At 58.2% G+C, this 40,857-nt stretch carries 39 protein-coding genes (1 of these 39 cut by a window edge); 22 read left to right on the plus strand and 17 right to left on the minus strand.

The annotated features are described in order from the left end of the window. A protein-coding gene (locus ACR0EL_RS06580; RefSeq protein WP_480498964.1) for a rhodanese-like domain-containing protein crosses the window boundary here: on the minus strand, positions 1 to 72 show its beginning. 399 nt of this gene lie to the left of the window's left edge; only the first 72 of its 471 coding nucleotides appear in the window; it begins with the start codon at positions 70 to 72; its stop codon lies beyond the left edge, outside the window. 221 nt (positions 73 to 293) lie between these two features. On the opposite strand from ACR0EL_RS06580, the gene ACR0EL_RS06585 reads away from it, so the two are divergent. From ACR0EL_RS06585 to selD, 7 genes are read left to right on the plus strand one after another with little or no spacing between them, the layout of a single operon-like run. Beyond that, entirely contained in the window at positions 294 to 3,164 is a 2,871-nt protein-coding gene (locus tag ACR0EL_RS06585) for a monovalent cation/H+ antiporter subunit A (RefSeq protein WP_480498965.1), read from the plus strand. After that, positions 3,164 to 3,523 carry a Na+/H+ antiporter subunit C gene (locus ACR0EL_RS06590; protein WP_170532034.1) on the plus strand — a complete coding sequence of 120 codons (360 nt, stop codon included), beginning with the start codon at positions 3,164 to 3,166 and terminating at the stop codon, positions 3,521 to 3,523. The genes ACR0EL_RS06585 and ACR0EL_RS06590 overlap by 1 nt, the downstream gene beginning before the upstream one ends. Beyond that, complete coding sequence (locus tag ACR0EL_RS06595) at positions 3,520 to 5,061, plus strand: monovalent cation/H+ antiporter subunit D (RefSeq protein ID WP_480498966.1); 1,542 nt, start codon at positions 3,520 to 3,522, stop codon at positions 5,059 to 5,061. Before ACR0EL_RS06590 ends, ACR0EL_RS06595 begins: the two co-directional genes overlap by 4 nt. Next, positions 5,061 to 5,558: a Na+/H+ antiporter subunit E gene (locus ACR0EL_RS06600; RefSeq protein WP_170533068.1), complete on the plus strand. Its 498-nt coding sequence runs from the start codon at positions 5,061 to 5,063 to the stop codon at positions 5,556 to 5,558. Before ACR0EL_RS06595 ends, ACR0EL_RS06600 begins: the two co-directional genes overlap by 1 nt. Next, complete coding sequence (locus ACR0EL_RS06605; RefSeq protein WP_170532030.1) at positions 5,555 to 5,824, plus strand: K+/H+ antiporter subunit F; 270 nt, start codon at positions 5,555 to 5,557, stop codon at positions 5,822 to 5,824. The genes ACR0EL_RS06600 and ACR0EL_RS06605 overlap by 4 nt, the downstream gene beginning before the upstream one ends. 7 nt (positions 5,825 to 5,831) lie before the next feature. Continuing rightward, complete coding sequence (locus tag ACR0EL_RS06610) at positions 5,832 to 6,218, plus strand: Na+/H+ antiporter subunit G (RefSeq protein WP_480498967.1); 387 nt, start codon at positions 5,832 to 5,834, stop codon at positions 6,216 to 6,218. 5 nt (positions 6,219 to 6,223) lie between these two features. Further along, the gene (selD, locus tag ACR0EL_RS06615; RefSeq protein WP_480498968.1) at positions 6,224 to 8,383 is read left to right on the plus strand and encodes a selenide, water dikinase SelD; all 2,160 of its coding nucleotides are present in this window, start codon (positions 6,224 to 6,226) and stop codon (positions 8,381 to 8,383) included. Here selD and mnmH read toward each other — a convergent pair. Together mnmH and ACR0EL_RS06625 are read right to left on the minus strand one after the other, a co-directional pair. After that, positions 8,374 to 9,426: a tRNA 2-selenouridine(34) synthase MnmH gene (gene mnmH, locus ACR0EL_RS06620; RefSeq protein ID WP_480498969.1), complete on the minus strand. Its 1,053-nt coding sequence runs from the start codon at positions 9,424 to 9,426 to the stop codon at positions 8,374 to 8,376. The genes selD and mnmH overlap by 10 nt on opposite strands. Before the next feature lie 143 nt (positions 9,427 to 9,569). After that, positions 9,570 to 11,153, minus strand: coding sequence for a bifunctional metallophosphatase/5'-nucleotidase (locus ACR0EL_RS06625; protein WP_480498970.1), 1,584 nt, complete (start codon positions 11,151 to 11,153; stop codon positions 9,570 to 9,572). 109 nt (positions 11,154 to 11,262) lie between these two features. On the opposite strand from ACR0EL_RS06625, the gene ACR0EL_RS06630 reads away from it, so the two are divergent. The 4 genes from ACR0EL_RS06630 to arsC are packed head-to-tail and all read left to right on the plus strand — an operon-like array spanning position 11,263 to position 13,422. After that, positions 11,263 to 11,601, plus strand: coding sequence for a DUF952 domain-containing protein (locus tag ACR0EL_RS06630; RefSeq protein WP_480498971.1), 339 nt, complete (start codon positions 11,263 to 11,265; stop codon positions 11,599 to 11,601). Further along, positions 11,598 to 12,029, plus strand: a complete 432-nt coding sequence (locus tag ACR0EL_RS06635) for a DUF1330 domain-containing protein (protein WP_480498972.1) — start codon at positions 11,598 to 11,600, stop codon at positions 12,027 to 12,029. Before ACR0EL_RS06630 ends, ACR0EL_RS06635 begins: the two co-directional genes overlap by 4 nt. Further along, the gene (locus ACR0EL_RS06640) at positions 12,026 to 13,084 is read left to right on the plus strand and encodes a quinone-dependent dihydroorotate dehydrogenase (protein WP_480498973.1); all 1,059 of its coding nucleotides are present in this window, start codon (positions 12,026 to 12,028) and stop codon (positions 13,082 to 13,084) included. The genes ACR0EL_RS06635 and ACR0EL_RS06640 overlap by 4 nt, the downstream gene beginning before the upstream one ends. Then, on the plus strand, positions 13,081 to 13,422 hold the full coding sequence (arsC, locus tag ACR0EL_RS06645) for an arsenate reductase (glutaredoxin) (RefSeq protein ID WP_480498974.1): 342 nt from the start codon (positions 13,081 to 13,083) through the stop codon (positions 13,420 to 13,422). Before ACR0EL_RS06640 ends, arsC begins: the two co-directional genes overlap by 4 nt. On the opposite strand, the gene ACR0EL_RS06650 is transcribed toward arsC, so the two are convergent. From ACR0EL_RS06650 to ACR0EL_RS06660, 3 genes are read right to left on the minus strand one after another with little or no spacing between them, the layout of a single operon-like run. After that, positions 13,419 to 14,735, minus strand: a complete 1,317-nt coding sequence (locus ACR0EL_RS06650) for an MATE family efflux transporter (protein WP_480498975.1) — start codon at positions 14,733 to 14,735, stop codon at positions 13,419 to 13,421. The genes arsC and ACR0EL_RS06650 overlap by 4 nt on opposite strands. Before the next feature lie 2 nt (positions 14,736 to 14,737). Next, positions 14,738 to 15,256, minus strand: coding sequence for a PaaI family thioesterase (locus ACR0EL_RS06655; protein WP_480498976.1), 519 nt, complete (start codon positions 15,254 to 15,256; stop codon positions 14,738 to 14,740). A gap of 1 nt (position 15,257) precedes the next feature. After that, positions 15,258 to 15,677 (minus strand): PaaI family thioesterase, encoded by a 420-nt coding sequence (locus tag ACR0EL_RS06660; RefSeq protein WP_480498977.1) that lies wholly within the window; start codon positions 15,675 to 15,677, stop codon positions 15,258 to 15,260. 113 nt (positions 15,678 to 15,790) lie between these two features. On the opposite strand from ACR0EL_RS06660, the gene ACR0EL_RS06665 reads away from it, so the two are divergent. The 7 genes from ACR0EL_RS06665 (at position 15,791) to ACR0EL_RS06695 (ending at position 23,311) form a co-directional block, all read left to right on the plus strand. Continuing rightward, a complete protein-coding gene (locus ACR0EL_RS06665) occupies positions 15,791 to 16,159 on the plus strand; it encodes a MerR family transcriptional regulator (protein WP_170532005.1) in 369 nt (122 codons plus the stop codon). 266 nt (positions 16,160 to 16,425) lie between these two features. Beyond that, the gene (locus tag ACR0EL_RS06670; RefSeq protein WP_170532003.1) at positions 16,426 to 16,827 is read left to right on the plus strand and encodes a MerR family transcriptional regulator; all 402 of its coding nucleotides are present in this window, start codon (positions 16,426 to 16,428) and stop codon (positions 16,825 to 16,827) included. Positions 16,828 to 16,872: 45 nt separating this feature from the next. Then, positions 16,873 to 18,654: an acyl-CoA dehydrogenase C-terminal domain-containing protein gene (locus ACR0EL_RS06675; protein ID WP_480498978.1), complete on the plus strand. Its 1,782-nt coding sequence runs from the start codon at positions 16,873 to 16,875 to the stop codon at positions 18,652 to 18,654. 113 nt (positions 18,655 to 18,767) lie between these two features. Continuing rightward, a complete protein-coding gene (locus ACR0EL_RS06680) occupies positions 18,768 to 19,406 on the plus strand; it encodes a glutathione S-transferase family protein (RefSeq protein ID WP_480498979.1) in 639 nt (212 codons plus the stop codon). Positions 19,407 to 19,417: 11 nt separating this feature from the next. Further along, complete coding sequence (locus tag ACR0EL_RS06685; protein WP_480498980.1) at positions 19,418 to 20,629, plus strand: acetyl-CoA C-acetyltransferase; 1,212 nt, start codon at positions 19,418 to 19,420, stop codon at positions 20,627 to 20,629. Beyond that, positions 20,629 to 21,117, plus strand: coding sequence for a cupin domain-containing protein (locus ACR0EL_RS06690; RefSeq protein ID WP_480498981.1), 489 nt, complete (start codon positions 20,629 to 20,631; stop codon positions 21,115 to 21,117). The genes ACR0EL_RS06685 and ACR0EL_RS06690 overlap by 1 nt, the downstream gene beginning before the upstream one ends. Further along, positions 21,110 to 23,311, plus strand: coding sequence for a 3-hydroxyacyl-CoA dehydrogenase NAD-binding domain-containing protein (locus tag ACR0EL_RS06695; protein ID WP_480498982.1), 2,202 nt, complete (start codon positions 21,110 to 21,112; stop codon positions 23,309 to 23,311). The genes ACR0EL_RS06690 and ACR0EL_RS06695 overlap by 8 nt, the downstream gene beginning before the upstream one ends. A 53-nt stretch (positions 23,312 to 23,364) precedes the next feature. Here ACR0EL_RS06695 and ACR0EL_RS06700 read toward each other — a convergent pair whose 3' ends face one another. From ACR0EL_RS06700 to ACR0EL_RS06710, 3 genes are all read right to left on the minus strand, one after another. After that, the gene (locus ACR0EL_RS06700) at positions 23,365 to 24,138 is read right to left on the minus strand and encodes a Hint domain-containing protein (protein WP_480498983.1); all 774 of its coding nucleotides are present in this window, start codon (positions 24,136 to 24,138) and stop codon (positions 23,365 to 23,367) included. A 179-nt stretch (positions 24,139 to 24,317) separates the two neighbouring features. Continuing rightward, entirely contained in the window at positions 24,318 to 24,974 is a 657-nt protein-coding gene (locus tag ACR0EL_RS06705) for a sulfotransferase family 2 domain-containing protein (RefSeq protein WP_480498984.1), read from the minus strand. Continuing rightward, the gene (locus ACR0EL_RS06710; RefSeq protein ID WP_480498985.1) at positions 24,971 to 25,906 is read right to left on the minus strand and encodes a DMT family transporter; all 936 of its coding nucleotides are present in this window, start codon (positions 25,904 to 25,906) and stop codon (positions 24,971 to 24,973) included. Before ACR0EL_RS06710 ends, ACR0EL_RS06705 begins: the two co-directional genes overlap by 4 nt. A gap of 128 nt (positions 25,907 to 26,034) precedes the next feature. Here ACR0EL_RS06710 and ACR0EL_RS06715 point away from each other — a divergent pair, with 128 nt between their 5' ends. Further along, positions 26,035 to 27,048: a hypothetical protein gene (locus tag ACR0EL_RS06715; protein WP_480498986.1), complete on the plus strand. Its 1,014-nt coding sequence runs from the start codon at positions 26,035 to 26,037 to the stop codon at positions 27,046 to 27,048. A gap of 6 nt (positions 27,049 to 27,054) precedes the next feature. On the opposite strand, the gene upp is transcribed toward ACR0EL_RS06715, so the two are convergent. The 7 genes from upp to ACR0EL_RS06750 all read right to left on the minus strand — a co-directional run bounded on the left by upp (position 27,055) and on the right by ACR0EL_RS06750 (position 33,441). Beyond that, entirely contained in the window at positions 27,055 to 27,687 is a 633-nt protein-coding gene (upp, locus tag ACR0EL_RS06720; RefSeq protein ID WP_480498987.1) for a uracil phosphoribosyltransferase, read from the minus strand. Continuing rightward, positions 27,684 to 28,670: an adenosine deaminase gene (locus ACR0EL_RS06725; RefSeq protein ID WP_480498988.1), complete on the minus strand. Its 987-nt coding sequence runs from the start codon at positions 28,668 to 28,670 to the stop codon at positions 27,684 to 27,686. Before ACR0EL_RS06725 ends, upp begins: the two co-directional genes overlap by 4 nt. Beyond that, positions 28,667 to 29,878 (minus strand): phosphopentomutase, encoded by a 1,212-nt coding sequence (locus ACR0EL_RS06730; RefSeq protein WP_480498989.1) that lies wholly within the window; start codon positions 29,876 to 29,878, stop codon positions 28,667 to 28,669. Before ACR0EL_RS06730 ends, ACR0EL_RS06725 begins: the two co-directional genes overlap by 4 nt. Further along, complete coding sequence (locus ACR0EL_RS06735) at positions 29,875 to 31,182, minus strand: thymidine phosphorylase (RefSeq protein WP_480498990.1); 1,308 nt, start codon at positions 31,180 to 31,182, stop codon at positions 29,875 to 29,877. The genes ACR0EL_RS06730 and ACR0EL_RS06735 overlap by 4 nt, the downstream gene beginning before the upstream one ends. A gap of 4 nt (positions 31,183 to 31,186) precedes the next feature. Beyond that, positions 31,187 to 31,579, minus strand: coding sequence for a cytidine deaminase (locus ACR0EL_RS06740; RefSeq protein ID WP_480498991.1), 393 nt, complete (start codon positions 31,577 to 31,579; stop codon positions 31,187 to 31,189). 91 nt (positions 31,580 to 31,670) lie between these two features. Continuing rightward, a complete protein-coding gene (locus ACR0EL_RS06745; RefSeq protein ID WP_480498992.1) occupies positions 31,671 to 32,774 on the minus strand; it encodes a cupin domain-containing protein in 1,104 nt (367 codons plus the stop codon). Continuing rightward, a complete protein-coding gene (locus tag ACR0EL_RS06750) occupies positions 32,737 to 33,441 on the minus strand; it encodes a hypothetical protein (protein ID WP_480498993.1) in 705 nt (234 codons plus the stop codon). Before ACR0EL_RS06750 ends, ACR0EL_RS06745 begins: the two co-directional genes overlap by 38 nt. A gap of 185 nt (positions 33,442 to 33,626) precedes the next feature. On the opposite strand from ACR0EL_RS06750, the gene ACR0EL_RS06755 reads away from it, so the two are divergent. The 3 genes from ACR0EL_RS06755 to ACR0EL_RS06765 all read left to right on the plus strand — a co-directional run bounded on the left by ACR0EL_RS06755 (position 33,627) and on the right by ACR0EL_RS06765 (position 39,557). Continuing rightward, positions 33,627 to 35,900 (plus strand): NADP-dependent malic enzyme, encoded by a 2,274-nt coding sequence (locus ACR0EL_RS06755; protein WP_480498994.1) that lies wholly within the window; start codon positions 33,627 to 33,629, stop codon positions 35,898 to 35,900. A gap of 251 nt (positions 35,901 to 36,151) precedes the next feature. Further along, complete coding sequence (gene prpE / locus ACR0EL_RS06760; RefSeq protein ID WP_480498995.1) at positions 36,152 to 38,041, plus strand: propionate-CoA ligase PrpE; 1,890 nt, start codon at positions 36,152 to 36,154, stop codon at positions 38,039 to 38,041. A 76-nt stretch (positions 38,042 to 38,117) separates the two neighbouring features. Beyond that, positions 38,118 to 39,557 (plus strand): amidase family protein, encoded by a 1,440-nt coding sequence (locus ACR0EL_RS06765; protein WP_480498996.1) that lies wholly within the window; start codon positions 38,118 to 38,120, stop codon positions 39,555 to 39,557. Between the two features lie 256 nt (positions 39,558 to 39,813). Here the strand turns inward: ACR0EL_RS06765 and ACR0EL_RS06770 are convergent, their stop codons facing one another. Then, positions 39,814 to 40,575, minus strand: coding sequence for an NAD kinase (locus tag ACR0EL_RS06770; RefSeq protein ID WP_480498997.1), 762 nt, complete (start codon positions 40,573 to 40,575; stop codon positions 39,814 to 39,816). Positions 40,576 to 40,857: the final 282 nt, after the last annotated feature.

Genomic DNA, 40,857 nt, shown 5'->3' on the forward strand with positions numbered 1-40,857 from the left:
AAAGCCAGCGAAAAGGGCCGACCCGCCCCCCAGCAAAACCCATCTTCGGGCGAGGTTTGTCTTCTCTGCCATGCGGCACCCTTTTGCGTTGACCGCCTTGTTGTAGCACATCAAAGACAAAGACGCTTTGGTCAAGAATGGCCACTGCGATCAAGTTCGCGTCATTATCACGCAGTAGGGTTCCGCCCGAAATACGCCCTTTAGTCCTTGTCGAAACCTTGCAATTTCTCTGCAGCCAATAAATTATCCTTACAAATTCAGTCATATCGACCGCCCACACCGGAGTATCGCACTTGTCCCTATTCCTTATCGCGGCCCTTCCCTTTCTCGGAGCTGTTTTTCCAGCCCTTTTGATCCGGGCAGGACGAAACGCAGCCGCATCTGCCGCTGGGTTGACCACGTTTCTTGCCCTAATGGGATTGCTGATCCACATCCCGGCCGTGATGCGTGGCGAGGTCGTGACGGCGCGGTTCGACTGGATCCCGGGTCTGGGCCTGAACGCGAATTTCATGCTGGATGGGCTGGGCTTTCTGTTTGCCCTGCTGATTTTGGGTATTGGCCTGCTGATCATCCTTTACGCGCGCTTCTACCTGTCGCGCGAGGATCCAATGGGGCAATTCTACACCTATCTTTTGCTGTTTCAGGGTGCGATGGTCGGGATTGTTCTGTCCGATAATATCCTGCTTTTGCTGATTTTTTGGGAGCTTACCTCGCTCAGCTCTTTCCTGCTGATCGGGTATTGGAAACACCTGCCTGAAGGTCGACAGGGCGCGCGGATGGCACTGGCGGTCACGGGCGGCGGCGGGCTGGCGATGATCGCCGGCATGCTGATCCTGGGCAATATCGTGGGGTCCTATGACCTAAGCGTCATTCTGCAGAACAAAGAGCTGATACAGGCCTCACCCTACTATCTGCCCGCCCTGATCCTGATCCTGCTGGGTTGCTTCACTAAATCGGCGCAGTTCCCGTTCCATTTCTGGCTGCCGCACGCAATGGCCGCCCCGACGCCAGTCTCGGCCTACCTGCACTCGGCCACGATGGTTAAGGCAGGTCTGTTTCTTATGGCCCGGATGTGGCCGGTTCTGTCAGGCACCGATGCATGGTTCTATATCGTGGGGACGACAGGTCTGGTGACCATGCTGCTGGGTGCAGTGATAGCGTTGTTCAAGGATGATCTGAAGGCTCTGCTTGCGTTTTCGACAGTCTCACATCTGGGGCTGATCACCATGCTGTTGGGGTTTGGCACCAAGTTCGCAGCAGTCGCGGCCGTCTTCCACATCATCAACCACGCGACCTTCAAAGCAGCCCTGTTCATGACCGCCGGGATCGTCGATCACGAGACCGGTACGCGTGATATCAAACGGCTGGGCGGGCTGCGCCACCTCATGCCAGTCACCTTTACAATCGCCACCATTGCAGCGCTTTCGATGGCCGGTCTGCCACCGCTGAACGGCTTCCTATCGAAAGAGATGATGTTGGAAGAAACCGTGCACACCACATGGCTGCACCTGCATTACCTGGTGCCGGGTCTGGCCCTGGTGGCAGCGCTGTTTTCGGCGGCCTATTCCTTCCGATTTGTCGGTCACGTGTTTCTTGGGCCTGAGCGCAATGATTACCCTGCCCACCCGCACGACCCGCCGATCGGATTGTGGGTTGCGCCAGCTTTCCTTGTGGTTCTGGTGATCCTGATCGGACTGAACTCAGCAGCTATAGTCGGTCCCTTGGTGGCCGTAGTTTCAAGCGCAGTTATCGGTGGCGAGAAACTGCCCTATTACTCACTCAAGCTCTGGCATGGGTTCACACCTGCCCTGTTCATGTCCGTCGTTGCCACGCTAGGGGGCCTGTTCCTACTGGGGCTGCATAAACACTGCGAACGGTTCTGGAACACCCTGCCCCGCCCCGAGGCCAAGGTGATCTTCGAGGCGCTGATCAATCGCTTCACACAGCTAAGTCGCTGGGTCACGGATGAGCTGCATAACGGTGTGCTCAGCCGCTATGCCATCATCTTTGTCGCTTTCACGGTTGGGCTGGGCTACTACGCCTACACGACCGGCACGATTGGTGTTGAGACCCGCATACCGCTGCCTGCGCAATTCATCCCGATCATCGGCTGGATTTGCCTGGTCGGCGCGACGCTGGGGATCATGTGGTTCCACCGCAACCGTCTGCTCTCGCTGGTGCTGATCGGCGTTGTTGGACTGATCGTTTCGGTTGCCTTCAACTATCTGTCGGCACCGGACCTGGCGCTGACCCAGATCTCGGTCGAAGTGGTAACGATGATCCTGCTGCTGTTGTCACTGAACTTTTTGCCCACCGAAACACCGTGGGACAGCAGTGCGGCGCGGCGTTGGCGCGACGCGGCAATTTCCGTAGTCGCTGGTATCGGGAGTGGAGCCCTCATCTACGCAATCATGCTGCGCGACTTTGCCTTCCCGACGATCTCGGACTTCCATCTGGCGAACTCGTACAAAGGCGGCGGTGGCACCAATGTGGTGAACGTCATTCTGGTCGACTTCCGGGGCTTTGATACCTTTGGTGAGATCATCGTGCTGGGCATCGCTGCGTTGATCATCTTTGCCCTGACCGAGGCCGTTCTGGGGACAAATGTGCGCGGTTACCTGCTAAACCGCAAACCGCATTGGCCACAATCCGGGGACTCGCATCCGCTGATGATGGTGGTTGCAACACGCGTGATGATGCCGATTGCGTTGATGGTGGGCGCCTACATTTTCTTCCGCGGCCACAACCAGCCTGGGGGTGGTTTCATCGCCGGCCTGATCGTCGCGATTGCGTTCCTCATGCAATACATGGCCAGCGGCTACACATGGGCCATCGAACGACAAAGGTTCTATTATCACGGCACCATCGGTTGGGGTGTACTGATCGCTGCGGCCACTGGTCTAGGGGCATGGTTCAACGAACGCCCCTTCCTGACCAGCGATTTCGGATACATCAACTGGCCGCCACTGGAAGAGTTCGAATGGGCCACTGCCATGTTGTTTGACACGGGCGTGTTCCTGGCGGTTCTTGGCGCCGTGATGCTTGCGCTCGATAGCCTGTCGCGTTTTGCATGGCGGCCGGGCATGGCGCAGGAATTCCCGATGGACATCAACCCGCTGCGGGATGATCCTCCAGAACAAGACGAAGAGAAGGAGCAGGCCTGATGGAAGCGCTGGTTGCCTCTGCCGTAGGCATTCTGACCGCCGCCGGGATCTTCCTGATCCTGCGTCGCCGGACATTTCCGGTCATTCTTGGCCTGTCGCTGATCACCTATGCGGTGAACGTATTCCTGTTTGCCACTGGGCGGCTGGCCCTCAACGCGCCTGCTGTTCTGAACAAATACGAGGAAGTCCCCTATACCGATCCACTGCCACAAGCGCTGGTACTGACGGCCATCGTGATTTCATTCGGGATGACGGCAGTGATCGTAATGATCGCGCTTTCGGCCTATCTGTCCTCGAAGGATGACCATATCGATATGAGCCCGCAGGACAGCGTGGACGCGCCGGGAGAAGACGCATGAACCACTGGATCGTTGCGCCGATCGTCCTTCCCGCGATCCTGGCTCCGTTCATCATCATGGTCCTGCGATATCATCTGGACCTGCAGCGTATTTTCTCGGTCGCAGGTGTTGTCGCCTTGCTAGGCATCGCACTGACCATCACCGCGCAGGCGTCGGGCGGGGATATTCAGGTCTATGAGCTGGGCGATTGGCCGGCCCCTTTTGGCATTGTCATGGTGTTGGACAGGCTATCGGCCATGATGGTGCTATTGACCGCATTGCTGGCTCTGCCCATTGTGCTCTATGCTATCGCCTCGGGCTGGGATGATCGAGGGAAACACTTCCACGCGCTATTCCATTTCCAGCTTATGGGCGTGTGCGGGGCCTTCCTGACCGGTGACGCCTTTAACCTGTTTGTGTTCTTCGAAGTTCTTCTGATCGCCTCCTACGGTCTGATGACGCACGGGGGCGGCTCTGTTCGCCTGAAAGCGGGCGTGCAGTATGTCGCCTATAACCTTTTGGGCTCGACCCTGTTCTTGTTTGCCTTGGGCACGCTTTACGGTGTGACAGGCACACTGAACATGGCCGACATCGCCCTTCGTGTGGCTGAGATGCCAGCTGAAGATACCGCCCTGTTGCGGGTGGGCGCGGTGCTGCTGCTGCTGGTCTTCTGTATCAAGGCCGCCGTTCTGCCACTACATTTCTGGCTGCCTGCCAGCTATGCCAATGCGCCACTGCCTGTGGCCGCACTGTTTGCGATCATGACCAAGGTTGGCGCCTATTCGATCATTCGGATGTACACACTCGCCTTTGGACCCGAGGTCGAAGCGACCCAAGGTCTGGCGGGCGACTGGTTGCAACCGGCGGCTCTGGTCACCCTTGCAGTCGGAGCCATTGGTATTCTGGGCTCGCAACACATTGCGCGGATGGTTGCGTTCTGCGCGATCGCTTCGATGGGGACGCTGTTGATTGCAATCTCACTGTTTACGCCACAAGCCAGCGCAGCCGCGCTGTATTATGTGTTCCATTCGACACTGGCGACGGCACTCATGTTCCTGATCGCCGATCTGATCATGGAACGGCGTGGCGGGGCCATCACCCCAATGACACCCATGGCGCAGACCGGGCTGATCTCGGGGCTGTTTTTCGTGGGGGCCATCGCCATGGCTGGTATGCCGCCCCTCTCGGGTTTTATCGGCAAGCTGCTGGTTCTGGATGCCGCGCGCGATGCGCCGGGTTCCAGCTCGGTATGGGCGGTTGTTCTGATCGGGTCGTTCGTGACAATTGTCGGACTGGCGCGAGCCGGGTCTTTGATCTTCTGGAAAAGCCACGATGCCGAGCATATCGGCTCCGAGGACACTGCGGATGAGGAGGCCATACCCCTGCCCGCACCCGAACCGCAACCGGGTCTGGCCTTTACGTCGGTCTTTGGATTGGTTGCCGGGCTGATCCTGCTGACCATCTTTGCCGGACCGGCACTGGACTACACAAGCCAAACCGCTGAACAGTTGTTTACGCCCGAGCACTACATCTCGGCCGTGTTGGGAGGGGAAGAATGATCAAGCTGCTGCGCCGCGTATTCCCGCACCCGCATCTGACCTTTTTGCTGACAGTTGTGTGGGTCCTGCTGGCCAATAACGGGTCTTTGAACTCGCTGGTTTTCGGTCTTATCCTGGGGATCATCATCCCCTTTATCACACAGCCCTATTGGCCGGATCAGCCGAAACTGCGCAATTGGCCGATGATCGTGGAGTATCTGCTGATCGTTCTGTGGGACATCGTGATGGCCAATATCACCGTCGCCCGGATCATCCTGTTCAAACGCGATGCAGATCGCCAACCCAATTGGGTCTGCATTCCGCTGGAACTGCGAACACCCGAAGCGATCACAGTGCTGGCGGGCACCATCACCATGACCCCCGGTACGGTCAGTTGCGATCTGTCGGCACAAGGTCACAACTTGCTGGTCCACTGTCTAGACGCCCCCGACCCCGAAGCGGTCCGAGACCAGATCAAACAGCGCTATGAACGCCGCCTGAAGGAGATTTTCGAATGATCGAATACGCCATCTACTTCGCCTTCACCTGTTTCGGAGCGGCAATCCTGATGTGCCTGTGGCGGATCATCACCGCAGACGGGGTCGGCACACGTGTTCTGGCACTGGACACGATGGTCATCAACACCATCGCTCTGATGATCCTTTACGGGCTTGATCAGGGAACCGAGATTTTCTTCGAGGCCGCCATGATCATCGCCATGTTGGGCTTTGTCTCAACCGTGGCCTACGCGCGCTTCATGCTGCGCGGCAATATTATCGAGTGAGGGCGGGATGACATTTTTCTTCGAACTGCTGATCACTGTGTTTTTGATCGTATCGGGCATCTTTGGCTTTGTCGGCTCGTTTGGCATGATCAAGCTGAAAGATCCTATGTCACGCCTGCATGCGCCCACTAAGGCAACAACCTTGGGGGTGGGCGGCGTGCTGCTGGCGTCGATCTGCCATTCGGTTCTGCTGGAAGGCAAGCTGTCGCTGCACGAGCTGTTAATCACGTTGTTTTTGTTCCTCACGGCCCCGATCACGGCCCTGTTCATTGCAAAATGGCATGTTCACCGCCATGAAAAGCCGAGCGATCTGCCGGATGCGGGCGAGGACGAGCTTTGGGCCACCCACGCGGTCGAGCAGGTCGAAGACGTCCCGGACCACAGCACGAACTGAGCCTTATGCAAAATCCTCCGCTGCCCCTGACCCGCGATCTGGTTCTCATTGGCGGTGGGCACACGCATGCGCTGCTGCTGCGCAAATGGGGGATGAACCCACTGCCCGGTGCGCGCGTGACGGTGATCAACCCCGGCCCGACCGCGCCCTATTCCGGAATGCTACCGGGCTATGTTGCCGGGCATTACGAGCGGTCTGAACTGGACATTGATCTGGTGAAACTGGCGCGTTTTGCGGATGCGCGGATTGTTCTGGGTTCGGTCGACGCAATCGACACCGATCAGCGACTGATCCATATGCCCGGTCGGTTGCCGGTTGCGTTCGATGTCGCCTCAGTCAATGTCGGGATCACGTCGGATATGCCCGGCATACCCGGCTTTGCCGAACACGCCGTACCCGCCAAACCCCTTGGTCCTTTCGCCAGCCGATGGGACGCGTATCTGGGCAAGTCCGGCCCCGCGGCAGTGGCTGTGATCGGTGGTGGCGTCGCGGGGGTTGAACTGGCCATGGCAATGGCCCACGCGTTGAAAGCCCGGCAACGTTCGGCACGGGTTACGCTGATCGACAATGCGATGGCCCTGTCTGCGATCGGACCTAAAGCCGCCGCTACGATCCGCAAGGCGATGGATGATCTTGGTGTCGAGGTACTCGAACAGATCGCGATCAAGGAAATCACTGCGGATCATGTAACGTTGCAGGATGGCCGCCAGATCGAGGCTGATTTTGTCACCGGCGCCGCAGGGGCCCGCCCCTATGACTGGATCACCCGCACCGGGCTAGATTTGCAGGACGGGTTCATCCGGGTGAATGCCCATCTTCAATCCAGCGATCCGGCTGTTTTTGCCGCCGGAGACTGTGCCCATCTGACGGAAAACCCGCGCCCCAAGGCGGGCGTTTACGCGGTGCGTGAAGCCCCGGTTCTATTCAACAACCTGAGGGCAGCGCTGGGGGCCGGGAAAGTGAAGCGCTATGTGCCGCAGAAAGATTACTTGAAACTGATCTCGCTGGGCGGAAAATCCGCGCTGGGGGAACGGCTGGGCACTTCGTTCAGCGGTGCATTGATGTGGCGGTGGAAAAACCACATCGACCAGACATTTATGAATAAGTTCCGCGACCTTCCCACGATGCAAACTCCGGCCCTGCCGCGCGATCATGCGGCGGGAATATCCGAGGCATTAGGCGAAAAACCCATGTGCGGCGGCTGTGGCGCCAAGGTCGGCCGGGACGCCTTGCAACGCGCTTTGCATGCTTTACCCAAACCCGTCCGACCGGATGTGACCGCCCTACCCGGTGACGATGCCGCCCTGCTGACAACTGGCAAGGCGCAACAGGTCATGACCACAGATCATCTGCGCAGCCTGACCTCTGATCCCGTGCTGATGACGCGCATCACCGCTGTACATGCGCTTGGAGATATCTGGGCCATGGGGGCCCAACCCCAAGCCGCGACCGCGACCATCATCTTGCCGCGCATGTCCGCCATGTTGCAGGAACGGACCCTGTCCGAGATCATGACCACAGGCAATGCGATCATGCAGGACGCCGGAGCAGAGATCGTGGGCGGACATAGCTCGATGGGTGATGAAATGACCCTGGGCTTCACCATCACCGGTTTGTGCCCTGAACCGCCGATCACATTGGCTGGGGGGCGGCCCGGTGATGTGTTGATCCTGACCAAGCCTATCGGCAGCGGAGTTCTGATGGCGGCAGAAATGGCAGGACAGGCAAATGGAGCGGATGTCGCTGAGGCTTACAAGCTGATGACCCAGCCACAAGGTCAGGCGGCTAAGATATTGTCACGCGCACGGGCGATGACGGATGTCACAGGGTTCGGGCTAGCCGGGCATTTGCAAGGCATATGCGACGCCTCAAACTGTGGCGCCATTTTGGATTTGGACGCGGTTCCGGTTATGCCTGGAGCCCTTGAATTAAGCAATTTCGGCGTTCACTCCACACTGTTTCCTGACAACAGATCCATCGCACCCAAGCTTCCCTCGGATGGCAAAGCGGCCCTGCTGTTTGATCCTCAAACTGCAGGCGGATTATTGGCTGCGGTTGCTGCCGACGACGCAGACGCAGTGTTAGACGCGCTGCAGCAGTCAGGCTATCCGGCGGTCAAGATCGGTCGCCTGACCGACACGCCCGGGCTGCACCTTCAAAGCTGATCCAGCGCGGTTTCTATCTCTGCTGCCGCCTGACGCAGGCCGCTGCCGTCCAGCTTTTGTACCTCGACCCGCGCAACAGGGTCTATTGGGTTAGCGCGGCGCGACTTGGCATAGGCCGGATCATAATGCTGTTCGATCAACGCTCGGGTCAACGCGCGCTTGTTGCCCGCATCGATCAATGCCAGCCACGCATCCACGACCTCATGCCCGCGGTGAACCCGCAACGGGGACAAGCGATCGCGCAAACGCGCGCCATCGGACAGGATATCATCATAAGCCTGCATCAAATACGCCGCCCTTGCCGCGACCGGAGCAAAGATCTGAATGCGCGGAGCCGCACACATCGCCGTCCACAGGCTGGGTGGCAGTATCCGCTCACCGATCTTCGAGGATTCCGCCTCAACCACAACCGGGCGTGCCGGATCAAACGCGCAGAAAGCAGCTGAAAGCGTCGACTCGAACGCTTTCTGGCTAGGCTGTCCCCCAGGCATCTCACCCAATAGAGAACCCCGGTGATTGGCCAATCGCTCCAGATCGACCACCTGTACGCCACGCCGCTGCAAATGGTGCAGCAACTCGGTTTTGGCCGTACCAGTATAGCCATCCAGCGCGATCAGTCGAAAGGGCAATGGTTGCTCATATAAATAGGCGTTCACCAAACGCCGATAGGTTCGATACCCGCCCTCTATGACCTCGGCCCGCCAGCCAATCTGTTGCAATGTCCACGCAAACGAGCCCGACCGCTGCCCCCCGCGCCAGCAATAGACCAGCGGCCGCCAGTTGCCCTCATGATGGCTGAGGCGGTGTTCGATATGATCGGCTGCATTTCGGAACACCAAAGCCGCCCCAAGTTTGCGGGCCAGAAACGGGCTTTGTTGTTTGTAGATCGTTCCGACCCGAGCGCGTTCTTCATTGTCCAGAACCGGCAGGTTGATCGCATTGGGCAGATGATCCTCTGCAAACTCAGCCTGGCTGCGGACATCGATCACGGTGTCGAAACCATGGGCATATAGCTGCGGTAAGTCTGAGTAGTTCAATACCATCCCAGCGGTTTACTTGCCCAAGCTTTGGATGGAAAGCCTGTCAAAACATTTGCCGTAACGATACCCAACGACACCTGGCAAGCTTGGATAGAAACAAAAAAGCCGCATCACTATGATGCGGCTTTTCAATCTTTCGCAGAGCGTTACTTCTGCTTGATACGCCCGTCTACATACGGTTGGTAGGGTGCATTTTCGGCCAGGTATTCGGCGGTTACATCCGCCAGATCGGGGCCGAAATCATAGGCGTTCTTGTCATCACCTTCGAACATCTTGTACCCGTCACCGCCGTTGCGCACGTAGTTGTTGGTCACGACAAGATAGGTCGCTGCCGGGTCGATGGGCACGAACCCGTCACCCTCTGCCACCATCACTTCGGTGATGCGTCCTTCGTTCGGGGCGACCGACGGATCCCAGGTGAAACTCAGCCCGGCAACCTGAGGGAAGCGGCCTTTGACTTCTTCCACCTGGCTGACGCCGTTTTCCAACGCATCAATGACGCCCTGGCCACTGATTTCAAAGGTCGAAAGGGTGTTCTGGAACGGCAGAACAGTCAGCACCTCACCCATGGTGACCTCACCTTCGTCAATCGAAGCGCGCAGACCGCCCGAGTTTGCGATTGCGATCTGAGCACCCTGATCGGCAACACGAGCCAGCATAGCGTCGGCAACCAGATTGCCCATCTCACATTCCTGTACGCGGCAGATATCGCGCGAACCTTCAACGGCTGCGCCGGTTTCAGCGACCACGCGTTGCTTCATCTCTTCGATCGGGGCACCCATTTCAGCGACGCGCGCAGCAATGTCTGCATCCGGCGTTACTGACGCATCCAGCAGGATCGGCTCACCTTCTGCCGAGATCAGGTTACCGTCATCGTCAAAAGTCAGGGTGACCTCACCCAGATATTTCGAATAGGCATAGGCTTGCACGACCGGGACATCGCCCACCATCATCGGGTACGGGCCAGCCGCATCTTCGTTGGTGTTCGATAGCAGCGTGTGCGAGTGACCACCAACCACCAAATCCAGACCCGGCACTTGAGCGGCAATCTCTAGGTCTTTGGCCAGACCCACGTGGTTCAGCGCGATGATGATGTTGACACCCTCATCCTGCAGCGCCGCAACGTCGGCCTTCAGACTTTCGATCTCATCCTGAAACAACACATCCTTACCGGGGCTCGAGGTGTCGACCGTGTCGGTTGCCAGCGCAGAAATGATACCGATCTTCTGGCCGCCAACCTCAAGAACCACATGGTTTTCCACCTTGTCCTTGAGTTCAGCCGATGTCGACAGATCCAGGTTACCCGAAATCACAGGGAAGCTGACTGCATCAATGAACGCAGCGAGGCCTTCGGGACCGTCGTCAAACTCGTGATTGCCAACGGCCATCACGTCATAACCGATGGCCTCCATGAACTCGGCCTCTGCCGCGCCTTTGTAAGTGGTGTAGAACAATGAGCCCTGAAACGGATCACCTGCGTCAAGAACCAAAACGTTCTCATCCGCCATTTCCGCACGCTTCGCATCCAGAATGGTCTTCAGTCGTGCAACACCGCCAAAACACTTTCCTTCGGCTTCACCTTCCGCATCACAGGTCGAATCGTATTTGTTGATCGACTCAATACGGCTGTGGATATCGTTTGTGTGTAGAATCGTCAGTTTATAGTCGGCAGCCGCAATCCCAGCGGTCAGCCCCAGTACGGCAACAGAGGCCATGAAACGGGTCAACATACGAATACTCCCTATCGTTGTTTGACCAGATCGTGCGCTGATGGCGACGAAGAGTCAAAGGGGCAAATCTGACTTGATTCCCCGTTCCGTGCGGGGCATCACCCGAGGCATGCTGATTTACAAAATATTTCGGGCCGATGAATGGGCTCTATTGCAGGCCGAGGGCGCCTCGGACGGCGCGCCGATCGATGTGGCGGATGGGTTTGTGCATTTCTCAACGGCAGAGCAGGCTTCGGAAACAGCTGCCAAGCATTTTACCGCTGTCGATGGGCTGACCCTGCTGGCGTGCGACGGGAATGCTATGGGGGATGACCTAAAGTGGGAGGTCTCGCGTGGTGGGGCGCTGTTTCCGCACCTCTACCGTCAGATCAGGATGAGTGATGTGCTCTGGTCGCGGCCCCTGCCCTTTGATGGCCAAACCCATCTATTCCCCGAGGAAATGGCATGACCGCCTACATCGACCCCCAACGCGAACAGTTCGACGCTTTCAAATCGCTGGATCGGAATGAGCCGATTGAGATGTTGAACCTTGTCAAGTTTCGCCCCACGGCTGCTTACCCAGCGGATCATGAACTCGCCGCTGGCGGGCTGACCGGGGCGCAAGCTTATCGCAACTATGGGGCTGAGACGGCGCCGATTATAGCCAGACTGGGTGCGTCAATCCTGTGGCGTGGGTCGTTTCACACCACCTTGATCGGACCGCAGGACGAGGCATGGGATGAAGTGTTCATCGCCCGCTACCCCTCGGCTCACGCGTTTCTGGAAATGGTGAGCGACCCGATCTATCAAATGGCCGTGGTGCATCGCCAGGCCGCCGTTGAAACCTCGCGCCTGATCCGATGCGGCGCGGCCAAAGGTGGGGCAGCGTTCGGATGAAACTAGCCGAAAAACTGGGCCTTGCCGCGCTGCATCGATTTGATCCCGAAACGGCGCATAGCCTGTCGATCAAAGCGCTAAGGGCCGGGCTGGCCCCCATGCCGGGGCCGGTGACGTCTGCTCGGCTGGCGACAGAAATCGCTGGCTTGCGCCTGCCCAACCCGGTTGGTCTAGCCGCTGGGTTTGACAAGAACGGAGAGGTCCTGACCCCGCTGTCTCGCGCCGGGTTTGGATTTATCGAGGTGGGCGCTGTGACCCCACGCCCGCAACCGGGGAACCCCAGGCCGCGCCTGTTTCGGCTAACCGAAGATAGTGCCGCCATCAATCGCTTTGGGTTCAACAACGAGGGCATGGAGGTTATGGCCCAGCGGCTCGCCGCCCGGCCCGCGGATGCGGTGATTGGCCTGAATCTGGGGGCAAACAAAGACAGCGACGACCGGCCCGGTGACTTTGCCAAAGTGCTGGACCATTGTGCCGCGCATCTGGATTTTGCCACCGTAAATGTATCCTCCCCCAACACCGAAAAGCTGCGGGACCTTCAGGGAAAAGCCGCCCTTGGCGCGTTGCTGGGCGGCGTGATCGAAACACGCAACGCTCTGCGCCGCCCACTGCCTATCTTCCTGAAGATCGCACCGGATCTGACCGAAGCCGAATTGCAAGACATCGCAGACGTCGCCGTCGAGACGGGTGTGGATGCTGTTATCGCCACCAATACAACGCTGTCCCGCGAAGGGTTGCGTAGCGCGCATAAGTCTGAACAAGGCGGCCTGTCAGGCGCGCCGTTGTTCGAGAAATCAACACGCGTTCTAGCGCGGCTTAGCCAGCTAACCGGTGGAAAGATGCCCCTGATTGGCGTCGGAGGGATCAGCACGGCGGAACAGGCTTATGCCAAGATTTGCGCCGGGGCATCCGCAGTGCAGTTTTACACAGCCATGGTCTATGGTGGTCTGTCTCTGGCCGCCGAGATCGCACAGGGTCTGGATACTTTATTGGCCCAAGATGGGTTTGACACCGTGGCGCAAGCTGTGGGCAGCAAACGAGGGGATTGGTTGTGATTGAGTATTGGCACAACCCGCGCTGTTCGAAATCCCGCATGGGTCTGGCCTTGTTAGAAGAGCACGGCGCAGAGGTTCAGGTTCGGAAATACCTGGAGGATGCACCCTCGGTAGACACGCTGCTCAAGGCGCAGGCATTGCTGGGCGTACCCGCCATTCAGATGATGCGAACCGGTGAGAAACTGTTCAAGGAACTAGGCCTGTCAAAAGACGCGCCAGACGCGGAATTGATTCAGGCCATGGCAGATCATCCGATCTTGATCGAACGCCCGCTGGCTATTGGCGAAAGCACAGCCGCACTTGGTCGTCCGCCCGAGAACCTGCTGCATCTGCTTTAAACCACCTGCGCTTCAAGCCGGGGGTAGCGCAAGCCCATGGTCACGCCGCGTGCTAGGTTCAACACCATCAACGCGGCCCAAAGCCCATGATTGCCAAACGCAGGAACCAGAATGAACAGGGCGACAACATAGATTGCCACAGATTGCAGCATCGCGTTACGCATCGCCCGTGTCCAGGTCGCACCAATATAGATGCCATCGAACATCCAGCTGGCGACACCGATCACCGGGGCAAGGGCAGCCCAGAACAGGAACTCGCGTCCGGCTTGGCGCACCTCGGGCGATGTGGACATCAGGTCGATCAGGGCAGGGCCAGCCAGAAAGAATACCGCACCCAGCAGAACAGCGCCCCCAACGCCCCATTGCGATGCCATGACCGAGGCGCGCCGCACCTGATACCGATCCCGCGCGCCCACAGCACTGCCGACCAGCGCCTCGGCCGAAAAGGCAAAGCCGTCCAATGCAAAGGCGGTGATCTCCAGAAATTGCAAAAGAACTTGATTGGCCGCCAGATTAACATCCCCCAAATCCGAGCCAACAAACAGAAAGGTGGTAAAAGACCCGGTCAACAGGATGGATCGGATCATGATATCACTGTTCACCTGCAGCATTCGGCGCAATCGCACAGCGTCAAAAATGCGGGGCCAATCCCGCCAGATACGGTCTCGAAATCCATCACGGCACAGCCACAGGCCCAGCGCCAACCCGGTCCATTCCGCGATCAGAGTGGCAATCGCCACACCTTCGACACCCCAGCCCAGCCCCAGAACGAACCACAGGTCCAAAACGATATTGAGGCCGTTCATCCAGATTTGCAGAATGAAAACGCCCCGCGTACGCTCAACCGCGATCAGCCAGCCTGTGACTGCATAAAGAGCTATCGTCGCGGGAGCGCCCCAGATTCGGATCTCAAGATAGGTGCGGGCAAGGGTTTCGACCTCAGGACTGGCTGGTGACAGCAGGAACGCACCGCTGAAAATGGCGACCTGCGCCACTATGAAAACAAGCCCCGCAGCCCCGCCCAGCATCAGCCCGCGGATCAGCAGCGCGCGCATCTCATTGGTGTCCCCTGCCCCGCGCGCCTGTGCGGCGAGGCCGGTGGTGCCCATCCGCAGGAACCCGAAAATCCAGTAAATTGCAGACAGGATCACCGCTCCGATACCGACGGCTCCGATCGGGGCCGCAGCCCCCATCTGCCCCACCACGCCGGTATCTACCGCACCCAGAATGGGCACGGTTGCGTTGGACAGCACAATGGGAATGGCGATTTTCAGCACCCGCCCATGCGTTATGGGCGCCGAGGCATCTGTCATGATCAGCCCTTATCCCGAGCCGGCTGCGGCATCAAGAAATGCCCGGTCGCTTGCGCAAACAGTTTGGCATGGTTGTCTTGCCAGGCCTCGACCCGGACCGAGGCATAGCGTCGACCGGCCCGATTGACGAAGGCGCGCGCATAAGCATCCCGTGGCAGGCCTGACCGCAGATAGTCGACCGTAAAGTCGATGGTCTTCGGAAAGCGGATGTTTTTGTCGGTCACGATGGCCTCAGCATCGATTTCACCGCTTTCGATCTCGGAAAACATGTGCTCCCAACTCAGCGTGATCACGGCTGTGACCTCCAAAAACGCGGCCGTTACACCACCGTGAATAGCGGGAAGGAACGGGTTTCCAATCAGTTTCTCATCGAAGTTCAGGACGCCGGTCAGCTCATCGCCCCTGCGATCAAAACTTATGTTCAAGAAGCGGATGTAAGGCACGCCGTCGATCAAAGCGCGCAAGGCGCCATCCCGGCGTTGTTTGACCACCTGCATGGGTTCAGGGCGGGTTCTGGCCATGTCACTTACCCTCCACCGTGAACGAGCCCGAAGCGGTTGCTACAGGTCGGTCGTGATCATCATCCATGGCCGTTGCACGCACAAACGCCACATTGCGAGTGATGTGATAGCAGCTGGCCCGCGCGGTGATCGTCTGGCCCGGAGACGCTGCGCGCATGTAGTCGATCCTCAGGTTGATCGTTGCTGTCCCACCGGGCGAGGACGGATGGCTCATGACCGCGGCACCGCAACAAGTATCCAAAATGGTCGAAATTGCCCCCCCGTGAATCACTCCTGTTCTGGGATCGCCAATCAGGTCTGTATTGTAAGGCATGGTGATTTCGGCCTCACCCGCGCCAATCTGGGTTAGCTCCAAACCGATGGCCCGCGCATGGGGGATCGCTTCGATAAATTGGCGGGCTAGGACTGTCTTGTCGACCATTTGCTAACTTCCTATCGTGACGCCCCTTTATGATCCGTAGAAATTGCAAAGGGCAAGCCCACCTGTTGCGCTTGACGTGGCAAGGACGTAGGTTGCCGTTGAGGAGACCAGGAATGTCCGACAACCGTTTGTCATTCAAAGAGATGTGCGCGGAATTCGACGTGACACCGCGCACCCTGCGCTACTACGAGTATATCGAGCTGTTGCAGCCAGACCGCGAAGGGCGGTCCCGGTTTTACGGCCCTCGCGAATGCGCCCGGATGACGCTGATCATGCGCGGTCGCAAGTTTGGTTTCCCTCTGGAAGAAATTCGCCAGTGGCTGCTGATCTATGAAGATCAGGGCAATCAGGCACAGATGGCGGCCTTTGTTGAAATGGCCGACCGACAGATGGATGAGCTGCGTCAACAACGCAAACAACTGGACGAAGCGATGGATGCGCTTAAGCAGTTGCGCGATCAAACTGCGAATTCCATTTCCTGATTTTCGCCACCCTTGAATCGATCTGGTGCGCCTCAAGACGTGGTTCGCATGTCAGGATCACATTCGGTTTTTTCAGCCCGATTGATCCGATTCCAGCCTGACGTAACGGAAATAAAATTGCGATCCAGCGCCTTTACGTGTTTGGATGTTACGTCAACTTTGAAGTGACGCAGCGTCGGGATTACGTAAACGTCATTCTCATGTTGTAAAGCAGACGACGACTACGCAACTCGTGTCTCATGACACCAGTGACGAGAGTATGACGAATGACCGAAGATCTTATGACCATCCGCGAGATGTGCGGGACCTATGATGTCACACCGCGTACTTTGCGGTTCTACGAAGCCAAAGAACTGCTGTTCCCGATCCGCGAGGGTCAGAAACGCTTGTTCACCAAACGCGACCGCGCGCGGCTGAAACTGATCCTGCGTGGGAAGCGGTTCGGCTTTAGCCTGGAAGAAATTCGGCAACTTCTGGATTTGTACCATGTGGGTGATCAACAGCTGACCCAGATGTCGCGCACCTACGAGATTGCGTGTGAACGTCTGGCCGACATGGAATCACGCCGCGAAGAGCTGACGCAGGCGATTGACGATCTGAAGGAACAATTGCGTTGGGGAGAGAAAGTCATCTCTTCAATGAAACAAGACAAGAAGGCGGCCGAATAACATCGACCGCCCATCACCCGGACATCTGAATTAAGGGAGCTTCACATGCCCGTTTACAACGCGCCAACCAAAGACACGCAGTTCATCCTGCACGACGTTCTGAAAGTCTCGCAGTCGGATATCCCCGGCTACGACGAATTAGAAGCTGAATTTACCGGCGCCGTTCTGGAAGAAGCCGGCAAGGTCGCCACTAATGTTCTGCATCCGTTGAACGTGGTGGGTGACACCGAAGGATGCCGGTTGGAAAACGGGATTGTGTATACGCCCACCGGGTTCAAAGACGCCTTCGAGCAGGTGAAGGAAGGTGGCTGGACTGGCCTCGACATGCCGGAAGAGTATGGCGGCCAGAACATGCCTTATGTCATCGGCACCGCAGTAGGTGAGATGTTTTCGGGCGCAAACCAGGCATTCGTGATGTATCAGGGCCTGACCCATGGCGCGGCCTCGGCTATTTTGGCCCATGGGTCGGAAGAGCAGAAAAACACCTATCTGCCCAACATGGTTAGCTGCGAATGGACCGGCACCATGAACCTGACCGAACCGCATTGCGGCACCGATCTGGGCCTGATGCGCACCAAGGCGGAACCGCAGGGCGACGGCAGCTACAAGATTTCCGGCCAGAAGATCTTTATCTCGGCTGGCGATCACGACATGGCCGATAACGTCATCCATCTGGTCTTGGCCAAAATCCCCGGTGGCCCCGAGGGGATCAAGGGCGTATCGCTGTTCATCGTGCCCAAGTTCATCGTGAACGAAGATGGCACCCCGGGTGAGCGTAACGGCGTTTCGGTCGGCAAGATCGAAGAGAAGATGGGCATCCACGGCAACTCAACCTGCGTCATGAACTATGACGAGGCCACCGGCTGGCTGCTCGGCGAAGAGCACAAAGGCATGCGCGCCATGTTCACCATGATGAACGAAGCGCGTCTAGGTGTGGGCATGCAGGGCCTGTCGCAGGCCGAGGCCGCGTATCAGAACGCTGTGGAATACGCTAAGGATCGTCTGCAAGGCCGCGACGTAACCGGAGTGAAGAACCCGGACGGCCCCGCCGATCCGCTGATAGTTCACCCCGACATCCGCCGCAACTTGATGGATCAGAAAAGTTTCACCGAGGGTGCCCGCGCGTTCATCTTGTGGGGCGCGACCATGATCGACAAGGCGCACCGTTCGGGTGACAAGGACGCGGACGGTTTGATCTCGTTGCTGACCCCGGTCATCAAGGGCTTCTTGACGGATGAAGGTTACGACATGACCGTGCAGGCGCAGCAGGTTTACGGCGGCCACGGTTACATCGAAGAATGGGGCATGTCGCAATACACCCGCGATGCCCGTATCGCGATGATCTACGAAGGCGCAAACGGCGTTCAGGCGCTGGATCTTGTGGGCCGTAAGCTGGCGCAGGATGGCGGCAAGCACGTCATGGCGTTCTTCGATATGGTCAAATCCTTCTGCAAGGAAAACGCGGGCCAGAACGAAGCTTATGACAAAGCCTTCATTGAACCACTGAAAACTGCATCCAAAGATCTGCAGGCCGCTGGCATGTACTTCATGCAGGAGGGCATGAAAAATCCGAACAACGCGCTGTCCGGGTCTTATGACTTCATGCACATGTTCGGTCATGTTTGCCTGGGCCTAATGTGGGCACAGATGGCGAAAGCTGCTCAAGATGCGCTGGACGGTGGGGCCTCGGACAAAGAGTTCTACGAGACCAAGATCAACACCGGCCGTTTCTACATGGCCCGCCGCCTGCCCGCGACCGCCATGCATCTGGCTCGCATCCAGACCGGTGCCGACACTGTAATGGCACTGGACGCGGTGAACTTCTGATCTCAATCTGGTCCCTGGGCTCTGACCCGAGGACCTGATGATCCCGAGCTCCGTCGGATTGCTCGGGGAACGGATCAGAATAACGTGCAACATGCCTTGGGAGGGGCGCTCGCATGACCATAAAACTGCACTGCTTCGGTGAAAGCGGCAATTCGTACAAAGCTGCTTTGGCGCTGGAAATGTCTGGCCTTGAGTGGGAGCCGGTATTTGTCGATTTCTTCAAAGGCGTCACTCGCAGCCCTGAGTTCCGCTCGGACGTCAATGTAATGGGCGAAGCGCCTTTCCTGATCGATGGTGATTTCAAAACCTCCCAGTCTGGTGCCATTCAGGCTTATGTCACCGAGAAATCCGGCAAGTTCGGCGGTAAGACTCGGGAAGAAAACTACGACATTCTGCGCTGGGTGCTGTGGGACAACCACAAGCTCAGTTCGATGGCGGGCGTGACCCGTTTTCTGATCAATTTCCTCCCCGAAGAACACCGCAATGCCGATGTGATTGCCTTCAACCAAGGTCGTCTAAAAGCGGCCTACGATGTTCTGAACGCTCACCTTGAGGACCGCGACTGGATTGTTGGGGACGGCGTGACCAACGCCGATCTCAGCTGCTGCGGCTACCTTTACTATCCCGAACCATTCGGCCTTGACCGTGCCGACTGGCCCAATATCGACGCCTGGCTAACTCGCCTTTCCGAGCAGCCCGGCTGGAAACACCCCTATGACCTGATGCCCGGCAACCCGTCGGATCGAGCTTAAGGAGAAGACCCATGACCGAAGCTTACATTTATGACGCCCTGCGCACACCGCGCGGCAAGGGTCGCAAGGATGGCAGCCTGCACGAAGTGACCTCGGTGCGCCTGTCCGCCTTGACCCTGAACGCGATCAAGGAACGCAACAACCTCGAAGGCCACGCCGTTGAGGATGTGATCTGGGGCAACGTCACCCAGGTGATGGAGCAAGGCGGCTGTCTCGCGCGCTCGGCGGTTCTGGCTTCTGACCTCGACCAGTCGATCCCCGGTCTGGCGATCAACCGGTTCTGTGCCTCGGGCATGGAAGCCGTGAACCTGGCCGCGAACCAGGTCAAAGGCGGCGCGGGTGACGCTTATATAGCAGGTGGTGTTGAGATGATGGGCCGCGTGGCCATGGGCAGTGACGGTGCGGCGATTGCCGTAGACCCAACGCTGGCGATGGAGACTTATTTTGTACCACAGGGCATCTCGGCCGACATCATCGCGACCGAGTATGGGTTCAGCCGCGACGATGCCGATGCGCTGGCCGTTGAGTCTCAGAAACGCGCGGCTGAGGCTTGGGAAGACAACCGGTTCGAGAAATCGGTGATCACCATCAAGGACCAGAACGGCCTGACCATTCTGGACCGCGACGAATACATGCGCCCCGGCACTGACATGCAGAGCCTCGGCGCGTTGAACCCGTCCTTCCAGATGATGGGCGAGCAGATGCCCGGCTTCGACAAAGTCGCGATGCTGAAATACCCGCATCTGGAGCGGATCAACCACATCCACCATGCGGGCAACAGCTCGGGCATCGTGGACGGCTCGGCCGCTGTTCTGATCGGCAACAAGGAATTCGGTGAGAAATACGGCCTGAAACCGCGCGCCCGCATCAAGGCGACGGCCAAGATCGGCACCGACCCGACCATCATGCTGACCGGCCCGGTTCCGGTGACCGAGAAGATCTTGGCCGACAACGGCATGAAGATCAGCGATCTGGACCTGTTCGAAGTGAACGAAGCCTTCGCCTCGGTCGTACTACGCTTTCAGCAAGCGTTCGACGTCGATCCGGCGCTGGTCAACGTCAATGGCGGTTCGATCGCGATGGGTCACCCGCTGGGCGCAACCGGCGCGATGATCATCGGCACGCTGCTGGACGAGCTGGAGCGTCAGGACAAAGAAACCGGTCTGGCCACGCTCTGCATCGCGTCCGGCATGGGTGCGGCAACCATTATCGAGCGGGTCTGATGCCCAAGCTGGATCTTTCTCAAATCCCGTTTCGGGGTGGTTCGGGTTATCCCGGCAAGCTGGCAAAGGCAGGCGATGGACGCTTTGTCCAGCCTGTCGGAGATGCCGGAGGGCTATCCCAATATGGCGTCAACATCGTGCGGCTTGAGCCGCAGGGCCTGTCTTCACTGCGCCATTACCACATGGAGCAGGACGAGTTTGCCATCATGCTCAGCGGCGCATGCGTGCTGATCGATGATGATGGTGAGCATGAAATGCTGCCCGGTGACTGCGCCGCTTGGCCTGCAGGTGAGGCCAACGGCCATCACCTTGTGAACAAAACCGATGCGCCCGCGACCTTTCTGGTGGTGGGCACACGGACCCCGACCGAGACCGGCTACTACAGCGACATAGACATGATGGTGAAGTTTGATGCCGACGGCTTTCGCTTTACCCGCAAGGATGGCAGCCCGCTGACGGCTGACCAGATTGGAGATGACAATGACTGATTTCACTCTGACCAAAGACGCAGACGGCGTCGCATTCATCACCTGGGACGCTCAGGGCAAATCCATGAACGTCATGACGCGTGAAGCGTTCCAGCTGGTCAGCGCTCTGGTTGATCAGGCTCTGGAAGATGACGAGGTCAAAGGCATCGTGATCACCAGCGGTAAGGAAGGATCCTTTGCCGGTGGCATGGACCTGAGCACACTGGCGACCATCCGTCAGGAAGCCGGGGACGAACCGGCACAGGCCCTGTTTGATTTCGTCATGGGCGGCCACCACATCCTGCGCAAGCTGGAACTGGCAGGCATGGACTTCAAAACCAAAAAAGGCGGTAAGCCCGTGGCTTGTGCCATCAATGGCACCTGTGCCGGGATCGGGACTGAGATCGCGCTGGCCTGTCACCACCGCGTCATGACCACCAACCCCAAGTCCAAGATCGGCCTACCCGAGATTCTGCTGGGCATCTTCCCCGGCGGCGGCGGCACCATGCGCTATAGCCGTATGGTTGGTGCGATGGCGGCGGCCCCTGTCCTGCTGGAAGGCAAGATGATGGACCCGGCCAAAGCCAAAGGTGCACAGCTGGTCGATGCCGTATCGGACGATCCGGTCGCAGCAGCCAAAGAATGGGTTCTGAACGCCAAGGATGCCGACCTGGTGAAACCTTGGGACGCGAAGGGCTACAAAATGCCTGGAGGCGCGCCCTATCACCCGGCTGGCTTCATGACCTTTGTTGGCGCAAACGCCATGGTGCACGGTAAAACCCAAGGCGCATTCCCGGCGGCCAAAGCGCTGCTAAGCTCGATCTACGAAGGTGCGTTGGTCGACTTCGACACCGCCCTGAAGATCGAGGCGCGCTGGTTCACCAATGTCCTGATGAACCCCTCGTCCTCCGCCATGATCCGCTCGCTGTTCCTGAACAAGGAAGCGCTGGAGAAAGGTGCAGTACGTCCAAAGGATGTGCCAGATCAACGCGTCAAGAAAATCGGCGTTCTGGGTGCAGGCATGATGGGTGCGGGGATCGCGCTAGTGTCGGCGCAGGCCGGGATGGAGGTTGTGCTGATCGACCGCGATCAGGAGGCTGCGGACAAAGGCAAAGCCTATACCGAGACCTATCTGGATAAGGGTATCAAACGCGGCAAGGTCACGGCGGAGAAGAAAGAAGCCATGCTGGGCCTGATCACCGCGACCCCTGATCTGGATCACCTGAAAGGCTGTGATCTGATCATCGAGGCCGTGTTCGAAGACCCCGGTGTCAAGGCTGAGATGACCAAGAAGGTCGAGGCAATCATACCCGAGGATTGCATCTTTGCCTCGAACACCTCGACCCTACCGATCACCGATCTGGCGAAGGCCTCTGTTCGGCCCGAGCAATTCATTGGCATCCACTTCTTCTCACCGGTTGAGAAGATGTTCCTGGTCGAGATTATCAAGGGCAAGGAAACCGGGGATCGCGCAGTTGCCAAGGCGCTGGATTATGTCCGCCAGATCCGAAAGACGCCGATCGTGGTCAACGATGCGCGCTTCTTCTATGCCAACCGCTGCATCATTCCCTATATCAACGAAGGTCTGCGGATGATCACCGAGGGCGTCAGCCCCGTTCTGATCGACAATGCCGCACGTCAGTTGGGCTTCCCTGTCGGACCAATCCAGCTGAACGATGAGACCTCGATTGATCTGGGGGCCAAGATTGCACGTGCCACCAAGGCAGCGATGGGCAATGCCTACCCGGAGAATCCAGGCGACGATCTGATCTTCTGGATGGAGGAAGAGGGTCGTCTGGGACGCAAGGCCAATGCTGGTTTCTTCGACTATGATGAAAAAGGCAAACGCGTCGAATACTGGAAGGGTCTGGCCGAGAAGTACCCGCATGCGGAAGATCAGCCTGACCTGATCGAAGTGCAGGAACGTCTGATGTTCGCCCAAGTTCTGGAAGCGGTCCGTGCGCTGGAAGAAGGCGTTCTGGAAGACATCCGCGAAGGCGATGTTGGCGCCATTCTGGCCTGGGGCTTTGCGCCATGGTCAGGCGGCCCGCTCAGCTGGTTGGACATCATCGGCACGCCTTACGCGGCCGAGCGTTGCGATCAGCTGGCCGAGGCCTATGGCGAACGCTTTGCCTGCCCGCCTTTGCTGCGTGAAATGGCCGAAAAGGGTCAGACCTTCTACGCCCGCTTCGACCCCGAAGCAAAAGCAGCCTAAACAATAAAGACACAGGCGCGGAATTCCGCGCCTGTATCTGTCTTAGTGCTGGACTAAATCCGCCATTCGGACCGCAAGAACAGAACCGGTGAATTCGGTCTACCCGGGCGCCCCGGGCGCCGCAGCCCTGCAGGCGGGCGGATCGGGAAAATCGGGTCCTGCGGGATTGGCGCAGGCAAAGCACCCAACGGGTTCGCCAGAACCGAAACGTCTCCTCTGACGGCGATCGAAGCGATCAGCGCCGCAGCCGCTGCATCTTCAGCGACCTGATAGGGCGCTTGCTCTCGCGCCCCGCCCATCCCGAAACGCCCTGCTGGGCAATAGGCCTGTAAGCCGCCTTCGATAAAGATCACCTCATCCGTGTCAAAGAACAGCGTGGTCACCTGAAACGATGACCCCGGCACCTGTGACGACATCCGGCAGGAGCCATTCAACAGTCGTGCGGGAATAACTGATACGCCATCCGCCTCCGGATCAAGCTTGGCAAGATCAATGGCCATACCCTGTTCAGGCATCAACCAGACAGGCCGACCGTTATAGGCTGCACGCGCGGGAACAAAGATCGGTATGTACTCGGCACGGGTCTCATCGGCGGGAATCACGACGCAACAGGTCGAAACCCGACGCACTTCACGAAATCCGTTGTCGAGCGTTCGGACCAAATCGCCTACAGCGATGCGTTCGATCAGTTTCCAACCGCTTGTGGTCGCAACCTTGGTGCCATGCAACAGGCCCCCACGGCGGGCGTTTACGGCCTGATCAAGGTTGTTGTGATCAGCCTCAAGGGGCTGATCCGAGAACTCAGAAAAACTCACTACTTCTAACACGTGCCTCACCCCCTTTTGGCACAAACAAACACTGCATTATGGGTAGCACGGAAAATGTCAGGGTGACTTATTTCTGACATATTTACGCCCAATTCGGGCCATTTAAGGTGGATTCTCCGCGGATTTCTTACACAAAATCGGCTCTGACATCGCTTTTGGTTCAAGTTTGGAAACGCGCGCTATGTAAAGCCATCGAACCGATATCCGAATCTCTGAATATCTTCTGCACAGGCCCGTGCTACCGCTTCGCGCGTCTTCGCCACGTAGTATTGGCGGTAGTCTCGGTCCCGATCAGACCTGTTGAGATGCGGCAAAGCCAGTTCGAACCCAAGGTGATCGACCAAGTGTTTCGAGTCTTCACTGAAATGCTCAAGCCGGATGAAGGCGTCACATTTCTCGATCCCATTGGACATCGTCATGTAAAAACGCGCCGGGTGCCGCTGAAAGGTTCTCAGCGTGGCCGGATGCAACACGAACCCCTCAAAATCCAGCTCTTGCGCGCGGGCGACATCCGGGTGATCAAAGCTCTGTGTCCGCAGCCAATGGTAGTAGCTGACAATCCGATCCCACGGATTGCGGACCAAGGTGAAGACAAACATACCCTCGATAGCCTGCGTCGACGAAACCCCGTCGATATCGGCCAAGGTGGAATGCTTCCACAATCGCCCCTTAGCGTTCAGTGACTTTGCCCGACGTCTGCGTTTGATCGCTTTGGGCGTATCCCCAAGCAGGATATCGTCCTTCATCGCCCGCTGCTCCAATGCCAGCGCAAGAGAGGTTCCCCCGGTCTTGGGCATATGCACAAACACATATCGGCGCCCGGTCGAGATGATCATGCGATCCCCTGCTCGGCCTGCATGCGGCTGGATCGCCAGCCTAACAGAACCCCTGCCGAGGCAATCAACCCGATCCCGACGGCCTGCATCGCGCTGATGGATTGCCCCAATGCGAGCCACGCAAACAGCGGACCGAACACCATAACCGAGTACTCAAACACCGCCACAAAAGATGGCTCGCCCACCTGATAGGCTTTGATCAGCATGAACACCGCAACGGTCGACCCTATAGCCTGCACCAGCAACCATGGGACAGCGGGCTGAAACTCGGACACAAGACCGCGGGTGACGAACCCTTCGGCCCCTTCGGGTGTGGCCACCGGAAACGCCGTGAAAAGGGCCAAGCCGATGGCACCCGCCACCCCCAGCGTGATCACCATATTGGCCAGCAACGCCACGGTGCTTTCGTCGGAACACAATTGGCGCGTGGTGATCGAGCTGAGTGCATAAAGCAACCCGCCCAGAATGGGCATCAGGGTTCTGAAATCAAAATCCGTCGGGCTGGGTTGAAGCACGCACAAGATGCCGATGAATCCTATAATCACAGCCCCGATGCGCCACGGCCCGATGTGTTGTTTCAATCCCAGCGCTGTGATCAGCAGCACAAAAACCGGCGCGCTGAACAACCCGGCTAAGGCTTGCGCGATTGGCATCAAAGCTAAAGCGCCAAAGTAAAACAGCATGGCCAAGGTGATCAAAACACTGCGCAATATGACAGGCCCCCAGCGCTTGGGCCTAAGCGTGCCAAACCCGATCAGGGACAAGCCCGCAATCAGCGGCAGCATCAGAAGGGCACGGCTTAGGTGGAACTGCCAAAGGCCGATTGTGTCGGCTAAAAGGATCACCACATTGTCGATGACCCCGATGATCGCCATCGCCCCCAGCATGAGGGTAGCGGCCAGTACCGGTGCGTTTCTTTTCCCTGCCTGCATATTGCTGACGATCCCCTTCCATGCCCCGCCATCCAGCACAATTGAACGTGCGGGCGCAACACGTTTGCGCCGTGCCTTTGTGGCGTGTTAAGCTTCGGCAAAACAAATTTCGAGCAGACCCAACCCAGATGACGGCCCTGAAACAGTACCAGCGGATCGAAGCCACCGGTCTGTGGCGCCCCTCGCCCGATGAGCAGCGGCGCGAGGTTGTTGTGTCTATCGGAGAGGCCACGCTAACGATCTCGGATTTCAATGATCGCGCCTTGACCCATTGGTCATTGGCCGCATTGGAGCGGCAGAACCCCGGGGCATATCCGGCGATCTTCAACCCTGATGGCGACCCGGATGAGACGCTGGAACTGGCCGAGAGCGAAAAAACAATGCTTGAAGCCATCGACCGGCTGCAACGCGCGATAGACCGAGCACGCCCGCATCCCGGACGGTTGCGTTGGCTGAGCGTTGGTGGGGTTGTTGCAGCCGTTTTAGCGGTGATGTTGCTGTGGCTGCCGGGCGCATTGCAAAGCCATGTTGTCTCGGTCGTGCCCGAAGTCAAACGGCAGGAGATCGGCGAGACAATCCTGAAACGGATCGAACGTGTTTCGGGCCGCGCTTGTGCCTCACGCGATGCGCAGGCCTCGCTGGATCGTCTGGCCAAACGGACCGGAGTGCGCCAAATCATCATTCTGCCCGCGGGTGTTCAGGACAGCCTGAGCCTGCCGGGCGGCACCGTTCTGCTGAACCGGTCCCTGGTCGAAGATCATGAAGATCCGGCTGTGGCCGCCGGATATATCATCGCCGAGCGTTCCCGTTCTGCGCAGCAGGACCCGCTGGATGATTTGCTGGACCGCACCGGTGCAACCTCGGCCTTTCGTCTGCTGACGACCGGGGGGCTGACACCGCAGATTGTCGATACTTATACCGAACAGGTTCTGTCTGAACCGCGCCCTTCGGTGACAGATGAGGATTTGTTGGCGATGTTCGCGCAGGCCGCCCTGCCCTCGACCCCCTATGCCTATGCGCGCGACATTACCGGCGAAACGGTGTTGGGGCTGATCGAGGCGGACCCGATGGCCGGGCGAACGTTGGAACAGGTGTTGCCGGACCGGGATTGGGTCCAGCTTCAGAATATCTGCGGCGGATAAGCGGGCTTATTTGGTCCCGAACATCCGATCCCCGGCGTCCCCAAGTCCGGGCATGATATAGCCTTTGGAATTCAGCTCACGATCCAGCGCGGCAGTCACGATATGCACATCCGGGTGTGCGTCTTTCATGCGGGCAACGCCTTCGGGGGCTGCCAGCAGGCAAAGGAAACGGATATCGGTAGCACCTGCCTCTTTCAGTAGGTCGATCGCGGCGGCAGAGCTGTTGCCTGTGGCCAACATCGGGTCCACCGCGATGACCAGACGATCCTTAAGGCCTTCGGGCGCTTTGAAGTAGTATTGCACTGGCTTCAACGTCTCTTCATCCCGGTAAAGCCCCACAAACCCGACGCGCGCCGACGGGATCAACTCCAGAACCCCGTCCAGCATCCCGTTGCCCGCACGTAAGATCGACACCAGAGCCAGCTTCTTTCCGGCCAGAATGGGGGCGTCCATCTCCTCCATCGGGGTTTCGATATGGCGGGTGGTCAGCTTTAGCTCTCGCGTGACCTCATAGGCCAGCAGCAAGGTGATTTCGCGCAGCAACTGCCGGAACACCGCGGTCGAGGTGCCCTTGTCCCGCATGAGCGTCAGTTTGTGTTGCACCAATGGGTGGTCGACGATGGTCAGGTGATCGCTCATGTGGTCTCCAGTCTTTTCTTGACCCGCGCGCGGGTGTCTTCATCGCAAAACGCGGCATTCAGGGCTGTTTCATTCAAGGCGGCGAAGTCTTCGGCCTGCCAACCAAATGCCGCGTTCAGCATCTCATATTCGCGCCGCATGGTCGTGTGAAAAAACGGCGGATCGTCTGTGGACACGGTGACTTTCACACCGGCATCGCGCAAGCGCGCAAGCGGATGCGCGGCGAAATCCGGAAACAGGCCCAGCACCACATTCGATCCGGGGCAAACCTCAAGCGTGATGCCTCGATCCGCCAATTCGTGAACAAGGTCAGGCTCTTCGATGGCGCGCACGCCATGGCCAATGCGCTCGACACCAAGGTCCCGCACCGCATCGCGGACGCTGTCGGGGCCACCGAATTCACCCGCATGCGTGGTCAAGCGCAAACCCGCCTCACGCGCGCAATCAAAGGCCCATTTGAAATCACCCTGAGCGCCCACGGATTCGTTTCCGCCCATTCCAAAGCCGGTGATCCAATCGCCCGCGGTTTCCGCTGCGCAATGGGCGCTAAGCTTGGACTGCTCCGGTCCGAAATGGCGCACACAAGTGACCACCCCGCGCAAGGTAATGCCAAACTTGCGCTCAGCCTCGTCTGCAGCGTCCTGAATGGCCGTCAGATAGTCGCGCCAGGCGTGCACATCACCGCCACCACAGAAGTCAGGGCTGAGGAAGGTTTCTGAATACACCACCCCATTTGCCGCACTTTCTTCTAGGATCGCCAGCGTCAGGCGGCGAAAATCCTCGGGCGTTTTCAGGACCTCACAGGCCGCTTCATAAACGCTCAGGAAATGAGCAAAGTCTCGGAAATCGTAACTGCCATCGGGTTTGAAAATCCCGCTCAGGTCGATGCGCTTTTCATGCGCCAACTGACGGATAAAGGCAGGCGGGGCGGCACCTTCATGGTGCAGGTGTAACTCGATCTTTGGTAGGTCAGCGACAGTCATAGAAAGCTCTTTCCCGGCCCTTGCGCCGGTATGTTCAGATGATGGGCGATGCTGGCGGCGACATCGGCGAAACTGATCTGACCGATCTGACCCGCGCCTGCCCCGGCAACAAGCACCGGAACCTGTTCCCGAGTGTGGTCTGTGCCGATCCAACTTGGATCATTGCCGTGATCCGCAGTCAGCAGCAGAAGGTCACCCGGGCGCAGCTTTCGTAGGATCGTCCCAGTCTCGCGGTCGAACCATTCCAGCGCCCTTGCATAGCCGCTGATGTCGCGGCGATGACCATAAAGGCTGTCGAATTCGACGAAATTGGCGAAGGTCAGACTACCCTCCTCAGCCTCGTCTACCAGATCCGACAAATGCCCCATCAGTTGAGCATCCGACCCTTTGCACAGCGTATCGATCCCCTGCATCGAAAAGATGTCACCGATTTTGCCAACCGCATGAACGCGGTGACCAGCATCCTGCACCCAATTGGTCAAAACCGGCGCAGGCGGCAGGATGGCGAAATCCTTTCGATTTGTGGTGCGTGTGAACCCATCTTGCGGTGAACCAACAAAGGGCCGCGCAATGACCCGTCCCACTTTCATCTCATGCAGGCGCGGCGCCAGCGCTTTGCACATTCCCAACAGGCGATCCAGGCCAAAGCCCTCCTCATGGGCGGCGATCTGGAACACGCTGTCGGCCGAGGTGTAGCAGATCGGCCAACCGCTCCGCATATGCTCGGCCCCCAAATCCGCAATAATCGCAGTGCCTGAGGCATGGCAATTGCCCAGAATACCCTCGGTCCCTGCGGCCTCGGCGGCGGCGCGGCTGAGATCCGACGGAAAGGCCGGTTGCGTATCCGGGAAGAAATGCCAATCCCAGGGGACCGGCAGGCCGGCGAGTTCCCAATGGCCTGAGGGTGTATCCTTGCCCGGTGAAAGCTCTCGCGCGCAACCCCACAGGCCGGTCGGGTGCGCGTCCAAACCCGGTGTTGCATCGCCCGAGGCCAGACGCACCGCGGCACCCAATCCCAGCGCATCCAGATTTGGCACATGCAATGGCCCGCTTCGCCCATCTTCAGCCCGACCTTGCGCGCAAGCCTGGGCGATATGCGCCACCGTGTTGGCGCCGGTATCTGGTACGTCGCCATTGAAGAACTGCCCGGCATCGGGCGCGCCACCGACGCCAACCGAATCCATAACGACCAGAAATGCCCGGCTCATGCAGTGATCCTTTCGTGCACAAGATCGGGTGGGTCGGTCGGTGCGTCTTCGATTTGAATAGCCGCCAGCACACGCTCGGTAGCTTGCCACGCTGCATCCTCTCGGGCTGCATGAATGGCGACAAGCGGGGTGCCTTTCGTCACTTTGTCGCCCAAACGCACGATGTTTGACAGACCAACGGCGGGGTCGATCACATCGCTTTCGACCTGACGGCCACCGCCCAGAGCGACAACCGCAAGGCCCAATGCCTCGCCATCAATGGCCGAGATATTTCCGTCATTCGGCGCCGGGACCTCACGGATGACGCTGGCCTCCGGCAGGAAACGCGACCATGTGTCGACAAATTGCAGTGGGCCTCCTACTGCTGCCATCATACGACCGAACCGCTCAGCCGCGCGGCCAACGCGGATGATATCGGCGATCTTTTCGCGACCTTGCTCGGCGGTTTCGCACATTCCTGCATCCGCCAGCAATACACCGCCCAGTTCCGCAGAAATCTCGGCCAAAGGCGAGGTGGTATCTCCGGTAAGGACCTTCATCACCTCGGCCACTTCAAGCGCATTGCCCAATGACGGGGCCAAAGGCTGGTTCATGTCCGTAATCACGGCGGAGGTCCGACACCCCGCGGCATTTGCGGTTTCGGTCAGGGCGGTGGCCAGCGCCCGGGCCTCTTCGAGAGTTTTCATAAACGCGCCGCTGCCAACCTTGACGTCCAACACCAAGGCATCCGGGCTGGCCGCCAATTTCTTGGACAGGATCGAAGCTGTGATCAGATCGAGGCTTTCCACCGTTGCCGTTACATCGCGGACCGCATAAAGCCGTTTATCTGCGGGCGCGATCTGACCCGTCGCGCCTACAATTGCCGCGCCTGTGTCTTGCAAAACCTGAGCCAGACGGTCCTGCCCGATCTGCGTAGTGACGCCGGGGATGGCCTCCAGCTTGTCCAGCGTACCCCCCGTGTGGCCCAGACCGCGCCCCGAAATCATTGGGACATAGGCCCCGCACTCCGCCAATGCCGGAGCAAGCACCAGGCTGACGCAATCGCCCACGCCACCAGTTGAGTGTTTGTCGATCACCGGACCATCGACATCCCAGCTGAGCACATCGCCACTATCGCGCATTGCCACTGTCAGATCAGCGCGACCCCGGGCACCTAGACCGCCCATGCAGACAGCCATCGCAAAGGCACCCGCCTGCGCGTCGCTGACAGCACCATCGGCGAGGCCTTGTGCGAACCAACACAGTTCCTCAGCCGATGGCACCTCGGTCCGACGCAGTTTGGCGATGATCGAGCGGGCATCCATCTGGTCAGACGTCCTGCATATGCGAGGCGTCAAACGCGCCTGGCAGAAGATCGCCGATAGTTGTCTCCAGCTCGACACCATCCGTGGTTGCCAAGGTCACTTTTACATCATGTGCACCAAACTCGGCCAGCTTTTGGCGGCATCCACCGCAAGGCGGCACTGGTTGCGGGCTTTGGGCCACTACATAGACCTCGGCCAATTCGGTTTCGCCAGCAGCCACCATCGCGGCGATTGCACCGGCCTCAGCACAGGTTCCTTCAGGGTAGGCCACGTTCTCAACATTGCAGCCGACATAGAGCGTACCCGAGCCCGACAGGACAGCCGCACCCACCTTGAAATTGGAGTAAGGCGCGTGGGCGTTTTCACGGACTTTCAGGGCAGCATCTTTAAGCGACATGGCGATTCCCCATTTTTTGATCAACTGGTCAGAAAATGTACCCTACTGGAAAGCACCGGGTAAGTTGAACCCCCGCGCGTTTGTTTTTTGACTAGCCCAATGTCGTGTTGAACGTTCCAGGCAAGGTAACCTCAAGCAATTCGATATTATCTGACGGGTCAGACAATCGGGTTCGCATTCCCGGCGGTATTACGAAAGCATCGCCTTGTTCCAGCCGGTAAGGCTCGCGCCCCTCCCCTTCCAATATGACCTTTCCGTCCATGACGAAGGTAAAGTGGATATCGGTGTCGTGGCTCGCCCAGAGGGGCTGACCCTGCCCACGGCGCACGACCTGCACCCCAGCCACGCCCTTAGTATTCTCGGCAATCGTTGTATCGCGACAGATATACCCCGGAAGGCGGAAGGTCACCCATTCCGCATCCTGCGCCTTGTTATACACAAAGCGCTGACCCTGCCATTCCCGGTCTGGGCGCAAATACGGGGTCGGCAGCGTCATTTCATGGTCGATCTCGGTCACGTGCTCAGCTGGGACGCCAATCTCGATCACCTGCACATTATCTGAGGCTTCCAGCACGCGGTGGCGGATTTCCGGCGGCTGGATAAAACAGTCTCCGGCGTTCAGGCGCATCTTGTCACCTTGATCCTCATAAACAACATCAACCCAACCATGGATACAGAAGATCAGCTGAAACCCAACCTTGTGGAAATGCACCATATCCGGCACCGGACCACCGTCGGGAATGCGGATATGACTGGCGATGATCGACCCCCCTAAGCGATCCGGCACCAAATCACGATAGTGCATCCCAGCCCGACCAATGATCCACGGGGCCTGATCCTTGAGTCTTCGAACCACAAAGGAATGCACGGTTTCGGGCATCACAAGCGGCGGATCAAGTTCTTCGATTTCAATGCGTGTGCCATTTGGCGCGACCAGCGCGCGCTTGCCTTCGGCAAAGCCATCTGGGTCGTTCGTCAGAATACGCAGCGTGCCCGCTGGTTCCGTCGCATCCTTTTCAATCCGCAGCCGCAACCCATGCCCGGAAAACACCCCGACCCGAGGGTCATCGGCTGGATAGATCATATCCATCTTCATCCCCAACACTTTGGTGTAGAACGGGATATCCTCTCGCAATTCCTGCGTAGGCAGGCGGACTTCAGCGCGGATCGACGATGGGGTTGCGGTTTGGCTCATCTATGGTCTCTTCGGTCAGCAGTTTCGGCCATCCGATCAGAACCGAAGCCAAAATGCCAATCGAAAAGAACATCTCGAGCGTTTCTTCCAACACGAACAGACGTGTGGCCATGGTAAGCGACAGGCTCGCCCCGTAAAACCCGGCAATTTCTTCGAGAAGCTGTGCGACAACGGCGGCTGTACCTGCCAGCACAAAGACAAGCAGGAATGGCGCCCGAAGTTTCAGCGCCTGCCAACCCCAAGATATCCCATGCGTCACAATCCCGCGTAGCACCAGAACCGCCAGCAAGATCCGAACCAAAGTGATATCCAAGATGATATCCAAACCATCCAGGATCACGAACGGTAGGCTGCCTGTGGTATAGATACTTGCCTCTAGTTCGCGCTCAGCCAGCAACAAGCAGACAAGCCCAATATAAAGACGCCGAACACCGGGAAAACGATAGAAGGCCGCAATACCTGCAACAAACAGGCCCGCAGCAGAGACGGTCTCGATCACACCACCTTCTTGATTGAATGCTGAGGCCTCAATCGGCCATATCGTGATGACGGCGAGTAGAGCTACATAGCACAGGCCGACTGCGGCAAGCAGGACCGTGGTTGATAGAACGCCAACCGAAGCTACCGGGACATAATCCCCGGTCGATGTCTCGGATTTGAAAGTCATGCCCGTTTGTTCTGCTCGTTCGGTAGACCAGGGTGAGTGAGTGAAGAGTAATGTAAAAAATTTACGACAGCTTTCAACCGCGCGATGCAGAATATCAAATTGTGCGCCCCAGTAGGCACAGCGTAGCCAAGTCAAAAAGAATAGTTTAACTCCAAACCAAATCCCAGAACGGAGCCGTATCGCCGATGTCCGACTCAAGCAGCCAAAGACAAGCCGCACTCGACTATCATGCCTATCCGAAACCCGGAAAGCTTGAGATCAGGGCAACGAAACCCATGGCCAATGGCCGCGATCTGGCGCGCGCCTATTCTCCTGGGGTGGCAGAGGCCAGCCTTGAGATCAAAGCCGATGCCTCAAATGCCGAGCACTATACGGCGCGCGGCAATCTGGTGGGTGTTGTCTCAAATGGAACGGCTGTACTTGGGCTGGGCAATATCGGCGCTCTGGCCTCCAAACCGGTGATGGAGGGCAAAGCGGTTCTGTTTAAGAAATTCGCCGGCATCGACTGTTTCGATATCGAACTGGACCAACCCGACCCGGAAAAGCTGGCCGATATTGTCTGCGCACTGGAACCCACCTTTGGGGCCATCAATCTGGAAGACATCAAAGCCCCGGATTGCTTTATTGTCGAAAAGCTGTGCCGCGAGCGTATGAATATCCCCGTGTTTCACGACGACCAGCACGGAACGGCCATTGTGGTCGGAGCGGCGGCCAAGAATGCGCTGCACGTTGCCGGTAAGTCTTTTGAAGATATCAAGATCGTATCGACCGGTGGCGGGGCGGCCGGGATCGCCTGCCTCAGCATGCTGGTCAAACTCGGTGTTAAGCGTGAAAACATCTGGCTGTGCGATATACACGGGCTCGTCTATGAAGGCCGCGAAGAGGATATGAACCCACACAAGGATCAGTTCGCGCAAAAGACTGATCTGCGCACTTTGGATGACGTGATCGACGGTGCGGACCTGTTCCTTGGCCTCAGCGGTCCCAATGTACTGAAGCCCGAGATGGTCAGCAGGATGGCCGAACAGCCGATCATCTTCGCTCTGGCCAACCCGACGCCTGAAATCCTGCCGCAAGCGGCGCGCGAGGTGGCCCCCGACGCGATCATCGCAACGGGTCGCAGTGATTTTCCCAATCAAGTCAACAATGTCCTGTGTTTCCCATTCATCTTCCGGGGTGCGCTGGACGTCGGTGCTACCGAAATCAATGATGAGATGCAGATCGCCTGTGTGGACGGGATCGCCGAAATGGCCCGCGCCACCACAAGCGCCGAGGCCGCAGCAGCCTATAAGGGCGAGCAGCTGACATTTGGTCCCGACTACCTGATCCCCAAACCCTTTGACCCGCGTTTGGTGGGCGTAGTGTCCTCCGCCGTTGCCAAGGCTGCGATGGACAGCGGGGTGGCAAAGCGCCCGATCGAGGATCTAGATGCCTACAAGGAAAAGCTGAACCAGACCGTCTTCAAATCCGCCCTGCTGATGCGACCCGTGTTCGAGGCCGCCGCTGCTGCCTCACGTCGGATCGTGTTTGCCGAAGGTGAGGACGAGCGTGTCTTGCGTGCCGCTCAGGCCATTCTGGAAGAAACCACTGAAACGCCGATCCTGATCGGTCGCCCCGAAGTGATCGAGGCGCGCTGTGAGCGGCTGGGCCTCACGATCCGGCCCGGCAAAGACTGCCAGATCGTAAACCCTGAAAATGATCCGCGGTACTACGACTATTGGAATTCCTACCATAAAATCATGCAGCGCCAGGGTGTAACGCCCGATCTGGCAAAGGCCATCATGCGCACCAACACCACCGCCATTGGTGCAATCATGGTGCACAGGGGCGAAGCTGACAGCATGATTTGCGGCACGTTTGGTGAATACCGCTGGCACCTGAACTACGTCGAGCAGGTTTTGAACACAGCTGCTCTACACCCTCACGGTGCGCTCTCGCTGATGATCCTTGAAGATGGTCCCCTATTCATAGCGGATACTCATGTGCGACAGTTGCCCTCGCCTGAAGAGCTGGCCGAAGCCACCATTGGGGCAGCCCGGCATGTGCGCCGCTTTGGTATTGAACCCAAGATCGCATTTTGCTCACAATCGCAGTTCGGCAATCAGACGGAAGGGTCCGGCAAGCGCCTGCGCGCGGCCATCGAGATACTGGATCAGAAGCCAAGGGACTTCATCTATGAGGGTGAAATGAACCTTGATACCGCGCTGGACCCGGATTTACGGTCCCGCATATTCCCTGATTCGCGTCTGGATGGTGTTGCCAATGTGCTGATCTTTGCCCATGCGGATGCCGCAAGTGGAGTTCGGAATGTCCTAAAAATGAAGGCAAACGGCATCGAGGTCGGGCCAATACTTATGGGCATGGGTAACAAAGCACATATCGTCACCCCGGCGATCACTGCGCGCGGATTGCTGAACATGGCCGCCATCGCCGGTACTCCGGTTGCACAATATGGGTGAATTGGGCGCAAGCTGGGCCGGCACAGCTAAAGATCGAGTCGGCCCTTTGCAGCAATAGGTTAGCAAATTTGCAATTCCAGATGCCCCTAGGCCTGAGCCGTAATGTTTCAAAGAGTTTGCAAAAATTTGCAGTCGATTTTGAACGGTCCTGCAAAGATTTTGCGATAAACTGACGCGCCGTCACTTGCGCAGCTTGTCTGAAATGAAGACGGTCCCTAACAACAAGCGCACTGCTTTGGGAGGACGATGAATTGGCATATCAGGACGTTTACGACAGCTGGAAGAACAACCCCGAGGCGTTCTGGATGGACGCTGCAAAAGGGATCGACTGGGTCCAACCTCCGACCAAGGCATTGTTTGATGACAACGCCCCGCTTTACGAATGGTTCAGCGATGCGCAGGTCAACACCTGCTGGAACGCTGTTGACCGTCATGTCGAAAACGGGCGCGGCGAACAGGCTGCGATTATCTATGACAGCCCGATCACACATACCAAGCGCGAAATCTCGTATGTCGAACTTCGCAACCGAGTTGCCACATTGGCCGGAGCTCTGCGCGCCAAAGGCGTCGAGAAAGGTGACCGGGTCATCATCTACATGCCCATGATCCCCGAAGCGCTGGAGGCGATGCTGGCCTGCGCGCGGCTCGGCGCTGTTCACTCGGTTGTCTTCGGCGGATTTGCCAGCAACGAACTGGCGGTGCGGATTGATGACGCGAAACCCAAGGCGATTATCGCCGCATCTTGCGGGTTGGAACCGGGCCGTGTTGTACACTACAAACCGCTGTTGGATGGGGCCATAGATCTGGCCGAGCACAAGCCTGAATTCTGCGTGATTCTTCAGCGTGAGCAAGAGGTTGCCCAACTGATCGAAGGGCGCGATTTCAACTGGCACGGCTTCCAATATGGCGTTGAACCCGCTGAATGCGTGCCTGTGGCAGGCAATGATCCGGCCTATATCCTTTACACTTCGGGTACCACAGGCGCGCCGAAAGGCGTTGTGCGCCCAACAGCCGGGCATCTGGTTGCGCTCAACTGGTCGATGAAGAACATCTATAATGTCGATCCGGGCGATGTGTTCTGGGCGGCCTCTGATGTGGGCTGGGTCGTTGGGCATTCCTATATCTGCTACGCCCCACTGATCCACGGGAACACTACGATTGTGTTCGAGGGTAAGCCCGTCGGGACACCAGATGCGGGCACCTTCTGGCGCGTGATCTCGGAACACAATGTGCGCAGCTTCTTTACCGCACCGACTGCGATCCGCGCTGTCAAACGCGAAGACCCAAAGGGTGAGCTGCTTTCGACATACGATCTGTCCTGCCTAAGGGCGCTCTATCTGGCGGGTGAGCGCGCCGATCCCGACACAATCATTTGGGCGCAAGACGCGCTTAAGGTTCCAGTGATCGACCACTGGTGGCAGACAGAAACCGGCTGGACCATCGCAGGCAACCCGCTGGGGATCGAGGAACTGCCCATCAAGCTGGGCTCTCCGGCCAAGCCGATGCCGGGCTACGATGTGCAAATCCTTGATGAAGGCGGCCATCCGATGAAACCGGGTGAGTTAGGGGCAATTGCAGTAAAGCTGCCCCTGCCCCCCGGTACGCTGCCTACGCTGTGGAACGCCGAGGCGCGGTTCAAGAAATCCTATCTTGAGCATTTCCCCGGCTACTATGAAACCGGCGACGCAGGCATGATCGACGAGGATGGGTACCTTTACATCATGGCGCGAACCGATGATGTGATCAACGTGGCCGGTCATCGCCTGTCGACGGGCGGCATGGAGGAAGTTCTGGCCGCTCACCCCGATGTTGCTGAATGCGCGGTGATCGGTGTTTCGGATCAGTTGAAAGGCCAGATGCCGGTGGGTTTCCTTTGCTTAAATGCAGGCGCAACGCGTGATCACGGCGATGTGGTTCAGGAAGTCGTTAAGATGGTTCGCGACAAGATCGGGCCGGTGGCGGCCTTCAAGCTGGCGGTTGTGGTGGATCGTTTGCCCAAGACACGCTCGGGCAAGATTCTGCGCGGTACCATGGTGTCGATTGCCGATGGGCAGGACTACAAGATGCCTGCAACCATCGACGATCCGGCGATTCTGGACGAGATCAAGATAGCCCTGCAAACCATCGGCTACGCTCAATAAGATCGGGGCGACCTGCACCGCCCCCCTTGCAACCCGATACAGGCCCCCTACTGTCACGATCAGACAGTGAGGGTTCATGACACATACCGATATCTGGCGTCTCAGCGCCACCGAGTTGACACAGCTGACCCGCAGCGGCGACTTGAGCGCCGAAGCCGCTACACAAGCCGCGATTGATCGGATGCACGCGGTCAATCCCAGCCTCAATGCGGTAGTCAAGGACCTGAGCGCCGAGGCGCTTGACCGTGCCCGAGATCTGGATCGGGCCCGCGCAAACGGCGAAGATAACGGCCCGCTGTTCGGCGTCCCGCTCACGATCAAAGTGAATGTCGATCAAAAGGGCCACGCCACAACCAACGGCGTCGTTGCCTTGAAGGACGTGATCGCGCCAGATGATGCGCCGGTTGTATCGAACCTGCAAAAGGCCGGGGCCATTGTGATCGGTCGCACGAACACGCCTGAATTCTCGTTTCGCGCCGACACCGATAACCCGCTTTATGGTCGCACGCATAACCCTTGGGGTCGCCATATCTCAGCCGGGGGGTCCTCGGGCGGTGCGGGCGCTGCGGTGATGGCAGGCATCGGGGCGCTGGCCCATGGCAACGATATCGGCGGCAGCCTGCGGTTTCCGGCCGCTGCAAACGGGGCTGTCACGGTGAAACCCGGCCTGGGCCGCGTACCGGCGTGGAACCCCAGCCAAACGGCCGAGCGCGGACTGCTGGCTCAATCGATGTCGGTGCAGGGGCTGCTTACCCGGTCTGCGGCGGATCTGCATCTATCGATGCCAAGTCTGATTGCCGCGGACCCACGGGACCCGTTCCATGTGCCGATGCCCTGGCGCGGCACGGTATTGGAAGGTCCGATCAAAGTGGCATTTACCAAAAACACCTTTGGCTATGCCCTGCATGCAGAGGTCGAAAAGGCGCTGGATACGGCGAAAGATGCTTTGCTGGATGCAAGTTATCAGGTGGTTGAGATCGACCCGCCCGATGTATTTGAATGCGGACGCATCGGGTATCGCACCCTGATGGGAGAGGTTCTGACCCTTATGAAATCGGATGTTGAAGCGGCGGGATCGCAAACCATCCGGGACATCTTTGATGTCTATTTTCAGGAATTCCCGCCCATCGTCGAAACCGAGTTGCTGCAGATGCTGGCCAAACGCAGCCACTATGCGCGCGAATGGTCCTTGTTCTTACAGGATTACCCTTTGGTCTTGTCACCCTTCCTACCACAGCCGTTCTTCAAGCCAGATCGTGACACCGAAGGGGCCGAGGGTGTGCATGAGGTTCTGGGCTGCGCCGTCTATTCCTATGCGATGAACTTTTTGGGCCTGCCCGCCGCCTGTGTTCCAGCCCGGCTGGCAGATCTGCCCAATGGGCCACAACCCATCAACGTGCAAATCGCGGCGCGTCGTTGGCGTGAAGATCTGGCGGTAGATGCCGCCGCAGCGATTGAGGCGCGGGTTGGGCAGATGTGTTTGCCACTTTGGGACAAGATGGCACGCGGTACTTAAGCCTTTGAAAAGAAATAGACCCCGGGGTATTTTGCCCGGGGCCCAGCTGCTTAAATGTGCCCGGATATCTGATGACGAGCGTAGCACCACCCACCCTCGCCAGCGCGAAATTTGCGCAATCATTCGAAAACGCCGTTTGGTGGCCACTCACTCCCACCATAGCGTGATCTCCGAGCCCGTTCAGATTAGCCAACCGTTAAGAAATCACATGTGAACTGGTTCACACAACGTCAAAAAAATCTCAAAAATTCGTGATTTATGTGAATTGCTCCGAGATCAGACGCTCTTCGAGGCCATGGCCAGGGTCAAATAAAATACGATGTTTGATGGCAGGCTCGGATCCGATCTCGACCCAATCGATATCGGGGAACGAGACAGAATCGGCATCCGCCATCACAGGGCGTTTGTCCGCATCCAGCACGTCAAAGCGCACCTTTGCAATCTTGGGTAACAGCGCCCCGCGCCAGCGGCGGGGGCGAAAGGCGGCGATGGGGGTCAGGGCCAGAACGTCCGCCCCGATGGGCAGGATCGGCCCATGGGCCGAGTAGTTATAGGCCGTCGAACCAGCAGGAGTGGATAGAAGCGCCCCGTCGCACATCAGCTCTGCCATGCGTTCACGCCCATCGACGCTGATCTTCAATCGCGCCGCCTGAGGCCCTGCCCGCAGCAATGAAACCTCGTTGATCGCCAGCGCCTGATGCAGTTTTCCCGATTGATCCATCGCGCGCATGGCCAACGGATTGATGACCTCTTCCTGCGCATCGGCAAGACGGGCCAGCAGATCGTCTTCATGATAGGTATTCATCAAAAAGCCGATGGTACCGCGATTCATCCCGTAAACGGGTGTATCGAGATGCTGCAGGTTCTTCACCGTCCGCAGCATAAAGCCATCCCCGCCCAGAGCGACGACGACATCTGCATCACGCGGTGCGGCGTTTCCATAAGTCTTGATCAGGCGGTCACGAGCGTCCTGTGCCATCTGGGCATCGCTGGCAAGAAAAGCGATTCTCTTTTTCATAACGTCCGGTTTCCAGTGCTGCACATTTGGTTCCGAAACAAACATACCTTTCCTCAATAGGCCAGACTTGACGCCACAGCGGGCCAAATCGTCGCTTTACCGCTTTTGCATCAGAATGGTTTCCTATAGGAAATCCGCAACTATTCACCACAGTTCTATGGAGCGCAAATGAACGCCAACATTCGTGATACGGGTTTTTTCACCCAGTCCTTGTCCGACCGTGACCCTGAGCTGTTCGGCTCGATCACATCCGAGTTGGGCCGTCAGCGCGACGAGATCGAG

It is taken from the genome of Ruegeria sp. AH12 (genome assembly GCF_056541465.1).

What these genes read in the sequence shown, in the direction of transcription:
- ACR0EL_RS06590 (WP_170532034.1), top strand. Translation starts at nt 3,164, where the DNA reads ATGGAAGCGCTGGTTGCCTCTGCCGTAGGCATTCTGACCGCCGCCGGG.
- ACR0EL_RS06595 (WP_480498966.1), top strand. Translation starts at nt 3,520, where the DNA reads ATGAACCACTGGATCGTTGCGCCGATCGTCCTTCCCGCGATCCTGGCT.
- ACR0EL_RS06605 (WP_170532030.1), top strand. Translation starts at nt 5,555, where the DNA reads ATGATCGAATACGCCATCTACTTCGCCTTCACCTGTTTCGGAGCGGCA.
- ACR0EL_RS06610 (WP_480498967.1), top strand. Translation starts at nt 5,832, where the DNA reads ATGACATTTTTCTTCGAACTGCTGATCACTGTGTTTTTGATCGTATCG.
- selD (WP_480498968.1), top strand. Translation starts at nt 6,224, where the DNA reads ATGCAAAATCCTCCGCTGCCCCTGACCCGCGATCTGGTTCTCATTGGC.
- mnmH (WP_480498969.1), bottom strand. Translation starts at nt 9,426, where the DNA reads ATGGTATTGAACTACTCAGACTTACCGCAGCTATATGCCCATGGTTTC.
- ACR0EL_RS06625 (WP_480498970.1), bottom strand. Translation starts at nt 11,153, where the DNA reads ATGTTGACCCGTTTCATGGCCTCTGTTGCCGTACTGGGGCTGACCGCT.
- ACR0EL_RS06630 (WP_480498971.1), top strand. Translation starts at nt 11,263, where the DNA reads ATGCTGATTTACAAAATATTTCGGGCCGATGAATGGGCTCTATTGCAG.
- ACR0EL_RS06635 (WP_480498972.1), top strand. Translation starts at nt 11,598, where the DNA reads ATGACCGCCTACATCGACCCCCAACGCGAACAGTTCGACGCTTTCAAA.
- ACR0EL_RS06640 (WP_480498973.1), top strand. Translation starts at nt 12,026, where the DNA reads ATGAAACTAGCCGAAAAACTGGGCCTTGCCGCGCTGCATCGATTTGAT.
- ACR0EL_RS06650 (WP_480498975.1), bottom strand. Translation starts at nt 14,735, where the DNA reads ATGACAGATGCCTCGGCGCCCATAACGCATGGGCGGGTGCTGAAAATC.
- ACR0EL_RS06655 (WP_480498976.1), bottom strand. Translation starts at nt 15,256, where the DNA reads ATGGCCAGAACCCGCCCTGAACCCATGCAGGTGGTCAAACAACGCCGG.
- ACR0EL_RS06660 (WP_480498977.1), bottom strand. Translation starts at nt 15,677, where the DNA reads ATGGTCGACAAGACAGTCCTAGCCCGCCAATTTATCGAAGCGATCCCC.
- ACR0EL_RS06665 (WP_170532005.1), top strand. Translation starts at nt 15,791, where the DNA reads ATGTCCGACAACCGTTTGTCATTCAAAGAGATGTGCGCGGAATTCGAC.
- ACR0EL_RS06670 (WP_170532003.1), top strand. Translation starts at nt 16,426, where the DNA reads ATGACCGAAGATCTTATGACCATCCGCGAGATGTGCGGGACCTATGAT.
- ACR0EL_RS06675 (WP_480498978.1), top strand. Translation starts at nt 16,873, where the DNA reads ATGCCCGTTTACAACGCGCCAACCAAAGACACGCAGTTCATCCTGCAC.
- ACR0EL_RS06680 (WP_480498979.1), top strand. Translation starts at nt 18,768, where the DNA reads ATGACCATAAAACTGCACTGCTTCGGTGAAAGCGGCAATTCGTACAAA.
- ACR0EL_RS06685 (WP_480498980.1), top strand. Translation starts at nt 19,418, where the DNA reads ATGACCGAAGCTTACATTTATGACGCCCTGCGCACACCGCGCGGCAAG.
- ACR0EL_RS06690 (WP_480498981.1), top strand. Translation starts at nt 20,629, where the DNA reads ATGCCCAAGCTGGATCTTTCTCAAATCCCGTTTCGGGGTGGTTCGGGT.
- ACR0EL_RS06695 (WP_480498982.1), top strand. Translation starts at nt 21,110, where the DNA reads ATGACTGATTTCACTCTGACCAAAGACGCAGACGGCGTCGCATTCATC.
- ACR0EL_RS06705 (WP_480498984.1), bottom strand. Translation starts at nt 24,974, where the DNA reads ATGATCATCTCGACCGGGCGCCGATATGTGTTTGTGCATATGCCCAAG.
- ACR0EL_RS06710 (WP_480498985.1), bottom strand. Translation starts at nt 25,906, where the DNA reads ATGCAGGCAGGGAAAAGAAACGCACCGGTACTGGCCGCTACCCTCATG.
- ACR0EL_RS06715 (WP_480498986.1), top strand. Translation starts at nt 26,035, where the DNA reads ATGACGGCCCTGAAACAGTACCAGCGGATCGAAGCCACCGGTCTGTGG.
- upp (WP_480498987.1), bottom strand. Translation starts at nt 27,687, where the DNA reads ATGAGCGATCACCTGACCATCGTCGACCACCCATTGGTGCAACACAAA.
- ACR0EL_RS06725 (WP_480498988.1), bottom strand. Translation starts at nt 28,670, where the DNA reads ATGACTGTCGCTGACCTACCAAAGATCGAGTTACACCTGCACCATGAA.
- ACR0EL_RS06730 (WP_480498989.1), bottom strand. Translation starts at nt 29,878, where the DNA reads ATGAGCCGGGCATTTCTGGTCGTTATGGATTCGGTTGGCGTCGGTGGC.
- ACR0EL_RS06735 (WP_480498990.1), bottom strand. Translation starts at nt 31,182, where the DNA reads ATGGATGCCCGCTCGATCATCGCCAAACTGCGTCGGACCGAGGTGCCA.
- ACR0EL_RS06740 (WP_480498991.1), bottom strand. Translation starts at nt 31,579, where the DNA reads ATGTCGCTTAAAGATGCTGCCCTGAAAGTCCGTGAAAACGCCCACGCG.
- ACR0EL_RS06745 (WP_480498992.1), bottom strand. Translation starts at nt 32,774, where the DNA reads ATGAGCCAAACCGCAACCCCATCGTCGATCCGCGCTGAAGTCCGCCTG.
- ACR0EL_RS06750 (WP_480498993.1), bottom strand. Translation starts at nt 33,441, where the DNA reads ATGACTTTCAAATCCGAGACATCGACCGGGGATTATGTCCCGGTAGCT.
- ACR0EL_RS06755 (WP_480498994.1), top strand. Translation starts at nt 33,627, where the DNA reads ATGTCCGACTCAAGCAGCCAAAGACAAGCCGCACTCGACTATCATGCC.
- ACR0EL_RS06765 (WP_480498996.1), top strand. Translation starts at nt 38,118, where the DNA reads ATGACACATACCGATATCTGGCGTCTCAGCGCCACCGAGTTGACACAG.
- ACR0EL_RS06770 (WP_480498997.1), bottom strand. Translation starts at nt 40,575, where the DNA reads ATGAAAAAGAGAATCGCTTTTCTTGCCAGCGATGCCCAGATGGCACAG.